The sequence below is a fragment of the Nonomuraea sp. NPDC049758 genome (genome assembly GCF_040674635.1).
In the GTDB taxonomy this organism is placed as follows: Bacteria; Actinomycetota; Actinomycetes; order Streptosporangiales; family Streptosporangiaceae; genus Nonomuraea.
Window position 1 is genome coordinate 640,165 of the sequence record NZ_JBFAMZ010000003.1, and the last position, 55,594, is coordinate 695,758.

The 55,594-nt window shown below is 71.6% G+C and carries 59 protein-coding genes and 2 tRNA genes (2 of these 61 running past the window's edge); 15 read left to right on the forward strand and 46 right to left on the reverse strand.

What is annotated here, in order from left to right; translation table 11 throughout:
• The 7 genes from mmsA to AB0J46_RS11105 form a co-directional block, all read right to left on the reverse strand.
• Nucleotides 1–235 carry the beginning of a multiple monosaccharide ABC transporter ATP-binding protein gene (gene mmsA / locus AB0J46_RS11075; RefSeq protein ID WP_364329461.1) on the reverse strand. It extends 1,295 nt beyond the left edge of the window, so only the first 235 of its 1,530 coding nucleotides appear in the window; its start codon is at nt 233–235; its stop codon lies off the left edge, out of view.
• 61 nt (nt 236–296) lie between these two features.
• Nucleotides 297–1,415: a multiple monosaccharide ABC transporter substrate-binding protein gene (gene chvE / locus AB0J46_RS11080; protein ID WP_357984784.1), complete on the reverse strand. Its 1,119-nt coding sequence runs from the start codon at nt 1,413–1,415 to the stop codon at nt 297–299.
• 208 nt (nt 1,416–1,623) lie between these two features.
• Nucleotides 1,624–2,598 (reverse strand): galactofuranose ABC transporter, permease protein YjfF, encoded by a 975-nt coding sequence (gene yjfF, locus AB0J46_RS11085; protein WP_358285917.1) that lies wholly within the window; start codon nt 2,596–2,598, stop codon nt 1,624–1,626.
• Between the two features lie 5 nt (nt 2,599–2,603).
• Nucleotides 2,604–3,617, reverse strand: a complete 1,014-nt coding sequence (locus AB0J46_RS11090) for an ABC transporter permease (protein WP_352326440.1) — start codon at nt 3,615–3,617, stop codon at nt 2,604–2,606.
• Complete coding sequence (locus AB0J46_RS11095; RefSeq protein WP_364329465.1) at nt 3,617–5,125, reverse strand: sugar ABC transporter ATP-binding protein; 1,509 nt, start codon at nt 5,123–5,125, stop codon at nt 3,617–3,619. Before AB0J46_RS11095 ends, AB0J46_RS11090 begins: the two co-directional genes overlap by 1 nt.
• A 52-nt stretch (nt 5,126–5,177) precedes the next feature.
• Complete coding sequence (locus AB0J46_RS11100; RefSeq protein ID WP_364329468.1) at nt 5,178–6,152, reverse strand: ABC transporter substrate-binding protein; 975 nt, start codon at nt 6,150–6,152, stop codon at nt 5,178–5,180.
• A gap of 452 nt (nt 6,153–6,604) precedes the next feature.
• Nucleotides 6,605–7,354, reverse strand: coding sequence for a metallophosphoesterase (locus tag AB0J46_RS11105; protein ID WP_364329471.1), 750 nt, complete (start codon nt 7,352–7,354; stop codon nt 6,605–6,607).
• 204 nt (nt 7,355–7,558) lie between these two features.
• On the opposite strand from AB0J46_RS11105, the gene AB0J46_RS11110 reads away from it, so the two are divergent.
• The 3 genes from AB0J46_RS11110 (at nt 7,559) to AB0J46_RS11120 (ending at nt 10,655) form a co-directional block, all read left to right on the forward strand.
• The gene (locus AB0J46_RS11110; RefSeq protein WP_364329624.1) at nt 7,559–8,872 is read left to right on the forward strand and encodes a PLP-dependent aminotransferase family protein; all 1,314 of its coding nucleotides are present in this window, start codon (nt 7,559–7,561) and stop codon (nt 8,870–8,872) included.
• Between the two features lie 36 nt (nt 8,873–8,908).
• Nucleotides 8,909–9,094, forward strand: coding sequence for a DUF4236 domain-containing protein (locus tag AB0J46_RS11115; RefSeq protein WP_352326433.1), 186 nt, complete (start codon nt 8,909–8,911; stop codon nt 9,092–9,094).
• A gap of 88 nt (nt 9,095–9,182) precedes the next feature.
• Entirely contained in the window at nt 9,183–10,655 is a 1,473-nt protein-coding gene (locus AB0J46_RS11120; protein WP_364329474.1) for a pyridoxal-dependent decarboxylase, read from the forward strand.
• Here the strand turns inward: AB0J46_RS11120 and AB0J46_RS11125 are convergent.
• The 8 genes from AB0J46_RS11125 to AB0J46_RS11160 all read right to left on the reverse strand — a co-directional run bounded on the left by AB0J46_RS11125 (nt 10,652) and on the right by AB0J46_RS11160 (nt 15,262).
• Nucleotides 10,652–11,098 (reverse strand): MarR family transcriptional regulator, encoded by a 447-nt coding sequence (locus tag AB0J46_RS11125; RefSeq protein WP_364329477.1) that lies wholly within the window; start codon nt 11,096–11,098, stop codon nt 10,652–10,654. The genes AB0J46_RS11120 and AB0J46_RS11125 overlap by 4 nt on opposite strands.
• Nucleotides 11,099–11,175: 77 nt before the next feature.
• On the reverse strand, nt 11,176–11,817 hold the full coding sequence (locus AB0J46_RS11130; protein ID WP_364329480.1) for a response regulator transcription factor: 642 nt from the start codon (nt 11,815–11,817) through the stop codon (nt 11,176–11,178).
• Nucleotides 11,814–12,932, reverse strand: coding sequence for a histidine kinase (locus tag AB0J46_RS11135; RefSeq protein WP_364329483.1), 1,119 nt, complete (start codon nt 12,930–12,932; stop codon nt 11,814–11,816). The genes AB0J46_RS11130 and AB0J46_RS11135 overlap by 4 nt, the downstream gene beginning before the upstream one ends.
• The gene (locus AB0J46_RS11140; protein WP_364329486.1) at nt 12,929–13,726 is read right to left on the reverse strand and encodes a hypothetical protein; all 798 of its coding nucleotides are present in this window, start codon (nt 13,724–13,726) and stop codon (nt 12,929–12,931) included. The genes AB0J46_RS11135 and AB0J46_RS11140 overlap by 4 nt, the downstream gene beginning before the upstream one ends.
• A gap of 138 nt (nt 13,727–13,864) precedes the next feature.
• A tRNA-Ala gene (locus AB0J46_RS11145) sits at nt 13,865–13,937 on the reverse strand.
• 105 nt (nt 13,938–14,042) lie between these two features.
• Nucleotides 14,043–14,573 carry a Clp protease N-terminal domain-containing protein gene (locus AB0J46_RS11150; RefSeq protein WP_364329489.1) on the reverse strand — a complete coding sequence of 177 codons (531 nt, stop codon included), beginning with the start codon at nt 14,571–14,573 and terminating at the stop codon, nt 14,043–14,045.
• Nucleotides 14,574–14,576: 3 nt separating this feature from the next.
• Nucleotides 14,577–14,792 (reverse strand): hypothetical protein, encoded by a 216-nt coding sequence (locus tag AB0J46_RS11155; RefSeq protein WP_364329492.1) that lies wholly within the window; start codon nt 14,790–14,792, stop codon nt 14,577–14,579.
• 50 nt (nt 14,793–14,842) lie between these two features.
• Nucleotides 14,843–15,262, reverse strand: a complete 420-nt coding sequence (locus tag AB0J46_RS11160) for a MarR family transcriptional regulator (protein WP_352357956.1) — start codon at nt 15,260–15,262, stop codon at nt 14,843–14,845.
• A 49-nt stretch (nt 15,263–15,311) separates the two neighbouring features.
• Here AB0J46_RS11160 and AB0J46_RS11165 point away from each other — a divergent pair, with 49 nt between their 5' ends.
• Nucleotides 15,312–16,052: a dienelactone hydrolase family protein gene (locus AB0J46_RS11165; protein WP_364329496.1), complete on the forward strand. Its 741-nt coding sequence runs from the start codon at nt 15,312–15,314 to the stop codon at nt 16,050–16,052.
• Between the two features lie 24 nt (nt 16,053–16,076).
• Here the strand turns inward: AB0J46_RS11165 and AB0J46_RS11170 are convergent, their stop codons facing one another.
• From AB0J46_RS11170 to AB0J46_RS11190, 5 genes are all read right to left on the reverse strand, one after another.
• Entirely contained in the window at nt 16,077–16,898 is an 822-nt protein-coding gene (locus AB0J46_RS11170; protein ID WP_364329499.1) for a metal-dependent hydrolase, read from the reverse strand.
• The gene (locus AB0J46_RS11175; protein WP_364329502.1) at nt 16,895–18,076 is read right to left on the reverse strand and encodes an MFS transporter; all 1,182 of its coding nucleotides are present in this window, start codon (nt 18,074–18,076) and stop codon (nt 16,895–16,897) included. The genes AB0J46_RS11170 and AB0J46_RS11175 overlap by 4 nt, the downstream gene beginning before the upstream one ends.
• 182 nt (nt 18,077–18,258) lie before the next feature.
• Nucleotides 18,259–18,876, reverse strand: a complete 618-nt coding sequence (locus AB0J46_RS11180; protein WP_364329505.1) for an SRPBCC family protein — start codon at nt 18,874–18,876, stop codon at nt 18,259–18,261.
• Nucleotides 18,877–18,907: 31 nt separating this feature from the next.
• Complete coding sequence (locus AB0J46_RS11185; RefSeq protein WP_358284008.1) at nt 18,908–19,285, reverse strand: hypothetical protein; 378 nt, start codon at nt 19,283–19,285, stop codon at nt 18,908–18,910.
• Nucleotides 19,282–19,644 carry a hypothetical protein gene (locus AB0J46_RS11190; protein ID WP_358284006.1) on the reverse strand — a complete coding sequence of 121 codons (363 nt, stop codon included), beginning with the start codon at nt 19,642–19,644 and terminating at the stop codon, nt 19,282–19,284. Before AB0J46_RS11190 ends, AB0J46_RS11185 begins: the two co-directional genes overlap by 4 nt.
• Nucleotides 19,645–19,723: 79 nt before the next feature.
• Here AB0J46_RS11190 and AB0J46_RS11195 point away from each other — a divergent pair, with 79 nt between their 5' ends.
• A complete protein-coding gene (locus AB0J46_RS11195) occupies nt 19,724–20,218 on the forward strand; it encodes a DUF523 domain-containing protein (RefSeq protein WP_364329510.1) in 495 nt (164 codons plus the stop codon).
• Here AB0J46_RS11195 and AB0J46_RS11200 read toward each other — a convergent pair.
• Together AB0J46_RS11200 and AB0J46_RS11205 are read right to left on the reverse strand one after the other, a co-directional pair.
• Complete coding sequence (locus AB0J46_RS11200) at nt 20,194–20,574, reverse strand: hypothetical protein (protein ID WP_364329513.1); 381 nt, start codon at nt 20,572–20,574, stop codon at nt 20,194–20,196. The two genes, AB0J46_RS11195 and AB0J46_RS11200, sit on opposite strands and share 25 nt — an antisense overlap.
• A gap of 41 nt (nt 20,575–20,615) precedes the next feature.
• Nucleotides 20,616–21,215, reverse strand: a complete 600-nt coding sequence (locus AB0J46_RS11205; protein WP_364329516.1) for a TetR/AcrR family transcriptional regulator — start codon at nt 21,213–21,215, stop codon at nt 20,616–20,618.
• A gap of 140 nt (nt 21,216–21,355) precedes the next feature.
• Between AB0J46_RS11205 and AB0J46_RS11210 the strand changes: the two genes are divergently transcribed.
• The 4 genes from AB0J46_RS11210 (at nt 21,356) to AB0J46_RS11225 (ending at nt 25,477) form a co-directional block, all read left to right on the forward strand.
• Complete coding sequence (locus AB0J46_RS11210; RefSeq protein ID WP_364329519.1) at nt 21,356–22,726, forward strand: Dyp-type peroxidase; 1,371 nt, start codon at nt 21,356–21,358, stop codon at nt 22,724–22,726.
• A gap of 87 nt (nt 22,727–22,813) precedes the next feature.
• Nucleotides 22,814–24,610 (forward strand): Na+/H+ antiporter NhaA, encoded by a 1,797-nt coding sequence (gene nhaA, locus AB0J46_RS11215; protein WP_364329522.1) that lies wholly within the window; start codon nt 22,814–22,816, stop codon nt 24,608–24,610.
• A gap of 36 nt (nt 24,611–24,646) precedes the next feature.
• Nucleotides 24,647–25,123, forward strand: a complete 477-nt coding sequence (locus AB0J46_RS11220; protein ID WP_364329525.1) for a hypothetical protein — start codon at nt 24,647–24,649, stop codon at nt 25,121–25,123.
• Nucleotides 25,124–25,207: 84 nt separating this feature from the next.
• Complete coding sequence (locus tag AB0J46_RS11225; RefSeq protein ID WP_358283989.1) at nt 25,208–25,477, forward strand: hypothetical protein; 270 nt, start codon at nt 25,208–25,210, stop codon at nt 25,475–25,477.
• 21 nt (nt 25,478–25,498) lie between these two features.
• On the opposite strand, the gene AB0J46_RS11230 is transcribed toward AB0J46_RS11225, so the two are convergent.
• Complete coding sequence (locus AB0J46_RS11230) at nt 25,499–25,954, reverse strand: hypothetical protein (protein ID WP_364329529.1); 456 nt, start codon at nt 25,952–25,954, stop codon at nt 25,499–25,501.
• A gap of 46 nt (nt 25,955–26,000) precedes the next feature.
• On the opposite strand from AB0J46_RS11230, the gene AB0J46_RS11235 reads away from it, so the two are divergent.
• From AB0J46_RS11235 to AB0J46_RS11245, 3 genes are all read left to right on the forward strand, one after another.
• Nucleotides 26,001–26,972 (forward strand): YafY family protein, encoded by a 972-nt coding sequence (locus tag AB0J46_RS11235; RefSeq protein ID WP_364329532.1) that lies wholly within the window; start codon nt 26,001–26,003, stop codon nt 26,970–26,972.
• A 185-nt stretch (nt 26,973–27,157) separates the two neighbouring features.
• Nucleotides 27,158–27,487: a hypothetical protein gene (locus tag AB0J46_RS11240; protein WP_364329535.1), complete on the forward strand. Its 330-nt coding sequence runs from the start codon at nt 27,158–27,160 to the stop codon at nt 27,485–27,487.
• On the forward strand, nt 27,445–27,693 hold the full coding sequence (locus AB0J46_RS11245; RefSeq protein WP_364329626.1) for a cellulose binding domain-containing protein: 249 nt from the start codon (nt 27,445–27,447) through the stop codon (nt 27,691–27,693). The genes AB0J46_RS11240 and AB0J46_RS11245 overlap by 43 nt, the downstream gene beginning before the upstream one ends.
• Here the strand turns inward: AB0J46_RS11245 and AB0J46_RS11250 are convergent.
• Entirely contained in the window at nt 27,579–27,839 is a 261-nt protein-coding gene (locus tag AB0J46_RS11250) for a hypothetical protein (RefSeq protein WP_364329630.1), read from the reverse strand. The two genes, AB0J46_RS11245 and AB0J46_RS11250, sit on opposite strands and share 115 nt — an antisense overlap.
• Between AB0J46_RS11250 and AB0J46_RS11255 the strand changes: the two genes are divergently transcribed.
• Nucleotides 27,833–28,315: a hemerythrin domain-containing protein gene (locus AB0J46_RS11255; RefSeq protein WP_364329538.1), complete on the forward strand. Its 483-nt coding sequence runs from the start codon at nt 27,833–27,835 to the stop codon at nt 28,313–28,315. The two genes, AB0J46_RS11250 and AB0J46_RS11255, sit on opposite strands and share 7 nt — an antisense overlap.
• 44 nt (nt 28,316–28,359) lie before the next feature.
• Here the strand turns inward: AB0J46_RS11255 and AB0J46_RS11260 are convergent.
• Both AB0J46_RS11260 and AB0J46_RS11265 read right to left on the reverse strand, forming a co-directional pair.
• Nucleotides 28,360–28,432 (reverse strand) — tRNA-Ala (locus AB0J46_RS11260).
• Between the two features lie 66 nt (nt 28,433–28,498).
• Nucleotides 28,499–29,410: a TetR/AcrR family transcriptional regulator C-terminal domain-containing protein gene (locus tag AB0J46_RS11265; RefSeq protein ID WP_364329541.1), complete on the reverse strand. Its 912-nt coding sequence runs from the start codon at nt 29,408–29,410 to the stop codon at nt 28,499–28,501.
• A 155-nt stretch (nt 29,411–29,565) separates the two neighbouring features.
• Here AB0J46_RS11265 and AB0J46_RS11270 point away from each other — a divergent pair, with 155 nt between their 5' ends.
• Entirely contained in the window at nt 29,566–30,753 is a 1,188-nt protein-coding gene (locus AB0J46_RS11270) for an FAD-dependent monooxygenase (RefSeq protein ID WP_364329544.1), read from the forward strand.
• 9 nt (nt 30,754–30,762) lie between these two features.
• On the opposite strand, the gene AB0J46_RS11275 is transcribed toward AB0J46_RS11270, so the two are convergent.
• The 3 genes from AB0J46_RS11275 to nadD all read right to left on the reverse strand — a co-directional run bounded on the left by AB0J46_RS11275 (nt 30,763) and on the right by nadD (nt 32,493).
• On the reverse strand, nt 30,763–31,392 hold the full coding sequence (locus AB0J46_RS11275) for a histidine phosphatase family protein (protein ID WP_358283976.1): 630 nt from the start codon (nt 31,390–31,392) through the stop codon (nt 30,763–30,765).
• The gene (rsfS, locus tag AB0J46_RS11280) at nt 31,389–31,784 is read right to left on the reverse strand and encodes a ribosome silencing factor (protein WP_125639389.1); all 396 of its coding nucleotides are present in this window, start codon (nt 31,782–31,784) and stop codon (nt 31,389–31,391) included. The genes AB0J46_RS11275 and rsfS overlap by 4 nt, the downstream gene beginning before the upstream one ends.
• Before the next feature lie 91 nt (nt 31,785–31,875).
• A complete protein-coding gene (gene nadD / locus AB0J46_RS11285) occupies nt 31,876–32,493 on the reverse strand; it encodes a nicotinate-nucleotide adenylyltransferase (RefSeq protein ID WP_364329549.1) in 618 nt (205 codons plus the stop codon).
• A gap of 96 nt (nt 32,494–32,589) precedes the next feature.
• On the opposite strand from nadD, the gene AB0J46_RS11290 reads away from it, so the two are divergent.
• A complete protein-coding gene (locus AB0J46_RS11290; protein ID WP_364329552.1) occupies nt 32,590–33,612 on the forward strand; it encodes a M48 family metallopeptidase in 1,023 nt (340 codons plus the stop codon).
• 21 nt (nt 33,613–33,633) lie between these two features.
• Here the strand turns inward: AB0J46_RS11290 and AB0J46_RS11295 are convergent, their stop codons facing one another.
• The 17 genes from AB0J46_RS11295 to AB0J46_RS11375 all read right to left on the reverse strand — a co-directional run.
• Nucleotides 33,634–35,637 (reverse strand): protein kinase, encoded by a 2,004-nt coding sequence (locus tag AB0J46_RS11295; RefSeq protein WP_364329554.1) that lies wholly within the window; start codon nt 35,635–35,637, stop codon nt 33,634–33,636.
• Nucleotides 35,638–35,728: 91 nt separating this feature from the next.
• Nucleotides 35,729–35,905 carry a hypothetical protein gene (locus AB0J46_RS11300; protein WP_352325645.1) on the reverse strand — a complete coding sequence of 59 codons (177 nt, stop codon included), beginning with the start codon at nt 35,903–35,905 and terminating at the stop codon, nt 35,729–35,731.
• 50 nt (nt 35,906–35,955) lie between these two features.
• The gene (locus tag AB0J46_RS11305; RefSeq protein ID WP_364329557.1) at nt 35,956–37,239 is read right to left on the reverse strand and encodes a glutamate-5-semialdehyde dehydrogenase; all 1,284 of its coding nucleotides are present in this window, start codon (nt 37,237–37,239) and stop codon (nt 35,956–35,958) included.
• A gap of 10 nt (nt 37,240–37,249) precedes the next feature.
• A complete protein-coding gene (gene proB / locus AB0J46_RS11310; protein ID WP_364329628.1) occupies nt 37,250–38,380 on the reverse strand; it encodes a glutamate 5-kinase in 1,131 nt (376 codons plus the stop codon).
• Nucleotides 38,381–38,964: 584 nt separating this feature from the next.
• Complete coding sequence (gene obgE / locus AB0J46_RS11315; RefSeq protein WP_364329559.1) at nt 38,965–40,317, reverse strand: GTPase ObgE; 1,353 nt, start codon at nt 40,315–40,317, stop codon at nt 38,965–38,967.
• A gap of 137 nt (nt 40,318–40,454) precedes the next feature.
• Nucleotides 40,455–40,712: a 50S ribosomal protein L27 gene (rpmA, locus tag AB0J46_RS11320; protein ID WP_012893687.1), complete on the reverse strand. Its 258-nt coding sequence runs from the start codon at nt 40,710–40,712 to the stop codon at nt 40,455–40,457.
• 15 nt (nt 40,713–40,727) lie between these two features.
• A complete protein-coding gene (rplU, locus tag AB0J46_RS11325) occupies nt 40,728–41,030 on the reverse strand; it encodes a 50S ribosomal protein L21 (RefSeq protein WP_049575732.1) in 303 nt (100 codons plus the stop codon).
• A gap of 208 nt (nt 41,031–41,238) precedes the next feature.
• Nucleotides 41,239–43,980 carry an Rne/Rng family ribonuclease gene (locus tag AB0J46_RS11330; RefSeq protein WP_364329561.1) on the reverse strand — a complete coding sequence of 914 codons (2,742 nt, stop codon included), beginning with the start codon at nt 43,978–43,980 and terminating at the stop codon, nt 41,239–41,241.
• Between the two features lie 663 nt (nt 43,981–44,643).
• Nucleotides 44,644–45,396, reverse strand: coding sequence for a TIGR03936 family radical SAM-associated protein (locus AB0J46_RS11335; RefSeq protein WP_364329564.1), 753 nt, complete (start codon nt 45,394–45,396; stop codon nt 44,644–44,646).
• A gap of 152 nt (nt 45,397–45,548) precedes the next feature.
• Complete coding sequence (locus tag AB0J46_RS11340; protein ID WP_358283962.1) at nt 45,549–47,459, reverse strand: TIGR03960 family B12-binding radical SAM protein; 1,911 nt, start codon at nt 47,457–47,459, stop codon at nt 45,549–45,551.
• Between the two features lie 69 nt (nt 47,460–47,528).
• Nucleotides 47,529–48,692, reverse strand: coding sequence for a rod shape-determining protein RodA (gene rodA, locus AB0J46_RS11345; protein WP_364329568.1), 1,164 nt, complete (start codon nt 48,690–48,692; stop codon nt 47,529–47,531).
• On the reverse strand, nt 48,689–50,737 hold the full coding sequence (mrdA, locus tag AB0J46_RS11350; RefSeq protein WP_358283958.1) for a penicillin-binding protein 2: 2,049 nt from the start codon (nt 50,735–50,737) through the stop codon (nt 48,689–48,691). Before mrdA ends, rodA begins: the two co-directional genes overlap by 4 nt.
• Nucleotides 50,734–51,198, reverse strand: coding sequence for a rod shape-determining protein MreD (gene mreD / locus AB0J46_RS11355; RefSeq protein WP_352328456.1), 465 nt, complete (start codon nt 51,196–51,198; stop codon nt 50,734–50,736). The genes mrdA and mreD overlap by 4 nt, the downstream gene beginning before the upstream one ends.
• A gap of 90 nt (nt 51,199–51,288) precedes the next feature.
• A complete protein-coding gene (gene mreC, locus AB0J46_RS11360) occupies nt 51,289–52,167 on the reverse strand; it encodes a rod shape-determining protein MreC (protein WP_352328455.1) in 879 nt (292 codons plus the stop codon).
• Nucleotides 52,167–53,198 (reverse strand): rod shape-determining protein, encoded by a 1,032-nt coding sequence (locus AB0J46_RS11365; protein WP_352358052.1) that lies wholly within the window; start codon nt 53,196–53,198, stop codon nt 52,167–52,169. Before AB0J46_RS11365 ends, mreC begins: the two co-directional genes overlap by 1 nt.
• 273 nt (nt 53,199–53,471) lie before the next feature.
• Entirely contained in the window at nt 53,472–53,882 is a 411-nt protein-coding gene (gene ndk, locus AB0J46_RS11370) for a nucleoside-diphosphate kinase (RefSeq protein ID WP_352358020.1), read from the reverse strand.
• 166 nt (nt 53,883–54,048) lie between these two features.
• Nucleotides 54,049–55,594, reverse strand: the 3' portion of a protein-coding gene (locus tag AB0J46_RS11375; RefSeq protein WP_364329573.1) for a hypothetical protein. Its footprint extends 32 nt past the window's final position; only the last 1,546 of its 1,578 coding nucleotides appear in the window; the start codon falls outside the window, past its right edge — the gene reads right to left on this strand; its stop codon occupies nt 54,049–54,051.

The window sequence follows — 55,594 nt, forward strand, 5'->3', positions numbered from 1 at the left end:
TGTCGCGGATGCCGGCGAACTCGCAGCGCGCGCCCTCGAAGGTGATCTCGCCCTCGTAGTCGCCGTGCGGGTAGACCCCGGACAGCACCTTCATCAGCGTCGACTTGCCGGCGCCGTTCTCGCCGCAGATGGCGTGGATCTCGCCGCGCCGGACGGCCAGGTTGACGTCCTGCAGCGCCTTGACACCGGGGAACGTCTTGGTGATCCCGCTCATCCGCAAGATGTGCTCGGTCATATGCCCCTCGCTCAGGTGTGGGAAGTGCCCCCGGGGGACCGCGGTCCCCCGGGGCGGGCCCTTACTTGAGCTGGTCCTCGGTGTAGTAGTTGCCGCCGACGATGATCTCCTTGTAGTTGCTCTTGTCCACGATCACCGGGTCGAGCAGGTAGGAGGGGACGACCTTGTTGCCGTTGTCGTAGTCCTTGGTGTTGTTCACCTCGGGCTTGCCGCCCTTGAGGACCGCGTCGGCCATCTTCACCGTCTGCTCGGCGAGCTTGCGGGTGTCCTTGAAGATGGTGGAGTACTGCTCGTCGGCGATGATCGACTTGACCGAGGCGAGCTCGGCGTCCTGGCCGGTCACGACGGGGTAGGGCTGGCCGCTGGTGCCGTAGCCGGAGCTCTTGAGCGCCGACAGGATGCCGATGGACAGGCCGTCGTACGGGGACAGCACGCCGTCCACCTTGGTGCCGCCGGTGTAGGTCTTGGTGAGGATGTCCTCCATGCGCTTCTGGGCCGTGGCCGGGTCCCAGCGCAGGATGGCGGCGGTCTTGAAGTCCTTCTGGCCGCTCTTGACCAGCAGGGTGCCGTCGTCGATCTTCGGCTGGAGCACCGACATGGCGCCGTTCCAGAAGAACGTGGCGTTGTTGTCGTCGGGCGAGCCGCCGAACAGCTCGACGTTGAACGGGCCCTTCTTGCCGTCGTCCACGCCGAGGCCCTTGAGCAGCGACGTCGCCTGCTGCACGCCGACCTTGAAGTTGTCGAAGGTGGCGTAGTAGTCGACGTTGGGGCTGTTGCGGATCAGGCGGTCGTAGGAGATGACCGGGATCTTGGCGTCGGCGGCCTGCTGGAGCTGCGAGGTGATCGCGGTGCCGTCGATCGAGGCGATGATCAGGAGCTTGGCGCCCTTGGTGATCTGGTTCTCGATCTGGTTGGCCTGCGTCGGGATGTCGTTCTCCGCGTACTGGAGGTCGACCTTGTAGCCCAGCTGTTCGAGCTGCTGCTTGACGTTGTCGCCGTCGTGGATCCACCGCTCGGACGACTTGGTGGGCATCGTGACGCCGATCAGGGCGCCCGCGCCGCCGGCGGCGGCCGACGTGGAGGCGTCGGCGTCGACCGTCTTCTGGCTGGAGCCGCAGGCCGTCATGGTCGCGGCGAGCGCGATGGCGGACACCACGCCCCCGATACGTCCCAACCTCATGTGGCACTCCTTGCAATGGGGGTTGCGGCAGCGGAATGTGAGCGTTAACTGCCGATCTTGCAGAGGACTCAGTCACAGAACGTGCCGAATCAGAACAAAGTTCTCGCTTCGTTCCCGCCGATTGTTATCGCTAACAAAGACGATGTCAACGGTTGAGGATAACCTGACGGAAACCTTTAGGTAACTTTCGCGGCAGACTCCTCGCAGGTCAGCGCCTTGGGCGCGCGCTGAAGATCCGTTGCAGCACGATGAAGACGAAGAGCAGCAGGCCGATGAAGATCTTGGTCCACCAGGAGCTGAGCGTGCCCTCGAAGCTGATGATCGTCTGGATCAGGCCGAGCACCAGCACGCCGAGCACCGTGCCGAGCAGGAAGCCGCTGCCGCCCGTGAGCAGCGTGCCGCCGATCACCACGGCGGCGATGGCGTCCAGCTCCATGCCCACGGCGTGCAGGCCGTAGCCCGAGAGCATGTAGAACGACAGCAGCACGCCGCCGAGCGCCGAGCAGAAGCCGCTCACCGTGTAGACCGTGATCTTCGTCCGGCCCACCGGCAGGCCCATGAGCAGCGCCGACTGCTCGCTGCCGCCCGTCGCGTACACGGCCCGGCCGAGCCGGGTGTAGTGCAGCACGTACGCCGCCACCAGCACGACCCCCACCGCGATGAGCACGCTCGGCGAGATCCACAACCCGGCGAACAGGTCGATCCTGGTCTGCGCGAACGCCGTGAACGTCGGGTCCTCGATCGGGATCGAGTCCGTGCCGATCGTGTAGCACAGCCCCCGGGCCAGGAACATCCCGGCCAGCGTCACGATGAACGGCTGGATGTCGAAGGCGTGCACGATGTACCCCATCACCAGCCCGAGCCCGGACCCGACGGCCAGCACCACCGGCACCACCACGTACGGCGGCCACCCCGGCCCCGACATCAACGACGCCGAGATCATCGTGGACAGCGCCACCACCGACCCCACCGACAGGTCGATGCCCCCGGCCAGGATCACGAACGTCATCCCCACCGCCACGACCAGCAGGAACGCGTTGTCGATGAAGACGTTGAGCACCACCTGCCCGCTGGCGAACCCCTCGTACCGGAGGCCGCCGACGACGAACATCGCCACGAACAGGCACGCCGTCACCAGCACGGGCAGGTGGCGGGCCGGCAACGCCACCCGGCCCACGGTCATGGTCGTCACAGGGTCACCCGCACTTTCTCCTCGGGGGCCGGACTGGGCGGCGCGCTGCCGCCGCGCCGGCGCAGCGCCTTCGCGCGGAACGACGGCGACTGCACGAGACAGACCGCCGTCACGACCAGCGCCTTGAACAGCAGGGTCGTCTCGGGCGGCACACCGATGGAGTAGATCGTCGTGGTGAGCGTCTGGATGACGAGCGCGCCGGCCACGGTCCCGCCCAGCGAGAACCGGCCGCCCGACAACGAGGTGCCGCCGATCACCACGGCCAGGATCGCGTCCAGCTCGATCCACAGGCCGGCGTTGTTGCCGTCGGCGCTGGAGACGTTCGAGCTGATCAGGATGCCGGCGATGCCCGCGCACAGGGCGGCGAAGGCGTAGACCATGATGACGATCCCGCGCGACCTGATGCCCGCGAGCCGGCTGGCCTCGGCGTTCCCGCCGACCGACTCGATCAGCAGGCCCAGCGCCAGCCGCCGGGTCAGGAACGCGGTGACCGCCAGCACGACCGGCACCAGCAGCACCCCGAACGGCACCGCCAGCAGATACCCACCGCCGATCAGCTTGTACGACGGGCTGTTGACCGTGATGATCTGCCCGTCGGTGATGAGCTGGGCCAGGCCGCGCCCGGCCACCATGAGGATCAGCGTGGCGATGATCGGCTGGATGCCCGCCTGCGCGACCAGGAACCCGTTCCAGGCGCCGAGCAGCAGGCACAGCCCGAGCGCGAGCGCCACGGCGGCGAGCACGCCGGCGTCCTCGCTGATCCGCAGGCAGGCCAGCGCGCCCGAGATCGCCACCACCGAGCCCACCGACAGGTCGATGCCGCCGGTCGCGATGACCAGCGTCATGCCCAGCGAGACCAGGATCAGCGGCGCGCCGAAGCGCAGGATGTCGATCAGGCTCCCGTACAGGTGCCCGTCCCTGACCTGGACGGACAGGAAGCTGGGGGTGAAGAACACGTTCAGGGCCAGCAGCAGCGCGAGCACCGCCACGGGCCACAACAGCCGCCGCATCAGGGCCGCCCTCCGCTCGCGATCGTCTCCATCAGCACGTCCGTGGTGAGGGCTTCGTCGTTGGGCAGCTCGGCCACCAGCCGCCGGTCGCGCAGCACCTCGACCTTGTGGCTGAGCCGCAGCACCTCCTCCAGCTCGGCGGAGATGAACAACACCGCCATGCCGCCGTCGGACAGCTCGGCGACCAGGCGCTGGATCTCGGTCTTGGCGCCGACGTCGATGCCGCGGGTGGGCTCGTCGAGGATGAGCAGCCGGGGCTCCAGGATGAGCCAGCGTGCCAGCAGCACCTTCTGCTGGTTGCCGCCGCTCAGGTTCCGCACCAGGTGCTCGGGGTTGGGCGGGCTGATCCGCAGGGCCTTGACGTACCGGGCGACCAGCTCGTCCTGCTGTTCGCGCGGCACCGGCCTGGTCCAGCCCCGGGTGGCCTGGAGGGCCAGGATGATGTTCTCGCGCACGGTGAGGTCGGGGATCAGGCCGTCCTCCTTGCGGTTCTCCGAGCAGAAGGCGATCTTGTGGTTCATCGCCGCGCGCGGGGTGCGCAGCGCGGCGGGCGCGCCGCCGACGGACAGCTCGCCGCCGCTGGCGTGGTCGGCGCCGAACAGCAGCCGCGCGACCTCGGTACGCCCCGAGCCGAGCAGCCCGGCCAGCCCCACGACCTCGCCCTCGTGGATGGTGAGCGAGAACGGCTCGATGGCCCCGGCCCGGCCCAGCCCGCGCGCCTCGACCAGCGGGCGGTCGAAGACCCTGGCCGCGCCGTGCAGGCGGTCGAGCGCGGCCAGCTCCTGGCCGATCATCTTGGCGACCAGGTCGAGCTGGGGCAGCTCGCGGGTGAGGTACTCGCCGACGAGCCGTCCGTTGCGGAGGATCGTCATACGGTCCGAAATTTCGTAGATCTGGTCGAGAAAGTGGGAGACGAAGAGGATGGCGATGCCCTCCTCTTTGAGCCGCCGCATCACCCGGAAGAGCTGCCGCACCTCGTCGGCGTCCAGGCTGGAGGTGGGCTCGTCCAGGATCAGCACCCGGGCCTCGATGTCGACCGCCCGTGCGATGGCCACCATCTGCTGCACCGCCGGCGAGTACGCCGACAGCGGCGCCGAGACGTCGATGCTCAGGTCCAGCCCGCTCAGCAGCTCGGCGGCCCTGGCCCGCACCCGTTTCCAGTCGATGCGCCCGAACCTGCGCGGCTCGCGGCCGATGAAGATGTTCTCGGCCACCGACAGGTTCGCGCAGAGGTTGACCTCCTGGTAGACCGTGCTGATGCCGCCCCGCTGCGCCTCGGCCGGGCCGGCGAAGGCGACGGGCCGCCCGCCCAGCTCGATCGTGCCCGAGTCGGCGGGATGCACGCCGGTGAGCACCTTGATCAGGGTGGACTTGCCGGCGCCGTTCTCGCCCATGAGCGCGTGCACCTCGCCGGGCAGCAGCCGCAGGTCCACGCCGTCCAGGGCCTTGACCCCGGGAAACTGTTTGCCGATCCCGTTCATCGTCAGGACCGGCACGGGTGCGGCCATGCGCCTCCCCTTCCGCCTGAAGGGGCCGGGCCACCGGGCCCGGCCCGCGCGATCAGTACTGACGGCTGGACAGGACCTGCTTGGCCTGCTCCTGCGTGAACGTGGTCTCCTCGGTCACCACGCGGGCCGGCACCTGCTCACCCTTGACGACCTTCTTGGCCAGGTCCATGAGCTGCGGGCCGAGCAGCGGCGAGCACTCGACGATGTAGTTGATCTTCCCGTCGGCCAGGGCCTGCATGCCGTCCTTGACGGCGTCGACCGTGATGATCTTGATGTCCTTGCCGGGCACCTTGCCCGCGCCCTCGATGGCCTCGATCGCGCCCAGGCCCATGTCGTCGTTGTGGGCGTAGAGCACGTCGATGTCCGGGTTGGACTTCAGGAAGGCCTCCATGACCTCCTTGCCCTTGGCCCTGGTGAAGTCGCCGGTCTGCGAGGCGATCACCTTGAACTTCGGGTCGGCGCCGATGACCTGGGCGAACCCGGCCTTGCGGTCGTTGGCGGGGGCCGAGCCGGTGGTGCCCTGGAGCTCGACGATGTTCACCTGGTCCTTGGCGTCCTTGTACTCCTGCACCAGCCACTGACCGGCCTTCTTGCCCTCCTCGACGAAATCGGAGCCGAGGAAGGTCTTGTACAGGGAGGTGTCCTTGGAGTCGACGGCGCGGTCGGTCAGGATGACCGGGATCTTCGCGTCCTTGGCCTCCTTGAGCACCGTGTCCCAGCCGGACTCCACCACCGGCGAGAAGGCGATGACGTCCACCTTCTGCTGGATGTAGGAGCGGATGGCCTTGATCTGGTTCTCCTGCTTCTGCTGGGCGTCGGAGAACTTGAGCGTCACGCCCGCGTTCTTGGCCGAGTCCTGCACGGACTTGGTGTTCGCGGTGCGCCAGCCGCTCTCCGCGCCGACCTGGGCGAAGCCCATGGTGATCGAGCCGTCGCCGCCGCCGCTGCCGCCACTGCCTCCGCCGCAGCTCGCCACCGACATCGCGGTGAGCCCGGCGAGCACCAGCGCCGAGATCCTCTTGAACACGTGGGGGGTTCCCTTCTCATGTGAGCGCTAACAACCGCAATCGGCTGCCGGCGCCTTCCTGCCTCGGGGGCCTGCGCGGTCCCGTCGGACCGTGCCCGTCTCGCGTACCGGCGACCGCGGGGCGCCAGGAAGCGGGCCGCCACCTCGCCTCCTCGGCCGCGACCGAGGGGAGACGACCCCGGACCGATCCCGCGACCGCTCCTTTCCTGGCTTGGCCACGACTGTGAACGTTAACAAGCACATCCGTCAAGGGCCCTCCGCATCACGGTCACGTCACGCCGGACACCCCTTGACTCCAGGGGCGTTCCCTCCCTAACGTGACGCCGATCACCTTTGTCAGCGGCCACTGCGACTGGTAGCGCTAACAGTCCCCTCGCCCGAGGAGCCCCCCATGAAGCGAACCGTCCCGGCGCCGGGAAGCCCGCGGCCTCCCGGCCCGCCGCCGTCCGTCCTCAGACCGGTACGACGCGGTGGTGGGTGGTGATCCGGCCGTCGTCGTCCAGCACGTGGAAGACGAGCCCCGGCGGGAGTTCGTAGTCGGCGCAGTCGGCCAGCGTGGTCGCGCCCTCCCACGGCAGCCGCAGCGTGGACACCACGCCGGGCGCGGCGAGCAGCGGGCGGCCGGCGAAGGTGGTGGCCGCCGAGGTGTGGGCGTGGCCGACCAGCACGGCCGTCACGTGCGGGTGCCCGGCCAGCAGGCCGGCGAGGCGTTCCGGGGTGCGGAGCATGATCGTGTCGACCGGCGAGTGCAGCGTCGCGGGCGGGTGGTGGAAGGCCACGAACACCGGCAGGCCGCGTTCCGCGCCGAGCACGCCGTCGAGCCAGGCCAGCGTCTCGTCGTCCAGGTGGCCCTCGGGCCGGCCCGGGACGGAGGAGTCGCACAACACGTAGACGGCCCCGCCGGTGCGGTGGACCCGGTTGACCGGCCCGGACGCGGCCGGCTCGGCGAGCAGCACCCGCCGGAACTCCTCCCGGACGTCGTGGTTGCCGGGGCACAGGAGGACCGGGTGGCGCGAGGTCAGCAGCTTGCGTGCCTGCTCGTACTCCTCAGGCAGACCGTGGTCGGCGATGTCGCCGGTGACGAGCACCGCGTCGAGGTCGTACGGGAGGGCGTCCAGATAGCGCATGACGGCGTCGGCGCGCTCGACGGACCGGTCCGAGCCGCCGAGGTGGATGTCGCTGAGATGGGCGATCACGAGCATGGGCAGAACTTCCTTTCGAGGTACGCCCTCGACGGTAGCCGCCCACCGGCCCACCCGTAAGATCCGGTTTTATGGCGAAATATTGGGCCAGTTCCGGAGTCGACCTGCATCTGGAGCTCGATCCCGCACTCGGGCGGCGGCGGGCCGTCGAGGACGCGCTGCGCGCCGCCGTCCGCGACGGGGCGGCTGCCGCCCGGCACCCGCCTGCCCTCGACCAGGGCGCTCGCGGCCGGGCTCGGCCTCGCCCGCGGCACGGTGAACGCCGCCTACGACCAGCTCGCCGAGGAGGGCTACCTCACCACCCGCCCGGGTTCGGGCACCGAGGTCGCCGACGCCCTCCCGCCCGCCCCCGCGCCGATCGGCTCCCCTTCCGTCGCCGGGCCGGCGCAGCCGGTGCACGACCTTCGTCCCGGGCAGCCGGACGTGTCGGCCTTCCCCGCGCGCGCCTGGCTGCGGGCCACCCGCCACGTGCTCGCCGCGGCCCCCGCCGACGTCTTCGGCCCCTGCGACCCCCGGGGCCGGATCGAACTGCGCACCGCGCTGGCCGGTTACCTCGGCAGGACCCGCGGCGTGCGCACCACCCCCGACCGGATCGTCGTCACCACGGGCTTCGTCCAGTCGCTCAACCTGCTGGCGGGCGTGCTCGGCGCGGGCCCGATCGCCATGGAGGACCCGGGCCACGACTTCTACCGCGAGGTCCTGCTCCGCGCCGGCCGCACGATCGTCCCCCTTCCGGTGGACGAGCAGGGCGCCCGTACCGGCGACCTCACGTCCGGGGTGGCGGCCGCCGTGCTGACCCCGGCGCACCAGTACCCGACCGGCGTCCCGCTGACCCCGGCGCGCCGCCGCCTGCTGCGCGAGTGGGGCGGCCCGGTCATCGAGGACGACTACGACGGCGAGTTCCGCTACGACCGCCGTCCCGTGGGCGCCCTCCAGGGCACGGCCCCCGACCAGGTCGTCTACTGCGGCACCACCTCCGAGTCGCTCTCCCCGGCGCTGCGCCTGGGCTGGATGGCGCTCCCGCCCGCCCTGGTGGGCCCGGTCGCCGAGGCCAAGCTGCACGCCGACGCCCACACCGGCGTGCTGGGCCAGCTCGTCCTGGCCCGGCTGATCGACGACCACGCCTACGACCGGCACGTCCGCGCCGCGCGCCTGCGCTACCGCCGCCGCCGCGACCTGCTGCTGTCGCGGCTCGGCCCGGGACCGGCCGCCCCGCTGCCCGGCGCGCACCTGCCCGGCGTGGCCGCCGGCCTGCGCGCCCTGCTGCTGCTCCCGCCGTCCGGGCCGGCCGAGTCCGCCGTGCTCGCGGCCTGCGAACGGCGCGGCATCGCCCTGCGCGGCCTGAGCCCGCTGCGCCAGACGCCCGGCCCCGGCGGCCTGCTGATCGGGTACGCCGCCCCCTCCGAACGCGCCTTCCCCACCGCCCTGGACGCCCTCGCCGACGCTCTGACCTGGGCATCGGCCGAAGGAAGCACCTCCAGCGCCGAAAACCCCGATATTTTCGGCCTTTCTGGGTAGTTGACCGGCTCTCACCGACCTCGACGGAGGAATCCGATGAGCTGGAGCTACCGCAAGACGATCAAGCTGGGCCCGGTCCGGCTGAACCTGTCCCGCGGCGGCGTTGGACACAGCTGGGGCAACCGGCTGTTCAGGGTGACGCGTACCGCCGACGGCCGCCGTACGCTGTCGGTCAATCTGCCCGGCGGCTTCCACTGGCGCAAGACGCTCAGCGGGCGCTGACCCCCCGCCGGAACGACGGGCCGGAGGCGCGCGGCCTCCGGCCCGTTCCCGTCTTCCCGGGACGCCGCCCGGATGATGATCTGTAGGCATGAACGCCCACATGACCCCCGAGGAGTTCCGCCGCCACGGCAGGCAGGTCGTCGACTGGATCGCGGACTACATGGCGGGCATCGAGTCCCGTCCGGTGATGTCACGGGCCGAGCCGGGGGACGTCCGCCGCGCGTTGCCCGCCAAGCCGCCCGAGCACGGCGAGCCGTTCGAGGCCGTCCTGGACGACCTGAACACCATCCTGCTGCCCGGCATCACCCACTGGCAGCACCCCGCCTTCTTCGCCTACTACCCCTCCAACGCCAGCGGCCCCGCCATCCTCGGCGACCTGCTCTCCAGCGGCCTCGGCGTGCAGGGCATGTTGTGGGTCACCAGCCCCGCCTGCACCGAGCTGGAGACGGTGGTGGTGGACTGGCTGGCGAGCCTGCTCGGCCTGCCCGCGCACTTCAGGACGGACGCGCGCGGCGGCGGCGTGATCCAGGACTCGGCGTCGAGCGCCTGCCTGGTGGCGCTGCTCGCCGCCCTGCACCGGGCGAGCGGCGGCCGGGTCACGCGCACGGGCGTCGCCGAGCGGTACACGATCTACGTCTCGTCGCAGACGCACTCCTCGCTGGAGAAGGCCGCCCGCGTCGCGGGCCTCGGCTCCGACGGCGTACGGGTGGTGGACGTGCACCCCCGTACGCTGGCCATGGACCCGGGACGGCTGCGCGAGCTGATCGCGGCCGACAAGGCCGCCGGCGCGGTCCCCGCGATGGTCTGCGCCACCGTCGGCACCACCTCCTCGGCCGCCGTCGACCCGGTGCCGGAGATCGGCGAGGTGTGCCGCGAGCACGACGTGTGGCTGCACGTGGACGCCGCCTACGCCGGGGTCGCCGCCGTCTGCCCCGAGTTCCGCGGGCTCAACGACGGCGTGGCCGAGTACGCCGACACCTACTCCACCAATCCGCACAAATGGCTGCTGACCAACTTCGACTGCACCGTCCTGTGGACGGCCGACCGCGCCCCCTTGCTCGGCGCGCTGTCGATCCTGCCGGAGTACCTGCGCAACGCCGCGACCACGGCCGGCTCGGTGGTCGACTACCGCGACTGGCAGATCCCGCTGGGCCGCCGGTTCAGAGCGCTGAAACTGTGGTCGGTGATCCGCTGGTACGGCGCCGAGGGCCTGCGCGCCCACATCCGCAAGGGCGTCTCCCTGGCCCAGCACCTGGCCGCCCTGATCGCCGCCGACCCCGCCTTCGAACTGCACGAGCCGCACCCGCTCGGCCTGGTCTGCTTCCGCCCCCGCTGGCCCGGCCTGCCACCCGCCGACGCCGACGCCGCCACGCTGCGCCTGATGGAGACCCTGAACGCCGGCGGCTCCCTCTACCTGACGCACACCGCGATCGGCGGCCGGATCGTGCTCCGCATGGCCGTCGGCGGCCCCGCCACCGAACTCCGCCACGTGGACCGGGCCTGGGCCGACATCCGCGAGGGACACGCCGCCCTGGCCAGGGAGACCGCCCGTGACGACTAGATCGGCAGCCCCGCCTGGGTGGCGAGCGTGCCGAGGACCCTGGCGAGCACGGCCCGGTCCCGCGGGCCGAGCCCGCCGGTCAGCTCGGCGTCGAGCTCCAGCGTCACCTCCAGGCACCGGCCGAGCAGCGCGCGCCCCTCGGCGGTGAGGTCGAGGAGCTGACGCCGCCGGTCGCCGGGGTCGCGCACCCGGGAGATCGCGCCGAGCCGTTCGAGGTGGTCGGCCAGCGTCACCACCAGGCTCGGCGCGACGCCCATGGTCTTGGCGACGTCGAGCTGCGAGGCCGCGCCGCGCGCCTCCAGCAGGGTCATCAGCCCGACGTGCTTGGGCTTGAGGTCGAGCGGGACGAGCGCGGCCGTGAACCGCTCGGTCAGGATCGCCCCGAGCGTCCCGATCCTGAAGGCCATCGTCCCCGCCACCGACACCGGCTTGACTTCGTCCACGCGCACAATGCTAGCCTCGATACATCATTCAGAGCATGAATGATTCGAGCTACCCGCCGCGTCCGGTGCGCGGCCGCTCAGGGGCGGCGGTTCAGGCCGTGCTCGTAGGCCCAGATGACCGCCTGGACCCGGTCGCGCAGCCCGAGCTTGGCCAGGATGCGGCCGACGTGGGTCTTGACGGTGCCCTCCGACAGGAACAGCGCGCCCGCGATCTCGGCGTTCGTCTCGCCCCAGGCGATGTGCCGCAGCACCTCCCGCTCCCGTTCGGTCAGCGGGTCGGGCCCGGCGTCCGGCAGGTGCGGCGCGACGTGGTCGAGCAGGCGGCGGGTGGTCGAGGGGGCGATCACCGCGTCCCCCCGGTGGACGGTCCGCACCGCGGCCAGCAGCTCCTCGGCGGGGGCGTCCTTGAGCAGGAACCCCGACGCGCCGGCCCGCAGCGCGGCGAAGGCGTACTCGTCCAGGTCGAAGGTGGTCAGGACGATCACCTTGGGCGCGCCGGGGGTCGTCAGCAGCCGCCGGGTCGCCTCGACGCCGTCCATGCGCGGCATGCGGACGTCCATGAGCACCACGTCCGCCGTCACCGCGCGCAGTCCGGCCAGCGCCTCCACCCCGTCGCCGGCCTCCCCCACCACGCGCATGTCGTCCTGGGCGTCGATCACCATCACCGTGCCGGTACGCACCAGCCGCTGGTCGTCGACGACGTACACGCCGATGGTCATGCCGGGTACGGAAGGCGGGCCTCGACGACGAACCCGCCTTCCTCCTCCGTCCGGACGTCCAGGGTCCCGCCCAGCGCGGTCACCCGCTCGCGCATGCCCGCCAGCCCGTTCCCCGTCCCGTCACCGCACGTCGTGGCGAAAGCGGTGCCGCCCGCGTCGCCGGCGGTGATGCGCAGGGCGTCGTCCGTCCACTCCAGCCGGAGGGTGCTGCGCGCGCCCGCGCCCGCGTGCTTGAGCGTGTTCGTCAGCGCCTCCTGCACCACGCGGTAGGCGACGAGATCGGCCCCCGGCCCGAGGGGACGCGGCGTGCCGCGGACGATCTCCTCGACGGGCAGCCCGGCGTCCCTGGTCCGCGCCACCAGGTCCGGCAGGCCGGTCAGTCCGGGCGGTGGCCCGTCCCCGGGCGTGGCGCGCAGCGCGCCGACGGCGGCCCGCATGTCGGTGAGGGCCGCGCGGCCCGTCTCCTCGATGGTGGCCAGGATCTCGGCCGCCCGCGCGGGCGCGAACCGGCCGCCCCTGGCCTGGGCGACGATGACGGCCAGCGCGTGGGCGACCACGTCGTGCATCTCCCTGGCGATCCTGGCCCGTTCCTCGGCGGTGGCCCGCGCCGCGGCCTCGCCGGCCCGCCCCCGCAGCAGGTCGAGGTGGGCGAGCTGGGTCCGCCGGTACAGCCCGAGTCCCCACGCCGCGACCACCACCGCGGCCAGCAACGCCAGCAGCAGCCACGGGTCCGGCCCGAGCCCGGCCGCCGCGACGCTGGAGTCGGTCGCGAACCTGGCCGCCGCCGTCCCCGCCCCCGCCAGGCCGACCACCAGCGGCGGATGCCGCCGGGCGTGGGCGGCGCAGGAGTAGACCGCGAGCGGGAACAGCGCCGACGACGGCAGCACGAGGAACAACCCGGTCACCGCGACCTGGACGGCGAAGGCCGCGGCGACCACGAGGAACGCCCACGTCCGCCGCCGGTACGCCACGGCCGCGTGCGCCGCCAGGCAGGCCCCCGCCAGCAGGACCGCCCGCACGCCGGGCGCCGACAACACCGCCACCGTCAGGGAGAGCGGGAACAGTGTCACCCCGGCGACCAGGGCCAGGAGCACGTCGGCGCGGCGGGGCGTCATCGTGCCGTCGTGCGCTGGTAGGAGAGGGTGGCCCCGGCGACCGCGAGTCCGAACAGCAGCCAGCTCCCGTACACGACCGCGACCGCCGCCACCGTGGCCGGCTCGGACAGCGGCACGGGCCCCTGGGTGAGACCGAGGAGCTGGGAGAACGTGCCTAGAACGGACATGGCTCCCATAGTGGTCAACATGGCGGCGCCCGTCCAACCGCCGGCCAGCACCAGCCGCCGCGGCAGCGACCGTCCCCACCTCTGCACGAGGGCCAGCGAGCCGACCGCGCCGATGACCAGCATGATCGTCTCACCGTACGGGAAGCCCTCGCCGTAGTCCGCGGGGCGCAGCAGGGTGCCGCCCGCCGACCAGTAGAGCTTGGCGAGGGGGTAGACGAACCCGAGGGCGAACGCGGCGTACCCGAGCCAGGGCCCGCCGGGCACTCTGATCCGCGGCAGCAGCAACGCGCCCAGCAGCGCGCAGCCCGCCAGGCTGAGCCCGCGCAGCGCCATCCCCGGCCAGTCGACCTGCGCGAACTCCCCGGCGGGGATGCCGGTGAGCGCGAAGAAGGCGCGGAAGACGTCGAGCACGAGCCCGCCCGCCGACCACAGCAGCAGCAGGACGGGCAGCAGCCCCGCCGGATGCGGCCGCACCACGAAGACCGCCCCCACCCCGGCGGCCAGCACGGTCACCCAGTGCGGCGCGAACCCCATGGTGTACGGCAGCCCCGGCAGCGGCGCGAGCGCGAGCGCCACGACGAGCGCGAGGACGGAGAGCGCCGAGATCTGCAGTCGTTGAAGTCGCATGCCCCGACGATCCCGGCTCCGGCCCGCCACCCGCGTCTCCCCCAGGTCCGGACAAGAGATGACCTGAGAGGTATTGACACGGCCTGGCAGAGGCATGAAAAAAGGTGACGCCCTTGCGGACGCCACCTTTTTCTTCTGTGGAGCTATGGGGATTCGAACCCCAGACCTCCTCCATGCCATGGAGGCGCGCTACCAACTGCGCCATAGCCCCTTGCGATCACCAAGTGTATAGGACTTCCGGACCCCTTGCGTCACGCCGGATCCCGCGCCCCGGCGGGCCGGAGGAGCTCTCCGGCCCGCCCCGAACGGCGTGGCGTCAGGCGGCGCGGCGGGACGGGATGCCCGCCTCCCTGACCAGCGCGGCCACGTCGACCCCGGCCTCGCGGAGCAGGCGGCCGGCGCCGTTCGCGCCGTCGGCGAGCAGGCCCCACAGCAGCCGTTCGCCGGTGACCGGCCCCGGCTTCCACATCGCCACCTCGATCACCTTCCTGGCGTGCATGGCCAGCGGGATCGTGCCCAGCGGCCCGTCCAGGGCGACGCGCAGCGGGCGCAGCCTGGACCGGCGCAGGGCCCACTGGTCGGGCGCGTCGGTTCCGGCCCGGGTGCGGCGGTGCACCTCGTCGAGGTCGATGCCGAGGGTGGCCAGCAGCGCACGCGCGTCGCCCAGGTCGATGCGGGCGCGCAGGCCGGCGCCGGAGGCGGTGAACGACGACAGCGAGAACGGCCGCACCTCGGCCACGCCCAGCAGCAGGAGGTCGGCGTCGAGCGTGGCGCGGTGGGCGTCGAGCGCGAGGATCCCGGCCCGGACCACCGCCCGGCGGGCGCCTTCCGTGAACCTGTCGAACACCTGCTACCTCCCCGTTCTGCGGGCGTGCTTGCGATGTGCGGACTGCCGCCGGACCCCGAGCGCGCCGGCGATCTGCTCCCACGACCACCCCGCCGCGCGGGCGTTGCTGACGTGGACGGCCTCCAGCTCCTCCAGCACGGCCCTGAGCGCGGCCACCGCCGCGAGGCCCGTTCCGGGGTCGCGGTCGGCTGCCGCCCCGGCCAGTTCGGTGACGTCCATGGTGTCAGCATGTGCTGACAGAGGGCCGCTTGTCAACACATGCTGACGCCTCAGAGCCGTTCGGCCAGGTCGGCGAGGACGGGCAGGGCCGCGGCGAGGCGTTCACGCTCGTCGGGGGTGAGCGAGTCGACGGCCGCGGCCAGGCGTTCGGTGATCACCTGTTCCCGGCTGACCAGCGCGGCGCGGCCGGAGCCGGTGATGGCGGTGATCACCCGCCGCCGGTCGGCCGGGTCGGGCTCGCGGGCCACCATGCCGCGCTGGTGGAGGCCACCCAGGACGGTGCCGATCGCCTGGGCGGTGATGCGTTCCAGGTGCGCGAGCTGGGCCGAGGTGTGCGGCCCGTCCCGGTCGAGGCGGGAGAGCACGGCGAGCTCGGTGAACGACACGTCGTCGCCCGAGGCGTTGGTGTAAAGCTGCCGGATGCGGCGGGCGAGCCGCCCGACCGAGATCCGCAGTTCCTTGGCGAGCACAAAACCAAGTCTAGCTTTATCAATCCAGCTTTGGTAGTTTCCCGGCACTATGTGCTACGACAACGACGCCGCACCGCCGCGCCCGCAACCGCCGATCACCGGCACCCGCTCCGCCGACCTCCGCCTGACCTCCGCCGACGGCACATCGTTCGCCGCCTACGAGTCCCGTCCCGACCGGGTGAGCGGGCCCGGCGTCGTGATCCTCCCCGACGTCCGCGGCCTGCACGGCTTCTACAAGCAGCTCGCCGTACGGCTGGCCGAGCAGGGCCATCCGGCGCTCGCCCTCGACTACTACGGCAGGACCGCCACCGACGACGACCGGGGCGAGTCGTTCCAGGTCATGGCGCACATCACCAAGCTGACCAGGGAGAACATCCAGGCCGACCTCCAGGCCGCGACCGGGCACCTAGGACGTCCGGCGGTGGCGCTCGGCTTCTGCATGGGCGGCCGGAACGCCTTCTTCGCCTCGGCGCCCAGGTTCGGGTTCGCCGGCGTGATCGGGTTCTACGGCGTGCCGGGGATCGCCGGCCCGTACGGCCCCGGCCCGACTCAGCACGCCGCCGAGCTGGGCGCGCCGATCCTCGGCCTGTTCGGCGGGGCCGACGAGGGCATCCCGGCCGACCAGGTGGCGCAGTTCGGAGCCGCGCTGACCGGGGCCGGGGTGGAGCACGAGATCGTCGTCTACCCGGACGCCCCGCACGGCTTCTTCGACGAGGCCCACGGCGAGCACGAGGCGATCTGCGCGGACGCGTGGCGCCGGGTCCTCGCCTTCCTGGCCGCGAGAGCCTGACACGGGCCCCCCATTAAGGGCCCGCTAGCCGCAGGTGGTGCGCATGGTGAGGGCGGCCTCCTCCAGGGTGAACGCGACCTCGACCGTGCCCAGCTCGGCCGTGTCGCGCACGTGCGTGCCGCCGCACGGGATCGACGCCTCGCCCTCGGGCAGCGAGCAGTGCCAGGTGCGCAACGCGGTCAGACCGGGCCCCGGCACGTCGAGCCGGACCGGCGCCCGGGCCGCCACCCATGTGCCGAGCTGCTCGTTCACCCGCCGGGCCAGCTCGGTGAGGTCCAGGTCGTCGGCGGAGAAGCCCTTCTTGCGCAGCGACTTGCCAAGGCGGTATTCGTCCACGCTGCCGTGCGGCAGGATGCGCGAGGAGGTGATCGCCGTCTGGTCGAAGTCGGGGTGGCCGAGCCGGTCCTGCCGCACCTCCTTGCGCCACCTGTCCGCCAGCGCCGCGTTGAGCGCCAGCGCGGCCAGGTGGCAGGCGGTGTGGCCGGCCGAGAGCGCCGCCCGGTATCCGGCGTCCACCTCCAGGTCCACCTCGGCGCCGACGGGCAGCGGGGTGTCGGTGACGTGGACGACCAGCCACTCCCAGCCCTCGGCGCCCCGGCGGACCGGGATGGACTCGCCGACGAAGATCTCACCGTCGTTCGACTGGGCCCCTGTCACGCAGTCGAGGACCGGCAGCTCGCCGATCGTCCCCCGGTCTGCGGGCTGGTCGGGCCAGGTGTGGTCGAGGGGATGGAACGGCGTCTCGGCGGTGACGAGGCCGTGCCGGTCCCCCACCGGCACGGCCCCGACAATCGGGGAACGGCCGCTGACCCGGCCGTTGGGGAAGGTGACGACAGTGGATCTCACCTGGTCATTGTGGCAGGGCGGCGCTCGTCCTCCAGATAACGGTCGCGGCCGGCGTACAGGCCGGTGAGGAGCTGGACGGCGATCACACCGAAGATCAGCACGTACGTCAGCGACCAGCCGCCGGTCATCTGGTAGATCACCCCGACCAGCAGCGGGCCGGCGCCGGCGATGAGATATCCGGCGCTCTGCCCGAAGGCCGACAGCGCGGCCGTGCTCTCCGGCGTACGGGTGCGCAGCCCCAGCATCACCAGCGCCAGCGGGAACGACCCCATGCCGACCGCCACGAACACCACCCAGACCATGGCGGTCGAGGAGGGCGCGAACCACAGCCCGAGGAAGCCGATCGTGTAGAACACGACCAGCCCCACGACGACCGGCCGCTGGTCGCGGAAGCGCGCGGCGATCGTCGGCACGAGGATCGAGACCGGGATGTTCAGGGCGGTGAACACGCCGAGCATGATCCCGGCCTGCGAGGAGGTGTATCCCCCGTCGGTCAGGATCGTGGCCAGCCACCCGAACATGATGTAGGCGATCATCGACTGGGTGCCGAAGTAGATCGCCACCATCCAGGCGAGCCTGCTCCTGAGCAGGGTCGAGATGCCCGCGTCCCGGCTGCCCGTGTCCCGCTCCGGCTCACTGCGCAGCAGCGCAAGCCACGGAATGGCGGCCACGGCGGCCAGGGCCGCCCACACGCCGAGCGCGATGTGCCAGTCCCCCGACGCGCGCTCGATCGGCACGGTCGCGGCGGCGGCCAGCATGGTGCCCGCCGCCAGGGCCGTGGTGTAGACGGTGGTCATGATCCCGGTACGCGCCGGGAAGTGGCGCTTGATCAGCGTCGGGATGAGCACGTTCCCGACGGCGCCGCCGGACAGCGCGACCGCGCTGCTCAGCAGGAACACCGGGGCCGACCCGACCAGCGACCTGACCAGCATGCCCGAGCCGAGGGTGACCAGCGCGAGCAGCAGCAGCCGGTGCTCGCCGATCCGGCGGGCCAGGGTGGGGGTGATCGCGCCGACGCCGGCGAAGGCCAGCACGGGCAGCGTGGTGAGCAGGCCGGTGCCGACGCTGCTCATGCCGAGCGCCCCGGCGAGCTGGTCGAGCAGCGGCCCGACGCTGGTGACCGCCGTGCGCAGGTTCAGCGCCGCCAGAACGATGCCCAGCACGAGAAGCCAGGCCAAGGGGGCGGTTCTGCCTGTTCTGCCACGGGCCTCTTGGGCTAGCACGCTCATGCTGGTCAGGTCCTCCACTCATCAAATCATGGGACGAATCACCACCTTAACAGGACCGAAATGTCCCTTTATTCCTGGACATGAGAAAGCCCCCGGGGCGGGGGCTGAGATTCTCGGGGAAAGATCCCGTCCTACAGGACCGGGCTCGGGCCCTCAGGGGGCTGGTTGCGCGGGGGAACGGGGCCGGGGGGCGGCAGGGTGCCGCTCGGCGGGTAGTGGCCGCCACCGACGGTGCCGGGCGGGACCGGCGCGCCGCTGTCGCCGTAGGTGGAACCGTGCTCGTGCTGGTACTGGTGGGCGCCGGGGACGTCGCCGCGCCAGCCGCCCGTCTCGCCGCCGCGCGACTCGATGAACGACTTGAACCGCTCCATGTCGTTCCTGATGCGCAGCCGGACGATCTGCAGCGCGTCGCCGACTGTCTCGACGACGCCCTCCGGGTCGTACTCCATCTGGAGGGTGACCTTGGTGGTGTCGGCGTCGATGCGGTGGAAGGTGACGACGCCCGCGTGATGCGGCGAGTCCGTGCCGCGCCAGGCGACGCGCTCGTCGGGGTGCTGCTCGGTGATCTCGGCCTGGAACTCGCGGCGGACCCCGGCGATCTCGACCACCCACTCGGTGAGCGTGTCGGAGATCTGCTTGACGGACTCCACGCCCTCCATGAACTCGGGGAAGCTCTCGAACTGGGTCCACTGGTTGTAGGCCACGCGGATCGGGACGTTGACGTCTACTGAGTGCTCGATCGTGCTCATGGGGTCTGTCCCTGCCCGCCCACGCCCGGCGTTAACGCCTGCGCAGCAGCCAGTAGAGCCCCACGAAGGGCAGCACGAGCGGGATGAACAGGTAACCCTTGCCGTACGACGACCACACCGTGGCGTCGGGGAAGGCCGCCGGGTCGGCCACGCTCGCGGTGCCGATCAGCAGCACCCCGGCCAGCTCGATGACGAGCGCGCCGAGCGCGAGACGGCGGGCGCCGCGCACGAGGGCGACGGTGAGCACGACGTAGACCAGCGCGGCGAACGCCGACAGCGCGTAGGCCAGCGGCGCCTCGCCGAACCTGGTGGCGATCTGCACCGCCGCCCGCGCCCCGGCCGCCAGCGAGAACAGCCCGTAGACGGCGACCAGCGCGCGCCCGGGGCCGGTGCCGATCGGGGCGCTCACGCCACGCCCTGCCAGATCTGCAGCAGCCGCGCGTTCATCACCGCGATCGCGAACCCGGCCACGACCAGGATCGCCGTGCCCCACCGGCTGCGCTCGGCCAGCGCGAGGAACACCCCGGCGGGCGGGATGAGCACCTGACCGCCGATGTACCCGAACAGCGTGGCCTTCTCCGGCGGCCCCTCGCCGCCGCTCACCGCCGCGATCACGAACCCGGCCTGCACCAGGATCGCCACCTCCAGCACGGCGAAGCCGACCAGCAGGACCATGCCCATGGGCCGGTCGCGGACGGCGACGACCAGGCTCGCCAGCATGAGCAGCAGTGAGCCGACGATGACGATCGTGGCGACGGTGGTGTTCATCGCGACACAGGTTAGCGCCCGTGCGGGTCGCCCTCGCCGCCGTCCCGCTGGTGCCGATCGCGCTCATAGGATCGGGGACGTGCAGAGAATCCTCGTCAGCGCCTGCCTGATGGGCCGCCGGGTCCGCTACGACGGCGGCGCGAAGACCAGCGCCGACGCCCTGCTCGCGGGCTGGCGGGCGGAGGGCCGGCTGGTGGTCTTCTGCCCCGAGGTGGCCGGCGGGCTGCCCGTTCCGCGCCCGGCGGCCGAGATCGAGGGCGGCGCGGGCGGGGCGGCGGTGCTCTCCGGCGACGCCCGCGTGCTGGCGAGCGACGGCTCCGACGTGACGGCCGAGTTCGTGGCGGGGGCGCGGGCCGCGCTCGAGGCCGCCCGCTCGGCCGGGGTCCGGCTGGCCGTGCTCAAGGAGGGCAGCCCCTCGTGCGGCGCGCTGGCGATTTATGACGGAACGTTCGGCGGCCGGCGGGTGCCGGGCCAGGGGGTGACCACCGCCCTGCTCGAAGCGCACGGCGTCCGCGTGTTCACCGAGGACCAGCTGCCCGCGGCGGCCGATCACCTGCGCGATCTGGAGGCGTAGAAGGCCCCGGCCAGCCCGGCGGCCAGCAGCACCGCCATCGTGTCGTGGAACCAGGTGCTCAGCGCCGTGGCCGCCGACGGGTGCAGGGCCAGCGCCAGGATGCCGATCAGCACGCCGCCCAGCGCCCCCGCGTGGGTGTAGACCAGGCCGTCCCAGGCCCACCGGCGGCGGGTCAGCGCGCCGTGGCCGCCGGCGAGCAGGCCCAGGGCGCACAAGGTCTCCACGACCACCGCGGGCGGCACGACCGGCTGGGACAGCGGGCCGACCGTGACGCCCGAGTGCAGCAGCGCGGCCCCGGCGAAGATCAGCGCGTAGGCCAGGGAGAGCGCGCCGAGGGCTTTGCGCAGTGCGTCCATGGGCTACACGCTCGCATCGCGGCGGGCCGGCGGAATCGTCCTCAGGGAGAAGGCCGCGGTACGCCGCCCGTCGTAGCCAGCATGCGGCGGACGATCCGGATCACCTCGTCGATGGTCACCTGGGCGTCCCCGTCGGACTCGCAGGCCGCCACCTCGCGCCCGGCCTCCCCCATCACCGTGGTCAGCAGCACCACCAGCACGTTGCCCTCCGGCGTGTCCGCCAGGCCGAGCAGCCGCTTGTTGCCGCCGATCCACTCCCAGCCGCGCTGCCTGCGCAGGGTCGTGAACTCCGCCGGGCCGTCGTTCTCCAGGAACAGCCTGGCCACGTCGCGCTGCTCCCACGAGCCCTCCAGATAGGCGCGGGCGCCGGCCAGGAACCGTTCCTCACCGGCGCCGGCGGTGGCCTTGGCCGCACGGGAGGTGCGTTCCTCCTGGCTGCGCATGAACTGCTCCCACAGGGCCAGGAACAGGCCCGGCTTGCCGCCGAAATGGTGGTACAGGCTGCCGACGCTGATGCCCGACGTCTCGACGATGTCGGCGACGGTGGCCTCGGCGTACCCCTTGGCCAGGAAGACCTCGCGGGCCGCGCGCAGCAGCGTGTCGCGGGTGCCGCTGGAACGTCCCCAGCCCCGGTTCTTCATCCGGTCATTATGTACGGTCCGCCGGGTTTGATCAGGAAATCGAACTGACCTGATCAAGTGGAAACTTTCTCGCATTCCCGGGAGTCGTACAGATGCAGGGGGCCCGATTCATTTCGAAACGGGGAAAGGAATCGGCGACAATGGCTGTCGACCTGAACAACGCACAACCCCTGGCCTGGGATTCGGCCAAACTCGACACGGACACCAAGGAGATGCTGGACAATCTCCAGCCCAACATTCTCCGCGCGCACGTGCGCGAGCACCTGTCCGTGCTGTTCGTCAGGTTCAACGACGTCGCCGCGGGAAAGGCGTTCCTGCGGCACATCGCCGTCACGAAGATGAAGTCGGCGCGCCGGCACCTTGAGGAGGTGCGCGCGTTCGGCGCGAACGGCCGGCGCGGCACGCCGTACGTCGGCATCGGCATCAGCAAGGCCGGCTACCGCGACCTCGGCCACTCGGTCGAGGACGTGCGCAGGTTCGGCGACAAGGCGTTCCGCGACGGCATGAAGCGGCGCGGCGCCGAGCTGGACGACCCGCCGGTGACGGAGTGGGAGCCCGCCTACCAGCGGGAGATCCACGCCGTCATCCTCATCGGCGACGCCCGCCAGGACCGGGTCGAGGAGCTGCGCGAGGAGATCCTGGGCGAGCTGCCCGCCGGCGCGCGACTGCTCGGCGAGGAGACCGGCCACGGCATGCGCAACCCCGCCGGCGACGGCATCGAGCACTTCGGGTACGTGGACGGCCGCAGCCAGCCGCTGTTCGTGCGGGACGAGGTGGACAAGGAGCCCAAGGAGCACTGGGACCCCGCCTTCCCGCTCTCCAACATCCTGGTCGCCGACCCCTTCGCACCGCACCCGGAGCGGCATTTCGGCAGCTACCTGGTCTTCAGGAAGCTGGAGCAGAACGTACGGGCGTTCAAGGAGATCGAGCAGGACCTGGCCGACGCCCTCGGCCTGCTCGGCGCCGACCGGGACCGCGCGGGCGCCATGCTCGTCGGCCGCTTCAAGGACGGCACCCCCGTCACGCTCAAGCAGAAGCCGGGCGGGGGCCCGGTGACCAACGACTTCACCTTCGACGACGACCCGGGCTCGAAGTGCCCCTTCAGCGGGCACATCAGGAAGACGAACCCGCGATCGTTCGGCCGTGAGGTCCTCATGGCCCGCCGGGGCCAGACCTACGGCGACCGCACCGACGACCCATGGGACGACTCCCCGCCCGGCGCCCGCCCGAGCGGCGAGGTCGGCCTGCTGTTCATGGCGTTCAACAGCAGCCTGCTCGCCCAGTTCGAGTTCACCCAGCAGAGCTGGGCGAACAACGAGGACTTCCAGAACCCGGCGACCGGCCACGACCCGCTCATCGGGCAGGGAGCCCGCGACGTCAAGGTGAGCTGGCCGAAGGTGTGGGGCCGGGCCGAGCCGTCGGCTCCGCAGGCGCAGGTCGCCCAGACGATCACGATGAAGGGCGGCGAGTACTTCTTCGCGCCGTCCCTGGCCTATCTCCGCAACCTGTGACATCCGGGCCCGGCGGGAACACCCCCGCCGGGCCCGGCCGCCTTCGGGGCGGGTTCTAAGATCGGATCTCCGGGGGGAGATCTGACGATGTTGCGGGCGTTCTTCAAGACCGAGGCGGGCAGCACGAGCGTGCTGCTCGTGGCCACCGCCCTGGCCATGGTCTGGGCCAACTCGCCGTGGGCCGGGACCTACGAGTCGTTCTGGCACCTGCCCATGGGCATCTCGTTCGGCGACGCGGTGTTCTCCCTCGACCTGCGCCACTGGGTCAACGACGGCCTCATGAGCGTGTTCTTCTTCCTGATCGGCCTGGAGGTCTCCTACGAGGTGCGGCTCGGGCAGCTCAGGGACCGGCGGCTGATCGCCGTCCCGGCCGTGGCCGCGCTCGGCGGGATGCTCGTGCCCGCCGCCGTCTACCTCGCGCTCAACCTCGGCGGCCCCGGCGCGGGCGGGTGGGGTGTGCCGATCGCCACCGACACCGCGTTCGTGCTGGGCGTGCTGGCCGTCGTCGGCGCGCGCTGTCCCGATCCGCTGCGGGCGTTCCTGCTGACGCTGGCCATCGTGGACGACGTGCTGGCCATCATGATCATCGCGATCTTCTACACGGCCAGCCTCCAGCTCACCGCGCTCGTCGTGGCCGTCGTGCTGCTGGCGGCGATCGTGCTGCTGCGCTGGCTGAAGATCTGGCGGGCGCCGGCCTACATCGCGCTCGGGTTCGGCTTGTGGGTCGCGACGCTGGAGAGCGGCATCCATCCGACGCTCGTGGGCATCGCGCTCGGCGTCCTGGTGTTCGTCTACGCCCCCAGCGACCAGAAGCTGCTGCTGGCGGGCGAGGCCGTCCAGGAGTTCACCACCGAGCCGAGCGCGCGGGCGGCCAGGGAGGCCTCGCGGCGCGTGCAGCGCGCCGTCTCGGTCAACGAACGGCTCCAGCTCCGCCTGCATCCCTGGAGCAGCTACGTGATCGTGCCGGTGTTCGCCCTGGCCAACGCCGGGGTGCGGCTCGACGGCGAGACCCTGCGGGCGGCGCTGACCTCGCCGATCTCGCTCGGCATCGCGCTGGGGCTGCTGCTCGGGAAGTTCGCCGGGATCTCGCTCGGCACGTGGCTGCCGCTGCGGTTCGGCTGGGGCATCCTGCCGGGGAACCTGGTGTGGGGGCAGCTGCTGGGCGGCGCGGCGGTGTCCGGCATCGGGTTCACGGTGGCGCTGTTCATCGTCGACCTGGCCTTCGACGACCCGGCGATCCAGAGTCAGGCCAAGATCGGCATCCTGGCCGGGTCGTTGCTGTCCGCCGCGCTGGGCTGGGTGGTCTTCCGGCTGGCCTGGGACCGGGGCGGCGTCTGCGCGCCGCCCGAGGCCGAGCCCGACGAGGAGCTGCCCGACGTGCTGTCGGTGCCGGTCGGCCCTGACGACCACGTACGGGGTCCGGCGACCGCGAAGGTGACCATCGTCGAGTACGGCGACTTCGAGTGCCCCTACTGCGGCCGTCTCCACCCCGTCCTGGACGAGATCCTGCGCCGGAACCCCGACGTCCGGCTGGTCTTCCGGCACTTCCCGATCCGGACGCTGCACCCCCGGGCCGCGTCCGCCGCCATCGTCTCCGAGGCCGCCGCCGACCACGGCCGGTTCTGGGAGATGCACGACATCCTCTACGACAACCAGCGTTTCCTCACCGACGCCGACCTCGAACACTACGCCGCCGAGCTCGACGTCGACCCCTGGGCGGACGTGGCCGGGCACGCCTCCCGCATCGCGCTCGACGAGGCGTCGGGCAAGGAGAGCGGCGTACGCGGCACCCCCACCCTGTTCCTGAACGGCCGCCGGCACAAGGGCGGTCTCGACCTGCAGTCGATCAGCCGTGCGGTGGAAGAACTGCGCGGATCCCCGTAACGTCGCCCGAGTCCCCCTTCTGGCTGGAGTCGCCCCATGAGTTTCCTCAACATGCTCACGAACCTGCTCCCCACCCTCATCACCGCCCTGCTGCTGGTGGTGGGCATCGTCGTGATCGGGATGAACAGACGGCACGTGGGCCGCGCGGCCACGCTCGGCATGTCGGGCTGCGGCCTGCTGCTGATCGGCACGCTGATCAACCTCGTGCTGAGCATCCTGACCCAGACGCTGATCGAGTCGTACGGCTCCAGCATGATGGCCGTCCTGCCGTTCGCCTACCTCATCTCCTCGCTGTTCCACCTGGCCGGCATCGGGCTGCTGATCTGGGCCGTCGTCGCGCGCCGCGCCGCCCCCCAGCAGCAGCGGCCGCAGGGCCCCGGCTGGCAGCAGCCCCCGCAGCCGTACCACCAGCCCTACCAGCAGCCCGGCCCCCAGGGCGGCCCTCAGGGCGGTCCCCAGGGTGGCTGGCAGCCGCCGCAGCCGCCGCACGGCGGCGATCAGAGCGGTTACTGAGCCTTCCGACGTCTGGACCGCGTTTCACCGGCAAGTATGACAATGTCGATGAAAGCCACCTCCAGAGCCGCGTCTGAGGGGATCATGAAGCGAGAGCCGCAGGAGCCGGACCCGAACCAGACCGTCCGACATCGCGTCCCGCACCCGGAGCACCCTCCCCAGGGCCCCCCGGAAGCGCCGTACACGCAGAGCCTGCCCTACACCCCCGACATGCTCCCCGACGTCCCCCTGTACGAGCCCCCGCCGCCGCCGAAGTCGGCCTGGCGGTGGGTGGTCCTGGTGGGCGGGCTCCTGCTGCTGGTCGCGGTGGTGGCCGTGGCCACGGTTCTGTGGGTGCGCGGCCAGGCGTCCTGAGGCCCGGACGAAGCACCCCGCTCAGGACGCCCGGGTGAAGTCCATCGTCCAGTTGGTCTCCCAGGTCTGGCCGTCGTCCGCCGAGAAGGCCTGCTCCCACCTGGCCCGGTGCTCGTCGACGACGGTCCAGACGAACCGGCAGCGCACCGGCCGGCCCTCGTGGGTCTCCTCGCCGTAGAACTCGCCCCGGTTCCCGGTGAACGCGCCCACCATGGGCCGGGTGTCCAGCGTGCCGGTCGCGCTGCTGGCCCAGTAGATCGACCACTGCCGGGTCGCGGGGTTGTGGAGGCGCACGGTCATCCCGTGCCGGCCCTTGGTGGGGAAGGCGATCTCGTCGAAGCTGGCCGCGCCGTCGAAGTGCCGGGTCGCGACCGAGCGGCCGGGGAACTCGTCCCATTCGTCGCTGCCGGCCAGCGGCTTGAGGAGCCTGCGGTTGGCCACGTCCCAGGTGCCGGCGAGGAAGTCGAAGTCGTTCATGCGGGCGAACGTACGGCCGGGTCACTGACATGTAGTGTCAGTGTCCGTGCGCGCCTCCCGCCTGGTCTCGATCCTGCTGCTGTTGCAGACGCGCGGCCGCATGACGGCCCACGACCTCGCCGAGCGCCTGGAGGTCTCCGTCCGCACCATCTACCGCGACATGGAGTCCCTGCACGCCGCCGGCATCCCGCTCTACGGCGACGCCGGGCCCAACGGCGGCTACCAGCTCCTCGCCGGCTACCGCACCCGCCTCACCGGGCTGACCACCGACGAGGCGGAGTCCTTGTTCCTGGCCGGGCTGCCCGGCCCGGCGGCCGAGCTGGGCCTCGGCGCGGTGGTGACCGCCGCCCAGCTCAAGCTGATGGCCGCGCTCCCCGTCGAGCTGCGCGACCGCGCGGGCCGCATCCAGGAGCGGTTCCATCTCGACGCGCCCTCCTGGTACCGGGACGCCGAGCCGGTCACGTACCTGCCGGCCGTGGCCGACGCCGTGTGGAACGAGCGGCCCGTCCAGGTCACCTACCGGCGGTGGAAGGCGCCGCAGGAGGTGGAACGGCGGCTGGAGCCGTACGGGCTGGTGGTCAAGGCGGGCCGCTGGTACCTGGTGGCGCGCTGCGGCGAGCACGTGCGCACCTACCGCGTCTCCCAGATCCTCGACCTGCACGCCCTCCCCGAGACGTTCGCCAGGCCGGACGACTTCTCCCTGGCGGCGTACTGGCAGGGCTACCTGGCCGAGTTCGAGGCCAGGCTGCGGCGCGGCGAGGCGGTGGTGCGGCTGTCACCGCGCGGCCTGGAACGCCTGCCCGACCTCATGACGCCCGGCGTCGCGGCGGCCGCCCGGGAGACCGCCGAGCCGCCGGACGCCGAGGGCTGGACGCGGGTCACCCTGCCGATCGAGTCGCACGACCACGCGCTCGGCGAGTTCCTGCGGCTCGGGACCGACGTCGAGGTGCTGTCCCCGCCCACGCTGCGCGAGGCCCTGGGCGCGGCGGCGGCGCAGCTGGCCCGGCGCTACGCCTGACCCGAAAGTTTCACGCCTCCTGCCCGGCCTGACCCACGTCAGAGCCCGGCGGGCAGTCCACCCATGGCAGCTCCGAAAGTTTCTTTTCATATTCGCAATATTTCAGGCGAACGAGAGGAACCCGATGAACCTGAGAGCTCGACTGGCGGGCGCCGTGATCGCCGTCGCCGCCGCTGCTGGTCGCCGTGCACTACTGCACCGGCTCCGGCCCCGCCTTCCACTCCGGCACGAAGTTCGCCGCGCTCGCCGACCGCCACAAGTTCATCGTGATCCACCCCGAGGACGCCACCCTGCGCCACCCGAACTTCCAGGAGGAGATCAAGCAGTGGACGAACGTCCACGGCCTGACCCAGACCCCGAGCCTCACCGACCAGCCCCAGCCCGGCTGGACCAGGACCAGGTACGGCAGCACGGGGACGACCGCGCCGGTCGAGGCGGTGAGCGTCCAGGGCGCCTCACGGCCGCCGTCGCGATCACCAACACCGGCGCCACGGCCCTGCCCTCATGGGCGCTGAGCTTCACGCTGCCCGCGGGCCAGACCGTCACCTCGGCCTGGAACGCCACCCTCTCCCCTGCCACGGGCCAGGTCACCGCCAGGAACGTCGCCTACAACTCGACGATCGCGCCCGGCGCCTCGACGTCGTTCGGCTTCCAGGCCACCCACACGGGCAACACCGCCCCGCCGGCCGCCTTCACCCTCGACAACAGCCCCTGCGCCTGACGCCGGGGCACGCCGTTCAAGGGCCGGGCCTCTTCGGGGCTCGGCCCGCCGAGTTGATTCGCCGCGAAAAGCATGATCTGATCCCGGATCAGCGTCGCAGTGCACCCGGCCAGGAGACCGCCGCGGGCATGGAGGCGCCGTGACATCGGACACGACCATGAACGACTTCCCCGAGCCGGCCCGCCGTCTGGCGGCCTTCGGCAACCAACTGATCGACGTGCATCTCCGGCTCCGCGAAGAGCTGGCCGGGCTGCGCGAGACCGCCGGCCGCGGCGGCTCCCTGCGCGACCTGCGCACCCACTGTCTGACCTTCTGCTCGGCGATCACCACCCACCACACCGGCGAGGACGCCACGGCCTTCCCGGTGCTCGCCGCCGAGTTCCCCGAACTGCGCCCCGTCCTTGAGGAGCTGCGCCGGGACCACGAGCAGGTGGCCGCAGTCCTGCGCGACCTGGAAACCCTGCTGACCGCCGACGCGCCCGCCACCCGTGACGTGCGCACCGAGCTGGACGGCCTGTCGGCCCTGCTGGAATCGCACTTCGTCTACGAGGAGAAGCGGATCGTCGCCGCCCTCAACGCCCTGCCCGCCACGACGTGGACCGCTCCGGCGTTCCTGGACTGACGCGCGGCCGAGCCTGACTGCCCGAACCAGGGAAACAATCTGTGTGGAGCTATGGGGATTCGAACCCCAGACCTCCTCCATGCCATGGAGGCGCGCTACCAACTGCGCCATAGCCCCTGGTCACCGCTGCGGGATCACCCGTTGCGGCGCTCCGAGAGCATATAGCCATCCGCGCCCTTTCGCCTAATCGCCCGGCCGCCGTCCCCGCTGCGCCCGCGCCACCAGCACGGCGAGCCCGTCGAGCTGCCCGCGGAGCCCGAACTCGAAGACGGAGTCCAGGTCCAGATCCACCCCGGGATCCGTGACCACCTTCGCCAGAGTCGGGAAGGCGCCGGAGGCGAGCAACTCCGCCATCTCCCCTTCGTGCTCGCTCAGCCAGTCGTCCTCGGTCACTCCGGTCTCGGTACGCGCCTGCAGCTCCGCCTCCAGGGCCACGGCGGCGCCCCGGACGAAGTTCACCAGGGACACGACGGCGTGCAGCATGGCGCCGGCGTCGAGGCCGAGCCCGTCCAGGGCGCGCAGCAGCCGTTCGGTGGACGCCATGCCGTTGGGCACGAGCTGCGGCCGGGTCAGCGAGACCGCCTGCGCCAGCCACGGATGCCGCAGGTGCACCCGCCACAGCTGCCGGAGCTCCAGCTCCAGCCGGGCCCGCCAGTCGCGCGGCGGCTGCCCGGCGGGCGGCTCCTCGCCGTAAACCGCGTCGATCATGAGCCGGACGAGCTCGTCCTTGCCCGCCACATGCCGGTACAGGGACATGGCCGAGGCGTCGAGCTCGGCGGCCAGGCGGCGCATGGACACGGCGGCCAGCCCCTCCCGGTCGGCGACCCTGATCGCCTCGCGCACGACGCGCCGCGCGGTGAGGTCCTGCGCCGCCCGCCGCACGGGCCCGGCGACGACGGTCCCGACCCCCGGCACGGCCCGCGTGAGCCCCTCCTCGCGCAACCTGCCGAGGGCCCTGGTCGCGGTGGCCATCGCCACGCCCCACTCGCGGATGATCTGCCGGGTCGAGGGCACCTTGTCCCCCGGCGCCAGCTCGCCGGCGGCGATGCGGTCGCGCAACTCCGCCACGATCCGCAGATACACGGGCCGATCCACGGCCACCCCTTTCGCAGCACTAGTGCACCAGGCTCGGCGCACCCGTCGGCACCTTCTCACCGCACTAGTGCGCCGGGCGACCCTCTTGCCTGCTGGAAAACCCGAACCTACGGTACGCGTACAACGTACATGGCGCACTACCAAGGGAGGCCTCCGTGCAGACCGTCCTCATCTCCGGCGGCGGCGTCGCCGGGCCCACGCTCGCCCACTGGCTGGGACGCCTCGGGTTCCGGCCGACCGTCGTCGAACGCGCCCCCGCCCTGCGCACCGGCGGCCAGGCCGTCGACTTCCGCGGCGCCCCGCAGCTGGAGGTCCTGAAGCGCATGGGCGTGCTGGACCCGATCAGGGCGGCCCAGACCGGCATGGGCGACATCGCCATCGTCGACGGCGACGGCAGACGGCTGGCCAGGCTGCCGTCGGAGGTGTTCAGCGGCGACGTGGAGATCCTGCGCGGCGACCTGACCCGCATCCTGAACGAGGCCGCCCCCGCCGAACGCCTCCTCGGCGACTCGATCACCTCCATGACCGAGCGCCCCGACGGCGTGCACGTGACCTTCGAAAAGGCCGCGCCCCGCACGTTCGACCTGGTCGTCGGCGCGGACGGCATCCGCAGCAAGGTGCGCGAGCTGGCCTTCCCGGCCGCTCCCCTGCGCCATCTCGGCTTCTACGGAGCCGTCTTCTCCGTCCCCGGCACGTACGGGCTGGACCACGACGGCCTGATGCACAACGTGCCGGGCCGCTGCGCCACCATCGTCCGGACGAACGGCCGGACCAGGGCGTCGCTCGACTTCGCCACGCCCCCGCTCGACGTCGGCCACCGCGACCACGAGGCGCAGCGTGCCCTGGTGGCGCGGGCGTTCCGGGGAGTGGGCTGGCAGGTCCCGTCCCTGCTGGCGGCCATGGACCGGGCCGAGGACTTCTACTTCTGGCAGGCCGCCCAGGTCGTCCTGCCCCGGTGGTCGTCCGGCCGGGTGGCGCTGGTCGGCGACGCCGGGTACGCCCCCGGCCCCGGCGGCATGGGCACGGGGCTCGGGATGATCGGCGCGTACGTGCTGGCCGCCGAGCTGGCCGCGGCCCCCGGCGACCACAGCGCCGCCTTCGACGCCTACGAGCGGCGGATGAGACCGTACGTCGAGGTGTGCCAGAAGCAGGCCGAGGGGGCCGACAAATACCTCGTGCCGGGCACGCGGGCGCGGATCCGGTTGCGGAACCAGATGATGCGCATGCTGCCGTACCTGCCGGGCAAGGGCATGGTCAAGCGGATGACGGACAAGGCCGCGAGCGCCGTCACGCTGCCGGACCATCCCCGGCAGGGCGCTCGCCGCCCCGCGCAGCCGGCCTGAGCCGGTCGGCTACGCCTCCGCGTCAGGGCGGTCGTCGCTGCTGATGGGCTCGGGCAGGGTGCCCGCGTTGTGTTCGAGCAGCCGCCAGCCCTGACGGCCCTCCTGCAGCACCGACCAGGAGCAGTTGCCCAGCCCGCCCAGCGCCGGCCACAGCTCCTCGGGCAGGCCGAGCAGCTCGCAGATGCCGAGCCGCAGCGCGGCGCCGTGCGAGGCGACGACCAGGAGCCCGTCGTCGTCGAGCTTGGCCGCCCACTTGCGCATGGAGGCGGCCACCCGGGTCGCGACCTCCGAGACGGGCTCGCCGTCGGGGGCCTCCCAGGCGATGTACTCCTCGGGCCAGCGCGCGGCGATCTCGTCGCGCGTCAGCCCCTCCCACTGGCCGCCGCCGCGTTCGCGGAAGTCCTTGTCGACGGTCACGTCGAGCCCCACGAGCCTGCCGAGCGCCAGGGCCGTGTCATGGGCGCGCTGGAGGTCGGAGGAGACGATGAGGGTGGGCCGCAGCGAGGCCAGCAGCGAGGCGGCCCTGGCCGCCTGCGCGACGCCGGTCTCGTCGAGCGGAATGTCGGAGTGGCCCTGGAAGCGGTGCTCCACGTTCCACAGGGTCTGTCCGTGGCGGAGGCAGACGATCCGCCTGCTCAACTGCGGGCCCGCTGCATGTTGGCGAGCATGACGCTCTCCGGCAGGCCGATGGCCGGGCAGTCCTTCCACAGGCGCTCAAGGGCGTAGAACGTGCGGTCTTCCTCATGCTGGACGTGCACGACGATGTCGATGTAGTCGAGCAGCACCCAGCGGCCCTCGCGCTCGCCCTCGCGGCGCACGGGCTTGGCGTCGGCCTCGGTGCGCAGCCGGTCTTCGATCTCATCGACGATGGCGCGGACCTGGCGGTCGTTCGTGGCGGAGCAGAGCAGGAAGGCGTCGGTGATGACGAGCTGCTCGCTCACGTCGTAGGCGAGGATGTCATCGGCCAGCTTGTCGGCCGCGGCCTCGGCGGCGATCTGGACGAGCTGAACGGATCTGTCGGATGCGGTCACGATGCGGGTCTGTCCTCCTGTGTCGGCAGCATGCCCATATACCGAGGGTACCCTTCCAGGCCGAAACCCCTCACCCACGGCGCGGAGAGCTTCAGCCTTCCCCGTGATACAACCCTCGTTTGTTGATGTACTGCACGATTCCGTCCGGCACCAGATACCAGATCGGCTCCCCCTTGGCCACCCGCTGACGGCACTCCGACGACGAGATGGCCAGCGCGGGGATCTCCAGCAGGGTCACCCTGCCCTCGGGCAGCCCGGGATCGTGCAACGTGTGCCCGGGGCGGGTGCAGCCCACGAAGTGCGCCAGTTCGAACAGCTCGTCGGCGTCCTGCCAGCCCAGGATCGCGCCGAGCGCGTCGGCGCCGGTGATGAAGTACAGGTCCACCTGCGGGCCGTAGACGTTGGAGATGTCCCGCAGCGTGTCGATGGTGAAGGTGGGGCCGGGGCGGTCGACGTCCACCCTGCTCACGGAGAAGCGGGGGTTGGAGGCCGTGGCGATGACCGTCATCAGATAGCGGTCCTCGGGCGCCGACACCTCGCGTCCGGACTTCTGGTACGGCCGCCCGGTCGGCACGAACACGACCTCGTCGAGGTCGAAGTGATGGGCGACCTCGCTTGCTGCGACCAGGTGGCCGTGGTGGATGGGATCGAAGGTCCCGCCCATCACACCCACCCGCCGCTTCCCCGGGATCCCAGGCGCGTTCATCATGAGTCGGACCCTACGCGGACGCGGTACCCGAACATGACGGCACCCCCCTTGGTGATGTCCGCGCATCACATCCGTTGCGGACGTAGCATGCCGGGCATGACGACCACCCCGGACCGCAACCGCGTCCAACTGCCCGGCATCTCGTCCCGAGCCTACGAACACCCCGCAGACCGGTCCGCCCTGGTCGCTCTGCGTAAGTTGAGTGGGTTCGACACGGTTCTCAAGCAGATGTCCGGTCTTGTGAGTGAGCGCCGCCTTCGCCTGATGTACCTGGCGTCGTCCGTGCGCGTCAGCGAGACCCAGTTCCGCTCCCTGTACGACATGGGGCGCGACGCGGCCTACATCCTCGACCTGCACCGCATCCCGGAGATCTACGTCCAGCAGGACCCGCAGGTCCAGGCCAAGGCCATCGGCTTCGACGACCCGTTCATCGTCGTCACCACCGGCCTGCTCAACCTCATGGACGAGGAGGAGCAGCGCTTCGTCATCGGCCACGAGACCTCGCACATCCTGTCGGGTCACGCTGTCTACCGGACGATGCTCGACATCCTCACCCGCCTGGCCACGCGCGTCGCCTGGATCCCGCTCGGCTACATCGGGTTGCGCGCGATCGTCGCGGGCCTGGAGGAGTGGTACCGCAAGTCGGAGCTCTCCTCCGACCGCGGCGGCCTGCTGACCGCCCAGAACCCCGAGTCGGCCAAGCGCGCCCTGATGAAGCTCGCCGGCGGCGCCTACACCCACGAGATGAACATCGAGGCGTTCCTGGAGCAGTACCAGGAGTACGACACCGCGGGCGACCTGCGCGACGGCTTCCTCAAGGTGCTCAACCTGCTCGGCACCACCCACCCGTTCGCCGTGGTGCGCGTCGCCGAGCTCGACAAGTGGCAGCGCAGCGGCGAGTACGACCGCATCATCGGCGGCGACTACCCCCGCAGGGAGGACGACGCCAACGCACGCGTCACCGACGAGATCAAGGCGGCGGCCGAGTCCTACCGCGCCTCCTGGTCCCAGTCGCAGGACCCCTTCATCGGCGTGCTGCGCGACGTGGCCGAAGGGGCGGTGAACGCGGGCGAGCGCATCTTCAACCGCTTCTCGCGCCGCGACGGCGGCCAGGGCTGACCGGCCGGCCGTCCTCGCCGCCTACAGCAGGAGGGCGATCGCGCGCACGGCGGCCGCGCACAGGGCGACGAACCCGCCCAGCACGGCCAGTGCGCGCAGCCCTTCCCTGCGCAACTCCGGCAGCTTGCCGCCGATCCGCTCGATCTCGCGCCCGGTGATACCGCCGCACAACATGCCGAACACCACCGCCGCGACCGTCACGGGCGCCGGCTGCTGCCACCAGTCGGAGTCGATCTGACCGCCACCGGTCACCCAGAGCGCACCGCCCGACGCCACCGCGACGGGCACTCCCGGCCACACCACGGCGGTCGCCGCCGCCCCGGTCAGCGCGAACGGGAACAGCAACACGCGCAGCGCGATCCGCATGCGACGCGCGCTGCGCTTCCTGACCAGCCAATGACTCATCCAGAGCGTCCTGGTCAGCACCACGAACGCGGTCGTGATGGCGATCGAGGCGATCGGCCAGATCACCGACGTCACCACGCACGGCACCGCCAGCACCGCGAGCAGCAGCAGAGCCGTGTTGCCCGCGGGCAGCGTGGTCGGCGCCTCGCCTCTCAGCCTGGTCCGCCGGCCGTCCTGTGACCTGCTCCGCACGGCCGCCGTCGCCCGCGCGCGCGGGCCCGTCTTGGGGTCGGCGCCGGTCCTGGTCCGGGGCGTGGCGGCCTTGCCGTCGGTGTTCGTCCTGCCCCGCGGCGGCGGGACCGCGCCGTCGGCCCTGACCCGCGTCCCGTCGGCGCCGGTCCTGGCCCGCGTCCCCTCCGTGCCGGTGCGGGTGCGCGTCCCTTCCGTGCCGGTGCGGGGACGTGTCCCCTCCGTGCCGGTGCGGGGACGTGTCCCCTCCGTGCCGGTCCTGGGGCGGGCGCCCTCCGTGCCGGTCCTGGGGCGGGGGGCGGAGGCCGGTCCGTCCGTGCCCGGCCTGGGGCGCGCGGCCGAGGCGGCGCCGTCGGCCCGGTTCCGCGCGGCGGGCGGTTCCGTCCGGTTGCGCGCCGTGGGCGGTTCCGTCCTGTTCCTGGGTACGGGCGTCTTCCCGTCCACGCCGGTACGCGTGCGCGGCACGGGCGTCTTCCCGTCGGTGCCCGTACGGCCGCGCGGCACGGGCGTCTTGCCCTCCGTGCCGGCCCGGCCGCGGGGCGCGGGGACCTCGGCCGTCGTGCCGTTCGCCCGGCCTCGCGCGCTCTCGCCCCTGGACGCCTCCTCGGCGGCCGCGGGCGCGTCGCCGTCGGGCCCGTTCGTGGCCTTGGCCAGCCGGGAGAGCCGGTCGGCCAGCAACGCCGCGGTGGGCCGCTTGCCGGGCTCCCGGTTGAGCGCCGCCCGCACCAGCGGCAGCAGCGCCACCGGCACGCCCTTGAGGTCGGCCTGCCCGTTCAGCACCGCGTACATCTGCGCCTCGGCCGTGCCACGCCCGAACGTGGGCCGCCCGGTCGCCGCGAACGCCACCGTCGCGGCCCAGGCGTGCACGTCGGCGGGCGAGTCGACCTGCTCGTCGGCGAAGATCTCCGGTGCGGTGTAGCCCGGCGTGCCGAGGAACGTGCCCGTCATGGTGAGCCGGGTCGCGTCGAGCACCTGCGCGATGCCGAAGTCGATGAGGACCGGCCCCTCGGTGCCCATGATGATGTTGCCCGGCTTCAGGTCGCGGTGCACGACCCCGGCCGCGTGGATGATGGCCAGCGCCGCGGCGATGCCCTGCGCCATGTGCACGAGCTGGCCCAGGTCGAGCGGCCCGCTCTGGCGTACGCGCTCCAGCAGCGTGACGCCCTCGATGTGCTCCATGACCAGGTAGGGCCGGGCACAGCTCAGGTCGGCGTCGAGCACCTTGGCCACGTAGGGGCTCTCGACCCTGCGCAGCGCGCGCACCTCGCGCTCCAGCCTGACCCGGGACATCTCGTCCTCGGCCAGGTCGTGGAGGACCTTGAGTGCGACCTGCTCGCCACGGCGGGTGGTGGCGAGGTAGACCTCGCCCATGCCGCCTCGGCCGAGCCGCTCGACCAGGCTGTACGGCCCGACCTTGCCGAGCTTGCTCACCGTCCCTCCCCGCCCGGCGCGCCCATAAGGGACACAACCCTAGCGCTGGGACGACAGTTGACGCCCGCGGCGCGCCGGAGCCGTTGAACCTTTATCGGGGTGAACGGTCGGAGAGCATGCTGTCGAGCTCGGCCGTGGGTTCCTCGGCCAGGGGCTTGCGGCCCTTCCTGCGCCAGTTGACGTGACCGCGGCTCTCCAGCCAGAGCAGCAGACGGTCGGCGCCGAACAGCACCGCGGCCGAGAAGACAAGGGCGACGACAATTTCCATGACACCCAGTCAACCCAGGCCGCGGGCCGCCGGTCAGCCCGACACGCCGACTAACCGCAAGCCGGTCCGGGCACCACAGTGCCTTCTGACGTGCGCAGATGCCCTTCTCCCGTGTAGATCCACTTGGTGGAGGTCAGCTCCGGCAGGCCCATCGGGCCACGCGCGTGCAGCTTCTGCGTGGAGATGCCGATCTCCGCGCCGAACCCGAACTCGCCGCCGTCGGTGAACCTGGTCGAGGCGTTCACCGCCACGGCCGCGGAGTCCACGAGCGAGACGAAGCGGCGGGCGGCCGGCTGCGACCGGGTGACGATCGCGTCGGTGTGCCCCGAGCCGTAGCGCCGGATGTGGGCCACGGCCTCCTCCAGCGAGCCGACGACGGCGGCGGCGATGTCGAGCGACAGGTATTCGGTGGCGAAGTCGTCGTCGGTGACCGGCACGACCTCGCCGTAACCGGCGATGCGCTCGTCGCCGTGGACGGTCACCCCCGCCTCGGCCAGCGCCCGCAGCGCGCTCGGCACGAACGCGTCGGCGACCCCCTCGTGGACGAGGAACGTCTCGGCCGCGTTGCACACCGACGGCCGCTGCGCCTTGGAGTTGACCAGGATCTGCACGGCCAGGTCGAGATCGGCCTCCGCGTCGACGTAGACGTGGCAGTTGCCGACGCCGGTCTCGATCACCGGGACCGTGGACTCCTCGACCACCGAGTTGATCAGCGCCGCCCCGCCGCGCGGGATCAGCACGTCGACCAGCCCGCGGGCGCGCATCAGCTCCTTGACCGACTCCCGCGTCGTACCGGGCACCAGCTGCACCGCCCCGGCGGGCACCTGCGTGCCCGCGAGCGCCTCCTGCATGATCCGCACCAGCGCCGTGTTGGAGGAGTAGGCACTCGACGAGCCTCTGAGCAGCACCGCGTTGCCGCTCTTGAGGCAGAGCGCGGCGGCGTCGACCGTGACGTTGGGACGCCCCTCGTAGATGATGCCGATCACGCCCAGCGGCACCCTGAGCTGCCGCAGCTCCAGCCCGTTGGGCAGCGTGCTGCCCCGGACGACCTCGCCGACCGGGTCAGGCAGATCGGCCACCTGCCGCACGGCCTCGGCGATGGCCTCGATCCTGGCCTCGTCGAGCCGCAACCGGTCGATCATCGCCTCGGACGTGCCCTGGGCCCGCGCCCGCTCGACGTCTTCGGCGTTGGCCTCGACGATCTGGGCCGCGTGCGCGACCAGGGCGTCGGCGATCACCCGCAACGCCCGGTCCTTGGGCGCCCGCGGCAGCGGGGCCAGCTCGGCGGCGGCCTCTCGTGCCGCGCGGGCGACCTTCAGGAACTCCTCGGACATCGCGTGCTCCTCACTGGTGACGGGTTTCCAGTATGACGATGTCGTCGCGGTGAATCAGCTCGCGTTCATATTCCGGACCGAGCGCGCTGGCCAGCTCCTTCGTGGAGCGGCCGAGCAGCCCCGGGATCTCCACCGCGTCGAAGTTGACCAGGCCGCGCGCCACCACGCCGCCCTGCGGCCCGCACAGGTCGACCGGGTCGCCCGCGGCGAACTCGCCCTCCACGGACGTCACGCCGGCGGGCAGCAGCGACTTGCGCCGGCCCACGATCGCCTCGACCGCCCCCTCGTCGAGGTGCAGCCGGCCGCGCCCGGTGGTGGCGTGGGCGAGCCACAGGAGCCGCGTGCCGGGGTGGCGGCCGCCGGGGTGGAAGTAGGTGCCGATGTCGGCGCCGGTGAGCGCCTGGGCGGCGTGGGCGGCGGCGGTGAGCACGACCGGCACGCCCGCGCCCGTGGCGATCCTGGCCGCCTGCACCTTGGTCACCATGCCGCCGGTGCCGACCGCCGCGCCGTTCCTGCCCAGCTCGACGCCGACCAGGTCCTCGGGGCCGCGCACCTCGGCCAGCCGGCGCGAGCCGGGCCGGCTCGGCGGGCCGTCGTAGAGGGCGTCGACGTCGGACAGCAGCACCAGCGCGTCGGCGTGGATCAGGTGGGAGACCAGCGCGGCGAGCCGGTCGTTGTCGCCGAACCTGATCTCGTCGGTCGCGACCGTGTCGTTCTCGTTGACGATCGGCACGATGCCCAGCTCCAGCAGCCGCGCCAGGGTGCGCTGGGCGTTGGCGTGGTGGGCGCGGCGCATCATGTCGTCGGCGGTCAGCAGCACCTGGCCGACGCGCAGGCCGTAGCGGGCGAAGGAGGAGGTGTAGCGCGCGACCAGCACCCCCTGGCCGACGGAGGCGGCAGCCTGCTGGGTGGCCAGGTCGCGTGGCCGCGCCGACAACCCCAGCGGGCCGAGACCCGCCGCGATCGCTCCCGACGACACCAGCACGATCTGCGCCCCGGCACGCCGCCGCGCCGCCAGGACGTCGACCAGGGCGTCGACCCGGTCCACGTCGATCATGCCCTGGGGGGTGGTGAGCGAAGAGGAGCCGACCTTAACGACGACCCTCGACGCTGAGCTGATCTGTTCCCGCACGCCTGACAGCCTATCCGCGCCCCACCCCCACCCCCGTCCCGCTTTCACCCCCCGCAGAACCGCAACCGCCGCGTGCCCCACCGACGGTCCCCCGTCCGCCCCCGCCCCCAGGGCCGTCACCCCCGAGAAACTTCAGCGACCCACCGCTTGAGCCACCGCCTCCGGACACTTCGCTCTCTGTGGACTCACAGCGGTCCCACCGCACGACCACCGCCGCCAGGGCCGCCCGCACAGAAGGCCGGCGATCCCACCCACGACCACCACCCCCGGCCGCTTCACCCCCGTGGAACCCGCAGCGGTCCCGCCACGAGAACCACCGGCGGACACGTTCGCGACACGCCCGCCACCTGGAGCCACCCACACGACGGCCCCAGCCGACGGCCACCTCAAATGGCAGTCACCAGCCGACGGCCACGCCACGCGGCATCACCAGCCGACGGCCACCCCATACGACGGTCACCTCAAACGGCGGTCACCAGCCGACGGCCACGCCAGACGGCATCACCAGCCGCGGCCACCCCACACGACGGTCCCAGCCGGCAGCCACCCCACATGGCAGTCACGCCTAGACGACCGTCACCCCCCGGCAGCGGTCAGCCCAGGCGGTTGTCCGAGCCGCGTGGCCCCTGCCGCACCGACTCGGCGCTGAGCGTCGGCTGCCAGTCGAAGACGTACCCGCCCTCCATCGGCCCGATGACCACCTCGGCCCCCGCCTTGGCGCCCGCCTTGACCAGCTCATCCTCCACGCCGAGCCGTTCGAGCCGGTCGGCCAGGTACCCGACGGCCTCGTCGTTGCTGAAGTCGGTCTGCCGGATCCACCGCTCGGGCTTCTCCCCGGTGACCTGGAACAGGTTCTCGTTGACCCGCCGTACCTTGAACCCGGCCTCACCGAGCTGCTTGGGCCTGATCACCAGTCGGGTCGGCTCCTCGACCGGCTTGTTGGCCCTGGCCGCCGCCACCCACTCGCCCATCGCGTACGTGAGCTCCCGCAACCCGTCGTGCGTGGCCGCCGAGATGACGAAGACCTGCAGCCCCCGCTCCTCGAACTCGGCCCTGACCAGGTCGGCCAGCTCCCGCGCGTCGGGCACGTCGGCCTTGTTCAGCACGATCATCCGCGGCCGGTCCTCGAGCTTCCCGTACGCCCGCAGCTCGGCCTCGATCACCTCGTAGTCGGTGACGGGGTCGCGCCCCGGCTCCATGGTCGCGCAGTCGATGACGTGCACGAGCATGTCGCAGCGCTCGACGTGGCGCAGGAACTCGTGCCCGAGCCCCTTGCCCTGCGAGGCCCCCGGGATCAGCCCGGGCACGTCGGCGACCGTGAACACGTTCTCGCCGGCCGTCACGACCCCCAGGTTGGGGATGAGGGTGGTGAACGGATAGTCCGCGATCTTCGGCTTGGCCGCGCTCAGCGCCGCGATCAGCGACGACTTGCCCGCGCTGGGGAACCCGACCAGCGCCACGTCGGCGACGCTCTTGAGCTCCAGCATGACGTCGAGCCCGTCACCGGGCTCCCCCAGCAGCGCGAACCCGGGCGCCTTCCGCCGGGACGTGGCCAGCGCGGCGTTCCCGAGCCCGCCGTGACCGCCCTGCGCGATCACGTACCGGGTGCCGGCCCCCACGAGGTCCACCAGCACCTCACCGGTGTTGGCGTCCTTCACCACGGTCCCGTTCGGGACGGCGAGGATCACGTCGTCGCCGTTGGCGCCGTCGCGGTTGGAGCCCTGCCCCTGCTTGCCGTTGTCGGCCTTGCGATGGGGACGGCGGTGGTAGTCCAGCAAGGTCGCGGTGTTGGCATCGACCTCAAGGATCACGTCGCCGCCACGGCCGCCGTTTCCCCCGTCGGGGCCGCCGAGCGGCTTGAACTTCTCCCGGTGGATGGAGGCGCACCCGTTCCCTCCGTCACCGGCCTTGACGTGCAGGACCACCTGGTCCACGAAGTCCGGCATCCAGCTCTCCTCCATCAAGCCCACCAGGGCAATACAAGATCAATCACAACATGGCGCCCGCGCAGGGCCCCAGAAAACGCCTAAGGGGTGGATCGACAGGCGATCCACCCCTTGAAGCAACACCGAAGCGAAGCTGATTACTCCGCGACGGGAACGATGCTGACGGCGCGACGACCGCGCTTGACGCCGAACTGCACGTGGCCGGCGGCCAGCGCGAACAGCGTGTCATCGCCACCGCGGCCGACGTTGTCGCCGGGGTGGAAGTGGGTGCCGCGCTGACGAACGATGATCTCGCCCGCGTTCACCAGCTGGCCGCCGAAGCGCTTGACGCCCAGGCGCTGAGCGTTGGAGTCACGGCCGTTCCGGGTGGACGACGCGCCCTTCTTGTGTGCCATCTCTCAAACTCCCGATCAGGCCTGGTCGATACCGGTGATCTTCACCTGGGTGTACCGCTGACGGTGACCCTGGCGCTTCTTGTAACCGGTCTTGTTCTTGTACTTGAGAATGCGGATCTTCGGGCCCTTGGTCTCGCCGAGGATCTCGGCGCTGACCGTGAACTTGCCCGCCTCGGTGGTCACATCGCCGTCGTTGACGACGAGCACCGTCGGCAGCGAAACCGAAGAGCCGACCTCGCCGGCGACCTTGTCCACCTCGAGGACGTCACCGACGGAGACCTTCTGCTGCCTGCCGCCGCAACGAACGATCGCGTACACCGCGGAACCCTTCTACTGACTCGCTGTTGACCTCAGCCGCCCCGCATCGAGGCGGCCGCCGAATGCTGCGCCTATCATTCGGCCTGTCTCAAACCGACGAACCGAGTAAGCGCGCCAACAGGGCACGTCACCTGACGCACCGATTCACCAGGGTACCGCTTAACGGTGCCCTAGGCGAACCGGACGGATCGTCGGAAGCCTGCCGAGGCTACTCGGCGGACTTGGCTCGGCGGGAGCGTCGCCGCCCTCTGCCGGAAGTCTGGCTGGCCTGGTCGTCCTCAGCCGGGACGTCATCAAGCGCACCGGTCACGGTATCACGGCTGGCGGAGTCCTTGGCCGCGGAAACCTTGTCCGAGACCGCCTTCTCGATCGCCATCTTGCCCTGCGTGCCGCGCGGCTCCGGCTTGGTCTCGACCGGCTCGGTCGAGACGATCAGCCCGCGCCCGTTGCAGCACTCGCAGGCCGTCGAGAACGCCTCCAGCAGCCCCTGACCGACCCGCTTACGCGTCATCTGCACCAGGCCCAGGGAGGTCACCTCGGCGACCTGGTGCTTGGTCCTGTCGCGCGCCAGGCACTCCAGCAGCCGCCGCAGCACCAGGTCGCGGTTGGACTCCAGCACCATGTCGATGAAGTCGATCACGATGATGCCGCCGATGTCCCGCAGCCGCAGCTGGCGCACGATCTCCTCGGCCGCCTCCAGGTTGTTCCTGGTGACGGTCTCCTCGAGGTTGCCGCCCTGGCCGGTGAACTTGCCGGTGTTGACGTCGACGACGGTCATCGCCTCGGTACGGTCGATCACCAGCGAGCCGCCGCTCGGCAGCCACACCTTGCGCTCCAGCGCCTTGCCCAGCTGCTCGTCGATCCGGTACGACTCGAACACGTCGCCCTGCCCGGTGTCCCAGCGCGACAGGCGCTCGGCCAGGTGCGGCGCGACGTACTTGACGTAGTCGTCGACGGTGTCCCAGGCGTCGTCGCCCTGCACGACCAGCGAGGTGAAGTCCTCGTTGAACACGTCGCGCACGACCCGGATGGTCAGGTCGGGCTCGGCCGACAGCAGCTCGGGCGGGCTGGCCGACTTGGCCTTCTTCTGGATGTTCTCCCACTGGGCCGACAGCCGGGCCACGTCGCGGGCCAGCTCGTCCTCGGAGGCGCCCTCGGCCGCGGTGCGGACGATCACACCGGCGTTCTCCGGCATGACCTTCTTCAGGATGCTCTTGAGCCGGGTGCGTTCCTTGTCGGGCAGCTTGCGGCTGATGCCGGTCATCGACCCGTCCGGCACGTACACCAGGTAGCGGCCGGGCAGGCTGATCTGCGAGGTGAGCCGGGCGCCCTTGTGGCCGATCGGGTCCTTGGTGACCTGCACCAGCACCGACTGGCCGGACTTCAGCGCCGCCTCGATGCGCTTGGGCTGGCCCTCCAGCCCGGCGGTGTCGAAGTTCACCTCACCGGCGTACAGGACGGCGTTGCGCCCCTTGCCGATGTCCACGAACGCGGCCTCCATCGACGGCAGCACGTTCTGGACCTTGCCCAGGTAGACGTTGCCGACGTAGGACTGGCTGGCCTCGCGGTTGACGTAGTGCTCGACGAGCACGCCGTCCTCCAGGACCGCGATCTGCGTACGGTCCCCCTGACGGCGCACCACCATCATGCGGTCGACGGACTCGCGGCGGGCCAGGAACTCCGACTCCGTGATGATCGGCGGACGCCTGCGGCCGAGCTCGCGCCCCTCGCGGCGGCGCTGCTTCTTGGCCTCCAGGCGGGTCGAGCCGCGCACGCTCATCACGCCGTCGGTGGCGGTCTCCAAGGAGGCGGCCCGGCCAGAGCGCGGCGCGCGGATGCGCACCACCGTGTTCGGCGGGTCGTCGCTGGAGGGCTCCAGGGTCTCCTCGGTGCCGCGGCGGCGACGACGGCGACGGCGACGCGAGCCGGCGGCCTCTTCCTCCTGAGCCTCCTCGCCCTGGTCCTCGCCTTCCTCCTCGTCGCCTTCCTCGCCGTCCTCGGCCTCGTCACGCTCGCGCGACTTGCCGCGGCCCCGGCCGCCGCGACGGCGCCGGCGACGACGGCCGCCGCCCTCCTCCTCCTGCTCGTCGGAGGTGTCGAGGTCGCCCTCGTCCTCGACGACGATCTCGTCGACCAGCTCCTCGATCTCCTCGGGCTCCGGCTCCGGCTCGGGCCGCCGGATCACGGCGGGCTTGCCCTGGCTGGGGTCGGGGGCCTGGAACAGCGGCGCGAAGATGGCCGCGGGACGCTGGAACGCCGTGCCCGGCTCGTCGTGCCTGCGCGCGCTCAGCCCGAAGGGGTCGGCGAGCAGGCTCGGCCGGTCAACGTCCTCGTCGAGGTCCTCGCCGGCGGGCTCGTCGTCGAGCGGCTCGTCCTCGGGCAGGATCTCCAGGATGTCCTCGTCGGCCGCCTCGGCGGTCTCGGGCACGGTGACGGCCACCTCGACGTCGGAGGGCGTCGCGACGACCTCGACGTCGGCGCCCGCGGGCGCCTCGACGACGACCTCTTCTGCCTTCTTCCGTGTACGCCGCCGCTTCGGCGCCTCGGCCTCCTCCTCCGGGAGCGCTCCCGCGATCTCCGGCTCGGCCTTCTTGGTCGTACGGCGGCGTGTCGTGGTCGCGGTGGACCGCGTGCGCGTGGCCCTCTTGGGCTTCTCCTCGGGAACGTCGGCGGCTTCCACCGCGGCCTCGGCCACGGCGGCCTCGACCACACTGGCCACCTCGCCGGCCTCGGCCGGGCCACCCGCGTACGCGGGGCTCTCGGCCTCCGGCGCGCCCGGACTCTGCACCACGGGCGCCACGACCGGCTCGGCCGCACCGGCCACCCGCCCGGCGGCCTCCCGCCGCTCGCCGGCCGGCGCCACGACGGGTTCCACGGTGGGCTCTGCCGACGTGCCGGCCTGCGAGGCGGCAGGGCTCTCGGCCTGCTGCGGCGCCGGCCCCTCGGTCACGACAGCCCCAGGCGCACCGGCCCCGGCCGCAGCACCACCAGGCACACCGGCGCCGCTCACGACACCTTCAGGCGCCCCAGCACCGGTCGCGGCGCCTTCAGGCGCACCGGCCACAGTGGAGGCCCCCTGCGGCGCACCGGCTCCAGCCACGGCGCTCTCGGGCGCGCCGGCCTGTGCCTGAACGCCCTCCGGGCCGCCCTCGGCGGCTCCGGCCGGGCCTGCCGGCGCTTCGGGCGCCGCCGCGCGGGCCCGGGTTCTCCGGCCGCGCCCGGCGTCGGGCGCTGGTTCTCCGGCAGCACGCTGCACGGCGTTGGTCTGCACCGGTTGCACATCGGCAACCGACGGCGCGGCCTGGGCGGCCGCGACGGTGATCGGGGCGGTGGCGGCCGGCTCCTCCGGCAGCTCCGGCGGAGGACCCGCCGGGCGGCTCGCGGAACGGCGGCGCCTGGTCACCTTGGGCTGTTCAGTTGTCTCCCCGTCAGGGCCAGTGGCCCCGGCGTTGGGCTCGTTATCGAGCATGCGGGCGCTCTCCCGTCAGCTCCCGGGCGCGTCGCCGCGCCGCGCAGGAGCCCTCGTGTCTCGTTGTCCGCCCCCGCCTCCGGAAAGGAGGCGCGGGCGCCAAGTCCTGTCAGCGGTGGCGCCCCGCTCGCGCAGGGCACCTCCTTAGCCGACGACGTGCTCACCCGCCGGTCCCGCCTCGCCGCCGCGCGTCGTATCGCGGTCAAGGCCGAGCGGGTCGGCAAGCGCACCGGTACCGGCGTCGAGCGGCCCCTGCGCCAGCCTGGTCACCTCGGGGGGGACCGGCGGCGCGAAGTCGGCCACAAGGCGCAGCCCTGTGAGCACATCATCGGGTCGAACGGCAGGCGTCATGTGCCGAACAACCATGCGCAGTATGACACACGTCTGTCCTGGCACCTGAGCTGCGGTTCTGTCTGTTCCCTCGGACACCACGAGCCTCAGGACGGCCTCCCGCGCGTCGAAGCGCCGGGGGCCCTTCTTGGTGAGGCGCTCGACCTCCACGGTGCCCGCCGCGAGGAACTTCTCCACCGCCGTCTCGGCGAGCTCGCGATCGGCCCCGGGCAGGCGTACCTCCCAGTCGGAGACCTCCAGGCGGTCGGCCAGCCCCCCCGGGCCCGCCTGCACGACGTCGAGCACGTCGAGACCGGGCGGCAGTGACGCGTCCAGGCTCGACTTGACCTGCTCGGGGTCGCACAGCCTGGTGACACCGATCTCGAGGTATTCGGCCTCGCTGGCGACACCGGTCGGCGCTGCGCCCGCGTAGGAGATCTTCGGATGGGGCGAGAAGCCCGCGCTGAAGGCCACCGGAATGCCGGCACGGCGGACCGCCCTCTCGACGGCCCGCGAGATGTCGCGGTGACTGGTGAAGCGCAGACGTCCGCGCTTGGCGTAACGCACACGAAGGCGCTGCACCGTAGGCGCGGGCGGAGGCCCGTCGGGAACAGGTTTCAGAGCTTTGCGTCCTTCCCTTGTAAGAGTTCCTTCTCCCAGGATAAGCCGCCGCGGCACGTGTATGTGTACGCCGTGACACGGCTCGCCCACTGAGCGCGCTAGACCACGGTGAGAGGAAGGAGCTTGCGCCCTGTCGGGCCTATCTGGATCTCGGTGCCCATGGTCGGGCAGACCCCGCAGTCGTAGCACGGGGTCCAGCGGCAGTCTTCGACCTCGCCGCCGGACACGGCCTCCTGCCAGTCCTGCCAGAGCCATTCGCGGTCGAGCCCGGCGTCGAGGTGGTCCCACGGAAGGACCTCGTTCTCGGCCCGCTCACGCGTGGTGTACCAGTCGACGTCGACGCCCGCCTTCTCGGCGGCCTGCATCCATCGGTCGTAGGAGAAGTGCTCGCTCCACCCGTCGAACCTGCCGCCGGCCTCCCAGACGGCCCTGATCACCGCGCCGACCCTGCGGTCGCCGCGCGAGAGCAGGCCCTCCACGATGGACGGTTTGCCGTCGTGGTAGCGGAAGCCGATGGCCCGGCCGTACTGCTTGTCGCCGCGCAGCGAGTCGCGCAGCGCCTTGAGCCGCCGGTCGACGGTCTCGTGGTCGGCCTGCCCGGCCCACTGGAACGGGGTGTGCGGCTTGGGCACGAACCCGCCGATGGAGACGGTGCAGCGGATGTCGCGGCTGCCGGTAGCCTCACGGCCCGCCTGGATGACCTTCTTGGCCAGGTCGGCGATGCCGAGCACGTCTTCGTCCTGCTCGGTGGGCAGGCCGCACATGAAGTAGAGCTTCACCTGCCGCCAGCCCTGCGAGTAGGCGGTGGTGACCGTGCGGATGAGGTCTTCCTCGGTGACCATCTTGTTGATCACCTTGCGCATGCGCTCGGAGCCGCCCTCGGGGGCGAACGTGAGACCCGAGCGCCTGCCGTTCCTGGAGAACTCGTTGGCCAGGTCGATGTTGAACGCGTCGACCCGGGTCGAGGGCAGGGACAGCGAGGTGTTGGTGCCCTCGTAGCGGTCGGCCAGGCCCTTGGCGACCTCGCCGATCTCGGAGTGGTCGGCCGAGGACAACGACAGCAGGCCGACCTCGTTGAAGCCGGACTCCTTGATGCCGTTGTCGACCATGGCGCCGATCGTGGTGATCGAACGCTCCCGCACCGGACGGGTGATCATGCCCGCCTGGCAGAAGCGGCAGCCGCGCGTGCAGCCGCGGAAGATCTCCACGCTGAACCGCTCGTGCACCGTCTCGGCCAGCGGCACCAGCGGCTTCTTCGGATAGGGCCACTCGTCGAGGTCCATCACGGTGTGCTTGTGCACCCGCCACGGCACCTCGGACCTGTTGGGCGCGACCCGCTTGATGCGCCCGTCGGGGTGGTAGTCGACGTCGTAGAACTTCGGCACGTAGACGCCGCCGGACTCGGCGAGCCGCATCAGCAGCTCGTCGCGCCCGCCGGGACGCCCCTCGGCCTTCCACTCACGGATGACCTCGGAGATGGCGATCGAGATCTGCTCGCCGTCGCCGAGCACGGCCGCGTCGAGGAAGTCGGCGATCGGCTCGGGGTTGAAGGCCGCGTGACCGCCGGCGAGCACGATCGGGTCGTCCTCGCCCCGGTCGACCGCGTTGAGCGGGATCCCGGCCAGATCGAGCGCGGTCAGCATGTTGGTGTAGCCCAGCTCCGTCGAGAACGACAGGCCGAGCACGTCGAAGGCGCGCACCGGCCGGTGGGCGTCGACGGTGAACTGCGGCACGCCCTCGGCCCGCATGAGGGCCTCCAGGTCCGGCCAGACCGCGTAGGTGCGCTCGGCCAGGGTGCGGGGCAGCTCGTTGAGGATCTCGTAGAGGATCGCCACGCCCTGGTTGGGCAGCCCGACCTCGTAGGCATCCGGGTACATCAGCGCCCACCGTACGTCGGCGGAGTCCCAGTCCTTGACGGTCGAGTTGAGCTCACCCCCGACGTACTGGATGGGCTTCTGCACCTTGGGCAGCAGCGCTTCCAGGCGGTGGAATATCGACTCGACAGGCATACCGTCCAGGGTAGCGGCGCGCGGACGGTGACAAATCCGGCCCGCCGGCGGACGGCCCCCGTTACGCGCTCAGTTGAACGACTGCCGCCGCACTCTGATGGCCAGAAGCAGCCCTACCGCCATGAGGTTCGCGAACGTGGCAGTGCCGCCATACGACACGAAAGGCAGCGGCAGACCGGTGATCGGCATGATCCCGATCGTCATCCCGACATTGATGAACGTCTGGAACGCGAACCAGCACACGATCATGCCCGCGACCAGCGTGCCGAACCGGTCGTCGCAGTGTCTGGCGATCTTCAGCCCGCGCAGCAGCACCACGCCGAGCAGCAGCACCACGGTGACCGACCCGATGAACCCGAACTCCTCCCCCGCCACCGTGAAGATGAAGTCGGTGTGCTGCTCGGGCACGAACCGGCCGGTCGTCTGCCCGCCGCCGAAGAGCCCCTTGCCCAGCAGTTGCCCGGAACCGATCGCGATCAGCGACTGCGTGCTGTTGTAGCCCACCCCGCGCGGATCGACCTTCGGATCGACGAACGCGGTGAACCGCGCCACCTGGTACGGCTCCAGCAGGTTGAACCAGAACACGCAGAACACCCCGGCCGCCGCCACGAGCACCAGCCCGACGATCCACCGCTTGCGCACGCCCCCGATCACCAGCCCCGCGGCCGTGATCACGGCGAGCACGAGCGCCGTGCCGAGGTCGGGTTGCAGCATCACCAGCCCCATCGTGATGCCCGCCGCGACCAGGGCCAGCGTGATGTCCAGGGCCCGCGGCCGGTCGCTGCCCTCGGCGGGCTGGGCCAGCAGCATCGCGATGATCAGCAGCAGCCCGACCTTGGCGAACTCCGACGGCTGCACCGCGAACCCGCCTCCGAGCAGGATCCACGAGTGCGACCCATTGATCGTCGCACCCAGCGGCGTGATCACCAGCGCCAGTCCCACCAGCGACACCAGGAACACCAGCGGCGCGTACGCCCGCATCGCCCGATGGTCGACCATCGCCACCACAGCGCACAAGGTCACACCGATGACCTCGTTGAGCAGGTGCTTCTTGACCAGCCCGGTGGCGCCGGGCGCCCACGTGCGGGTCGAGGACCACACCAGCAGGGTGCCGATCAGGCACAGCCCGGCCACCGCGACCAGCATCAGCCCGTCCATGCGGCGCACCACCGAGTGCTCGCCGATCGCCCGCTGGATGAGCGAGGGCCGCCGCGCGGCCACGGCGCGGTTCATTGGTGGATCACCGTCCCGTCGGGCGCGAACTTCGGCAGCTTGGTCGGGAGTCTTCCGCCGGGCACGGCGGCCGGCTCCCCCTTGAAGCCGTAGATGCCCTCGTAGATCTCGCGTGCGGCCGGCGCCGCGGTCGAGGCGCCCATGCCACCCTGCGACACCATGACGACCACCACGAACTGCGGATTGTTGGTGGGCGCGAACGACGCGAACCACGAGGTGTCCTTCTTGCCCCACACCTCCGCGGTACCGGTCTTGCCGCCGATGCGCACCTTGTCCATCGGGAAGCCGGTGAACGCCCCCGCCGCCGTGCCGTCGGAGGGCACCTGGCTCAGCGCGTTCTTGATGTAGTTACGCTCCTTGTCGCTGATCGGCAGCTTGCCGACCACCGGCACGTCGATGGTCTTGACCACCTTGCCGTCGGGCCTCACCTGCGCCCACCCGATGCGCGGGCTGCGGACCTTGCCGTCGCTCACCAGCGCCATGTACGCCCGCGCGAGCTGCATCGGCGTCACCAGGACGTCGCCCTGGCCGATGGCGAAGTTGGCCGAGTCACCGGGCCGCAGCAGGAAGCCCTCGGTGCAGTTCTCCAGGGCCAGGCGTTTGAGGAAGTCGGCCCGCGCCCGGTCCTTCTCCTCCGGATATCCCTTGCGCGACCGCTCGCAGCTCGTGGCGCTGGTGCGGTTCCACAGGTCCTTCTTCCAGGCCCGGTCGGGGATGCGCCCGGAGGACTCGCCCGGCAGGTCGACCCCGGTCGGCCGGCCGAAGCCGAATGCCCTGGCCGTGTTGGCGAACACCTCCTTCGTGCGCTTCTTCGGGTTGCGCCCGCCGTCCTTCAGGTACTGCTCGTACGCCGCCCGGTAGAAGATGGTGTCGCACGACTTGACCAGCGCCGTGTGCAGGTTCATCTGCCCGAGGCCGATCCCCCGGAAGTTGCTGAAGGACCGGTCGCCCACCATGTACGCCCCGGGGCAGTCGTACGTGCCGTTGAGCGGATACCCGGCCCGCAACATCGCCGACACCGACGACACCTTGAACGTCGAACCGGGCGCGAACTGCCCGTTGATCGCCCGCGACACCAGCGGCTTACCCGACTTGTCCGACAACAGCCACTGGTACCCCTTGGCCGAGATGCCACCGGCCCAGATCTCCGGGTCGTACCCCGGCGCGCTGGCCACCGACACCACCCGCCCGGAACGCGCGTCGAGCACCACCGCGGCGCCGCCGTCGGCCCCGGGCGCGTTCTTCATCGCGTTGGCGAGCGCCTTCTCCGTCACCGCCTGCACCCGCGCGTCGATGCTGGTCACCAGGTGGTCGCCGGCGACCGGCGGCACCTGCTCCTCGACCCCGAGGGCCTTGCCCATCCGGTCGACCTGCACCCTGCGCAGCCCCGACTTGCCACGCAGCGCGTCGTCGTAGACGTACTCGATGCCGTCGCGCCCCGCCAGGTCGACGCCGGAGAAGCTGGCCTTGAGCCCCTCGCGCTTCTCCAGCTCCGCCTCGGTCACCGGCTGCAGGTACCCCAGCATCTGCGCTCCGGCCCGCCCGCCGGGATACTGCCGGACGGAGTGGATCTCCGCGGTGACCCCCGGGAACTCCTCCTGCCGCTCCAGGATCTGCAACGCCTCGCGCGTGTCCACCTTCTCGTCCAGCGGAACCGGCTGGTACGGCGACCCCGTCCAGCACGGCTTGCCCACCCCGGGCCCGCAGGGCGTGATGCGCTGCCGCAGGTCCTTGACCGGCCGGTCGAGCACCGAGGAGAGCCTGCGCAGCACGCTCATCCCCCCGCCCGGCATCCTGTTCAGCTTCGTCCGGTCGACGGACACGACCAGCGCCGTCCTGTTGCGCACCAGCGGACGCCCCGACGAGTCGAGGATCTGCCCCCGCACCGCGGGCACGATCACCGTGCGCGTCCTGGTCTCCATCGCCCTGGTCACGAACTCCTGGCCGCGCACGACCTGCACCTGCCACAGCCGTACGGCCAGCACGACGAGCAGCAGCACCACCAGGACGTGCAGCACCAGCAACCTGGTACGCATGCGGATCATGTCGAGTACCTCGGCTGTCTCCCCCGGGTGGCCAGCCAGATCACCACCGGCGCCACGATGAGCGTGTAGAGAACGGTGACGGGCACCTGCTGGGTCAGCGTCGCCAGCGACACCCGCGGATCGGACAGCAGCCCGGCCACCCCCACGGCCACCAGCGGCGCGATCAGCACGCACAGCACGACGGTCGTCGCCGGCCCGCCCGCGCCGCGCCCCGCCACATAACCGACCACGGCCAGCACGAACGCGTACTGGCCCATCAAATGCGCCGTCGGCGGCACCAGGTCCACCAGCAGCCCCGAGAAGAAGCCGACCATCGCCCCCGCCACCGGCCCGCGCTCCAGCGCCATGCCCACCACCGCCAGCAGCACCAGGTCAGGCGCGCCACCCGCCGGCAACGGCAGCCGGTTGACCAGCATGACCTGTGCCAGCAACGCCAGCACCACGACCATCGCCCCGATCACCGCGCCTCCGTCCCCGCCGAAAGCAGCACGCTTCTCATCCCCCGATCACCACACCAGCAGCGGCCTCGCCGGAGGCCGTGCCGTCGCCGATCACCGCGCCCCCTCCTTGACCGGCAGGACCGCGTCACGCGGATCCCGCTTGGGCCCTTCGACCACCACCCCGACCACGTCGAGCGCCGTCAGGTCGGCGAACGGCCTGGCGTAGGCGATCCGGGTCAGCTCCCCCGGCGTGGACTCCACCCGCTCGATCACCCCGATCGGCACCCCCGGCACGTACGGCCGCCCGTTCTTGGAGCCGAAGCTGACGATGCGACCGCCCCGCTCCATCGGCGCCGTCGAGTCGAGCAGCCGGAACTGCACGAGCCGCCCGTTCTCGCCCACCCCGTGCACCACGCCGATCTCCTGGCCGCCCTCCAGCCGCCCCCCGGCGGCCGAGGCGGGGTCGCTGAGCAGCACCACCGTGGAGGTGGCCGACGAGGCGTGGATGACCCGGCCGACCAGCCCATCACCGTTGAGCACCGTCATGTCGGGACGCACCCCGTCACCGGTGCCCACGTCGATCTGCACGCTGTCCTCGAACCCCGGCTGCCCGCGCCTGGCCACCACGTTGGCCGTGACCACCTTGTAGCCACCGGTGCCCGAGAGGCCGAGCAGCTTCTTCAGCTCCGCCGAGCGGGTGGCGTCGAGCGTGCTGGAGGACAGCCCGGCCCGCAGCCTGGCGTTCTCCTCCTGCAGCTGCTCGATGTGCCGCTGCGCGCTGGGCGCGCTGGCCAGGGCGTGCAGGAAGCCGCCGACGGGACGCACCACGCCCCCGCCGAACCGCTCGGCCGCGCCGAACACCCAGGACCCCGCCGAGCGCAGCGGACGCAGCGGTGAGCTGTCGCCCGCACGATGGTCGATGGTCAGGACGACCAGCGCCGCCATCAGCAGCACTCCCAGGATCAGCCGGGCCCGGCGCGAGTCTCTCATCAGTGCCGCGACTCCGGAACGAGCACCTGCTGCAGGGCCTCGAACTCCTCGGCGCACTTGCCCGAGCCGATGGCGACCGAGTCGAGGGCGTTCTCCACCAGGTGGACGGGCATGCCGGTCTCGGCCTTGACCCGTTCGTCGAGGCCCTTGAGCAGGGCACCGCCGCCGGTCAGGGCGATGCCGCGGTCCATGATGTCGCCCGACAGCTCGGGCGGGCACTTGTCGAGGGTGGTCTTCACCGCGTCGACGATCGCGTTGACCGGCTCCTCGGTGGCCTTGCGGATCTCCTCGCTCGACACGATGATCGTCTTGGGCAGCCCGCTGATCAGGTCGCGCCCCCGCACCTCGGCGTGGGACTCCTCGCCGTTGGGGCAGGCCGACCCGATCGCCATCTTGATCTCCTCGGCGGTGCGCTCGCCGAGCATCAGCGAGAACTCCTTCTTGGCGAACGTGATCACCGCCTGGTCGAGCTCGTCGCCGCCGATCCTGATCGACTGGCTGGTGACCACGCCGCCCATCGAGATGATGGCCACCTCGGTGGTGCCGCCGCCGATGTCGACCACCATGTTCCCGGTGGGCTCGTGCACCGGCAGCCCGGCCCCGATGGCGGCGGCCATCGGCTCCTCGACGATGTAGACCTTCCTTGCGCCGGCCTGGTATCCGGCTTCCTTCACCGCGCGCTGCTCGACGCTGGTGATGCCGCTCGGTACGGCGATGATGATGCGCGGCTTGGCGAAATGGCGTCGTCTGTGCACTCGTTGGATGAAGTAGCGCAACATCCGTTCGGTGACGTCGAAGTCGGCGATCACGCCGTCCTTCAGCGGGCGGACCGCGACGATGTTGCCGGGCGTACGACCGATCATTCGCTTTGCCTCGATGCCCACCGCCACGATCTTGCCTGTGGTGGTGTTGATCGCTACGACTGACGGCTCATTGAGCACGATGCCCCGGCCACGCACGTATACCAACGTGTTGGCGGTGCCCAGATCGACCGCCATGTCACGGCCGAGAAACGCGAGCTTGCTGCCCATGGGGAACGGAGCCCTCCGTATCGTCGTTCGCGAATGACTACGGATCGAATTCGAATCGTAACGTGACGTACCCACCAGTGAGCGCAATGAGCCCTCGCGCTCCACAAAAATCTCCAGCCCCTACCTCAACCTGGATTTTGCCCGAATTGCACCCACACGACCGGATCAACTGCGCCCACGCCTGCCAGACTCGGTGAACGCTACAACTCGCCGCCGACAAAAAGACGCGCCCGCACGGCGTCAAGCCGGCGGGCGCGCAGGTGAAGCTGACTGCTAGAAGCGGTCGGGGAAGAAGATCTTGATCTCCCTGGCCGCGGACTCGGGCGAGTCGGAGCCGTGGACGACGTTCTCGCCGATCTCCAGGGCGTGGTCGCCGCGGATGGTGCCGGGGGCGGACTTGACCGGGTCGGTGGCGCCGGCCAGCGCGCGGAAGGCCTCGATGGCGCGCGGGCCCTCAAGGACCAGGGCCACGAGCGGCGCCGACGTGATGAAGTCGACCAGCTCGCCGAAGAACGGCTTCTCGGCGTGCTCGGCGTAGTGCGCCTTGGCGGTGTCGGCGTCGAGGGTGCGCAGGTCCATCGCCACGACCTTGAGGCCCTTGCGCTCCACGCGGGCGATCACGTCACCGATGAGGCCACGCTTCACCCCGTCGGGCTTGATCAGGACAAGAGTGCGCTCGGACACGTGTGGTTCTCCTTTGAACAGATTCGGGTCGCGGCTACGGGCGCCTGGCCTGACCACGAGGGCGCTCCGCGGGACACGGGCCCTCGCGTCGCCATAGCCGTCGCTCAGCTTACCGTCCGCGTCCACACCCTCGGCGCCACAGGCATGACGCGCGCGGGCGAGAACCTCAGGACCGCTCGCCGTCCTCCGGCGAGGGCGCCTGCGGCGGCACCGCGGGCACGGGCTCGGCGGGCTCGTCCTCCTCCGGCGCGGGAGAGCCCTCGGGAACGACCGAGCCCCACGTCGTGACCGGCTCCTGGGCCACGGCCCCACGCTCACGACCGGCCCCGACCGCGACCGCGACCTCCGCCGGCTCGCCACCGGACGGCGGCTCCTCCTCCCGGGACGGCCGCCGCCCCATCACCGCCGCCAGCACGATCACGCCCACCAGCAGGAACCCGCCGATCAACGCCCACCAGTGCAACGCGCCCACGAAGCTGTCGACCAGCTCCTGGCGCGACCCGACCCCCTCCAGCATCCACATCTGCACGCCGGTGCCCAGCAGGTAGCCCGCCAGCACCCCGGCGACGCCCAGCGACAGCCCGAACGCCGCCGCCCCGATCCCGACCTCGCCGAGCGTGGCCGTGACCGCCACGGTCGCCCCCACCGCGAGCAGCGTGAACGGCACCGCCAGCACCATCCCGTCGGCCGACGGGACGACCAGCCGCACCGAGCACAGGCCGACCACCATCGCCAGCAGCCCGAGCGGCGCCGCGAGCCGCCCCACGCCCTTGGCGAACATCCGCATGCCCATCCCGGCGACGACCGCGAGCACCGCCGCCACCCCGAACGGCGTCCACAGCCCGCGCAGCCCCGGCCCGCCCAGACCGCCCATCTCCACCAGCGTGACCTGCGCCGTGCTCGGCAGCAGCACCACCCCGACGGCCACCATCGTGTACGCGTGCGTGCGGCCCTCCGCCCGGCCGATCGAGCCGAGCGCCAGCAGCCCGGCGATCGCCACCCCCGCCAGCAGGATCACCGGGACGACGCCCCACCCCGCGCTCGCCGTGCTGACCGCCACGACCGCGATGCCCGCCGCGGGCACGGCCGCGAGCAGCAGCCGGCTGCGCTCCCTGGCGTCCGGCGCGGGCGCGGGCCGCCGCCCGGCGAGCCTCCAGACCAGCAGGTACGCCGCCGCCAGCGCCAGCGCCACCCCGGTGGCCATCGGGTACGGCTGCAGCGTGACCTTCCAGCTCGTCACGTCGACCAGCGGCCAGAGCGCGAGCGCCTGAGCCTCCAGCAGGCTGACGCACAACACCCCGGCCCACAGGCCGCGCAATGCGGGCGTACGGTCCCAGACCGCCACCAGCGTGGCCGGCACGATCAGGCCGCCGCCGACGCCGCGCAGCACGCGTACGACGCCGACGACCAGCTCGGAGGCCGCGTATCCGCCCGCCGCGTCGGCCACCGCCACCAGCGCGAGCCCCGCGACCAGCACGTGAGCCACCTTCATCCGCCCCAACGCGACGGACGCGAGCGGCACCGTCAGCATCAGGGCGGGCAGCGCCAGCCCGTGCGTACGGCTCAGCCCGATCTGATCGAAGTCGCCCGGCAACAGGTCGGCGACCACGGACAGCGTGTTGGGGATCGCGACGATCGCCAGCGGCAACGCCACGAGGACGAGCAGCCCGAGCACCACGTCGAGCAGCCAGGAATGTCTGAGGCCAGCCGGA

What these genes read in the sequence shown, in the direction of transcription:
- mreC (WP_352328455.1), bottom strand. Translation starts at nt 52,167, where the DNA reads ATGAGAGACTCGCGCCGGGCCCGGCTGATCCTGGGAGTGCTGCTGATG.
- AB0J46_RS11305 (WP_364329557.1), bottom strand. Translation starts at nt 37,239, where the DNA reads ATGTCCGAGGAGTTCCTGAAGGTCGCCCGCGCGGCACGAGAGGCCGCC.
- AB0J46_RS11155 (WP_364329492.1), bottom strand. Translation starts at nt 14,792, where the DNA reads ATGGACGTCACCGAACTGGCCGGGGCGGCAGCCGACCGCGACCCCGGA.
- AB0J46_RS11220 (WP_364329525.1), top strand. Translation starts at nt 24,647, where the DNA reads ATGAGTTTCCTCAACATGCTCACGAACCTGCTCCCCACCCTCATCACC.
- AB0J46_RS11250 (WP_364329630.1), bottom strand. Translation starts at nt 27,839, where the DNA reads ATGTCACGGCGCCTCCATGCCCGCGGCGGTCTCCTGGCCGGGTGCACT.
- AB0J46_RS11165 (WP_364329496.1), top strand. Translation starts at nt 15,312, where the DNA reads ATGTGCTACGACAACGACGCCGCACCGCCGCGCCCGCAACCGCCGATC.
- AB0J46_RS11095 (WP_364329465.1), bottom strand. Translation starts at nt 5,125, where the DNA reads ATGGCCGCACCCGTGCCGGTCCTGACGATGAACGGGATCGGCAAACAG.
- AB0J46_RS11180 (WP_364329505.1), bottom strand. Translation starts at nt 18,876, where the DNA reads ATGAGCACGATCGAGCACTCAGTAGACGTCAACGTCCCGATCCGCGTG.
- AB0J46_RS11120 (WP_364329474.1), top strand. Translation starts at nt 9,183, where the DNA reads ATGAACGCCCACATGACCCCCGAGGAGTTCCGCCGCCACGGCAGGCAG.
- AB0J46_RS11205 (WP_364329516.1), bottom strand. Translation starts at nt 21,215, where the DNA reads ATGAAGAACCGGGGCTGGGGACGTTCCAGCGGCACCCGCGACACGCTG.
- AB0J46_RS11230 (WP_364329529.1), bottom strand. Translation starts at nt 25,954, where the DNA reads ATGAACGACTTCGACTTCCTCGCCGGCACCTGGGACGTGGCCAACCGC.
- AB0J46_RS11300 (WP_352325645.1), bottom strand. Translation starts at nt 35,905, where the DNA reads ATGGAAATTGTCGTCGCCCTTGTCTTCTCGGCCGCGGTGCTGTTCGGC.
- AB0J46_RS11090 (WP_352326440.1), bottom strand. Translation starts at nt 3,617, where the DNA reads ATGCGGCGGCTGTTGTGGCCCGTGGCGGTGCTCGCGCTGCTGCTGGCC.
- AB0J46_RS11290 (WP_364329552.1), top strand. Translation starts at nt 32,590, where the DNA reads ATGACGACCACCCCGGACCGCAACCGCGTCCAACTGCCCGGCATCTCG.
- nadD (WP_364329549.1), bottom strand. Translation starts at nt 32,493, where the DNA reads ATGATGAACGCGCCTGGGATCCCGGGGAAGCGGCGGGTGGGTGTGATG.
- AB0J46_RS11190 (WP_358284006.1), bottom strand. Translation starts at nt 19,644, where the DNA reads ATGAACACCACCGTCGCCACGATCGTCATCGTCGGCTCACTGCTGCTC.
- AB0J46_RS11225 (WP_358283989.1), top strand. Translation starts at nt 25,208, where the DNA reads ATGAAGCGAGAGCCGCAGGAGCCGGACCCGAACCAGACCGTCCGACAT.
- AB0J46_RS11365 (WP_352358052.1), bottom strand. Translation starts at nt 53,198, where the DNA reads ATGGGCAGCAAGCTCGCGTTTCTCGGCCGTGACATGGCGGTCGATCTG.
- yjfF (WP_358285917.1), bottom strand. Translation starts at nt 2,598, where the DNA reads ATGACCGTGGGCCGGGTGGCGTTGCCGGCCCGCCACCTGCCCGTGCTG.
- AB0J46_RS11140 (WP_364329486.1), bottom strand. Translation starts at nt 13,726, where the DNA reads ATGCGACTTCAACGACTGCAGATCTCGGCGCTCTCCGTCCTCGCGCTC.
- AB0J46_RS11115 (WP_352326433.1), top strand. Translation starts at nt 8,909, where the DNA reads ATGAGCTGGAGCTACCGCAAGACGATCAAGCTGGGCCCGGTCCGGCTG.
- AB0J46_RS11200 (WP_364329513.1), bottom strand. Translation starts at nt 20,574, where the DNA reads ATGGACGCACTGCGCAAAGCCCTCGGCGCGCTCTCCCTGGCCTACGCG.
- AB0J46_RS11135 (WP_364329483.1), bottom strand. Translation starts at nt 12,932, where the DNA reads ATGACGCCCCGCCGCGCCGACGTGCTCCTGGCCCTGGTCGCCGGGGTG.
- obgE (WP_364329559.1), bottom strand. Translation starts at nt 40,317, where the DNA reads ATGCCGGACTTCGTGGACCAGGTGGTCCTGCACGTCAAGGCCGGTGAC.
- chvE (WP_357984784.1), bottom strand. Translation starts at nt 1,415, where the DNA reads ATGAGGTTGGGACGTATCGGGGGCGTGGTGTCCGCCATCGCGCTCGCC.
- AB0J46_RS11130 (WP_364329480.1), bottom strand. Translation starts at nt 11,817, where the DNA reads ATGACCATCGGCGTGTACGTCGTCGACGACCAGCGGCTGGTGCGTACC.
- AB0J46_RS11340 (WP_358283962.1), bottom strand. Translation starts at nt 47,459, where the DNA reads ATGCCTGTCGAGTCGATATTCCACCGCCTGGAAGCGCTGCTGCCCAAG.
- nhaA (WP_364329522.1), top strand. Translation starts at nt 22,814, where the DNA reads ATGTTGCGGGCGTTCTTCAAGACCGAGGCGGGCAGCACGAGCGTGCTG.
- mrdA (WP_358283958.1), bottom strand. Translation starts at nt 50,737, where the DNA reads ATGATCCGCATGCGTACCAGGTTGCTGGTGCTGCACGTCCTGGTGGTG.
- AB0J46_RS11105 (WP_364329471.1), bottom strand. Translation starts at nt 7,354, where the DNA reads ATGCTCGTGATCGCCCATCTCAGCGACATCCACCTCGGCGGCTCGGAC.
- AB0J46_RS11210 (WP_364329519.1), top strand. Translation starts at nt 21,356, where the DNA reads ATGGCTGTCGACCTGAACAACGCACAACCCCTGGCCTGGGATTCGGCC.
- rpmA (WP_012893687.1), bottom strand. Translation starts at nt 40,712, where the DNA reads ATGGCACACAAGAAGGGCGCGTCGTCCACCCGGAACGGCCGTGACTCC.
- rodA (WP_364329568.1), bottom strand. Translation starts at nt 48,692, where the DNA reads ATGAACCGCGCCGTGGCCGCGCGGCGGCCCTCGCTCATCCAGCGGGCG.